General features: G+C 41.3%; 53 protein-coding genes, 1 tRNA gene and 1 pseudogene (2 of these 55 running past the window's edge). 27 read left to right on the forward strand and 28 right to left on the reverse strand.

Annotated features, from left to right (window positions below):
- The 3 genes from ACSC9N_RS12380 to ACSC9N_RS12390 form a co-directional block, all read left to right on the forward strand.
- A protein-coding gene (locus ACSC9N_RS12380) for a patatin-like phospholipase family protein (protein ID WP_004981268.1) crosses the window boundary here: on the forward strand, positions 1-867 show its 3' portion. 51 nt of this gene lie to the left of the window's left edge; the window shows 867 of its 918 coding nt (coding positions 52-918); its start codon lies off the left edge, out of view; it ends in the stop codon at positions 865-867.
- Positions 868-964: 97 nt separating this feature from the next.
- A complete protein-coding gene (locus ACSC9N_RS12385) occupies positions 965-1,438 on the forward strand; it encodes an NfeD family protein (RefSeq protein ID WP_004981271.1) in 474 nt (157 codons plus the stop codon).
- 15 nt (positions 1,439-1,453) lie between these two features.
- Positions 1,454-2,311 carry an SPFH domain-containing protein gene (locus ACSC9N_RS12390; RefSeq protein ID WP_058869115.1) on the forward strand — a complete coding sequence of 286 codons (858 nt, stop codon included), beginning with the start codon at positions 1,454-1,456 and terminating at the stop codon, positions 2,309-2,311.
- 140 nt (positions 2,312-2,451) lie between these two features.
- Here the strand turns inward: ACSC9N_RS12390 and ACSC9N_RS12395 are convergent, their stop codons facing one another.
- Entirely contained in the window at positions 2,452-3,363 is a 912-nt protein-coding gene (locus ACSC9N_RS12395) for a polyprenyl synthetase family protein (protein WP_439036044.1), read from the reverse strand.
- A 316-nt stretch (positions 3,364-3,679) separates the two neighbouring features.
- On the reverse strand, positions 3,680-4,870 hold the full coding sequence (prpF, locus tag ACSC9N_RS12400) for a 2-methylaconitate cis-trans isomerase PrpF (RefSeq protein WP_058952180.1): 1,191 nt from the start codon (positions 4,868-4,870) through the stop codon (positions 3,680-3,682).
- Between the two features lie 331 nt (positions 4,871-5,201).
- Here prpF and ACSC9N_RS12405 point away from each other — a divergent pair, with 331 nt between their 5' ends.
- From ACSC9N_RS12405 to ACSC9N_RS12425, 5 genes are all read left to right on the forward strand, one after another.
- Positions 5,202-6,554 carry an amino acid permease gene (locus ACSC9N_RS12405; RefSeq protein WP_029574969.1) on the forward strand — a complete coding sequence of 451 codons (1,353 nt, stop codon included), beginning with the start codon at positions 5,202-5,204 and terminating at the stop codon, positions 6,552-6,554.
- Positions 6,555-6,633: 79 nt separating this feature from the next.
- Positions 6,634-6,709, forward strand: a tRNA-Arg gene (locus ACSC9N_RS12410).
- Between the two features lie 682 nt (positions 6,710-7,391).
- Positions 7,392-8,453 carry a 4-hydroxyphenylpyruvate dioxygenase gene (gene hppD, locus ACSC9N_RS12415; protein ID WP_058952181.1) on the forward strand — a complete coding sequence of 354 codons (1,062 nt, stop codon included), beginning with the start codon at positions 7,392-7,394 and terminating at the stop codon, positions 8,451-8,453.
- 164 nt (positions 8,454-8,617) lie between these two features.
- The gene (locus ACSC9N_RS12420; RefSeq protein WP_004981288.1) at positions 8,618-10,018 is read left to right on the forward strand and encodes an amino acid permease; all 1,401 of its coding nucleotides are present in this window, start codon (positions 8,618-8,620) and stop codon (positions 10,016-10,018) included.
- A 29-nt stretch (positions 10,019-10,047) separates the two neighbouring features.
- Entirely contained in the window at positions 10,048-11,274 is a 1,227-nt protein-coding gene (locus tag ACSC9N_RS12425) for an amino acid aminotransferase (RefSeq protein WP_058952182.1), read from the forward strand.
- 256 nt (positions 11,275-11,530) lie between these two features.
- Here ACSC9N_RS12425 and ACSC9N_RS12430 read toward each other — a convergent pair whose 3' ends face one another.
- A complete protein-coding gene (locus tag ACSC9N_RS12430) occupies positions 11,531-12,352 on the reverse strand; it encodes an IclR family transcriptional regulator (protein WP_058952183.1) in 822 nt (273 codons plus the stop codon).
- A 185-nt stretch (positions 12,353-12,537) separates the two neighbouring features.
- Here ACSC9N_RS12430 and fahA point away from each other — a divergent pair, with 185 nt between their 5' ends.
- Genes fahA through ACSC9N_RS12445 form a run of 3 tightly spaced genes read left to right on the forward strand, consistent with a single transcriptional unit; the run spans position 12,538 to position 15,078 of the window.
- Positions 12,538-13,821, forward strand: a complete 1,284-nt coding sequence (gene fahA / locus ACSC9N_RS12435) for a fumarylacetoacetase (protein ID WP_058952184.1) — start codon at positions 12,538-12,540, stop codon at positions 13,819-13,821.
- Between the two features lie 21 nt (positions 13,822-13,842).
- Positions 13,843-14,481: a maleylacetoacetate isomerase gene (gene maiA, locus ACSC9N_RS12440; protein ID WP_058952185.1), complete on the forward strand. Its 639-nt coding sequence runs from the start codon at positions 13,843-13,845 to the stop codon at positions 14,479-14,481.
- 21 nt (positions 14,482-14,502) lie between these two features.
- The gene (locus ACSC9N_RS12445) at positions 14,503-15,078 is read left to right on the forward strand and encodes a VOC family protein (RefSeq protein WP_058952186.1); all 576 of its coding nucleotides are present in this window, start codon (positions 14,503-14,505) and stop codon (positions 15,076-15,078) included.
- 267 nt (positions 15,079-15,345) lie between these two features.
- Here the strand turns inward: ACSC9N_RS12445 and ACSC9N_RS12450 are convergent, their stop codons facing one another.
- The 8 genes from ACSC9N_RS12450 to ACSC9N_RS12485 all read right to left on the reverse strand — a co-directional run bounded on the left by ACSC9N_RS12450 (position 15,346) and on the right by ACSC9N_RS12485 (position 23,320).
- Positions 15,346-16,413 carry an ArsO family NAD(P)H-dependent flavin-containing monooxygenase gene (locus ACSC9N_RS12450; protein WP_058952534.1) on the reverse strand — a complete coding sequence of 356 codons (1,068 nt, stop codon included), beginning with the start codon at positions 16,411-16,413 and terminating at the stop codon, positions 15,346-15,348.
- Between the two features lie 154 nt (positions 16,414-16,567).
- The gene (gene arsH / locus ACSC9N_RS12455) at positions 16,568-17,272 is read right to left on the reverse strand and encodes an arsenical resistance protein ArsH (protein WP_058952187.1); all 705 of its coding nucleotides are present in this window, start codon (positions 17,270-17,272) and stop codon (positions 16,568-16,570) included.
- A gap of 5 nt (positions 17,273-17,277) precedes the next feature.
- Positions 17,278-18,321 carry an ACR3 family arsenite efflux transporter gene (gene arsB, locus ACSC9N_RS12460; protein ID WP_058952188.1) on the reverse strand — a complete coding sequence of 348 codons (1,044 nt, stop codon included), beginning with the start codon at positions 18,319-18,321 and terminating at the stop codon, positions 17,278-17,280.
- A gap of 7 nt (positions 18,322-18,328) precedes the next feature.
- Positions 18,329-18,802 carry an arsenate reductase ArsC gene (locus ACSC9N_RS12465; protein WP_058952189.1) on the reverse strand — a complete coding sequence of 158 codons (474 nt, stop codon included), beginning with the start codon at positions 18,800-18,802 and terminating at the stop codon, positions 18,329-18,331.
- Between the two features lie 6 nt (positions 18,803-18,808).
- The gene (locus tag ACSC9N_RS12470; RefSeq protein ID WP_058952190.1) at positions 18,809-19,129 is read right to left on the reverse strand and encodes a metalloregulator ArsR/SmtB family transcription factor; all 321 of its coding nucleotides are present in this window, start codon (positions 19,127-19,129) and stop codon (positions 18,809-18,811) included.
- A 57-nt stretch (positions 19,130-19,186) separates the two neighbouring features.
- Positions 19,187-19,621, reverse strand: a complete 435-nt coding sequence (gene arsC / locus ACSC9N_RS12475; protein WP_058952191.1) for an arsenate reductase (glutaredoxin) — start codon at positions 19,619-19,621, stop codon at positions 19,187-19,189.
- 484 nt (positions 19,622-20,105) lie between these two features.
- Positions 20,106-21,824 carry a GMC oxidoreductase gene (locus ACSC9N_RS12480; protein ID WP_058952192.1) on the reverse strand — a complete coding sequence of 573 codons (1,719 nt, stop codon included), beginning with the start codon at positions 21,822-21,824 and terminating at the stop codon, positions 20,106-20,108.
- Between the two features lie 50 nt (positions 21,825-21,874).
- Positions 21,875-23,320 (reverse strand): coniferyl aldehyde dehydrogenase, encoded by a 1,446-nt coding sequence (locus ACSC9N_RS12485; protein ID WP_005399985.1) that lies wholly within the window; start codon positions 23,318-23,320, stop codon positions 21,875-21,877.
- A gap of 153 nt (positions 23,321-23,473) precedes the next feature.
- On the opposite strand from ACSC9N_RS12485, the gene ACSC9N_RS12490 reads away from it, so the two are divergent.
- A complete protein-coding gene (locus ACSC9N_RS12490) occupies positions 23,474-24,493 on the forward strand; it encodes an AraC family transcriptional regulator (RefSeq protein ID WP_005399986.1) in 1,020 nt (339 codons plus the stop codon).
- 30 nt (positions 24,494-24,523) lie between these two features.
- On the opposite strand, the pseudogene ACSC9N_RS12495 reads toward ACSC9N_RS12490, so the two are convergent.
- Positions 24,524-24,640 (reverse strand): annotated as a pseudogene (locus ACSC9N_RS12495) (IS5/IS1182 family transposase); the annotation flags it as partial.
- A gap of 753 nt (positions 24,641-25,393) precedes the next feature.
- Here ACSC9N_RS12495 and ACSC9N_RS12500 point away from each other — a divergent pair.
- Positions 25,394-26,638 (forward strand): OmpP1/FadL family transporter, encoded by a 1,245-nt coding sequence (locus ACSC9N_RS12500; RefSeq protein ID WP_010326172.1) that lies wholly within the window; start codon positions 25,394-25,396, stop codon positions 26,636-26,638.
- A 329-nt stretch (positions 26,639-26,967) separates the two neighbouring features.
- Positions 26,968-28,125, forward strand: a complete 1,158-nt coding sequence (locus tag ACSC9N_RS12505; protein ID WP_029574964.1) for an OmpP1/FadL family transporter — start codon at positions 26,968-26,970, stop codon at positions 28,123-28,125.
- A gap of 80 nt (positions 28,126-28,205) precedes the next feature.
- Here the strand turns inward: ACSC9N_RS12505 and thrH are convergent, their stop codons facing one another.
- Positions 28,206-28,823, reverse strand: a complete 618-nt coding sequence (gene thrH, locus ACSC9N_RS12510; RefSeq protein WP_005399989.1) for a bifunctional phosphoserine phosphatase/homoserine phosphotransferase ThrH — start codon at positions 28,821-28,823, stop codon at positions 28,206-28,208.
- 202 nt (positions 28,824-29,025) lie between these two features.
- Here thrH and ACSC9N_RS12515 point away from each other — a divergent pair, with 202 nt between their 5' ends.
- Positions 29,026-29,760: a phosphoadenylyl-sulfate reductase gene (locus ACSC9N_RS12515; protein ID WP_058869094.1), complete on the forward strand. Its 735-nt coding sequence runs from the start codon at positions 29,026-29,028 to the stop codon at positions 29,758-29,760.
- Positions 29,761-29,922: 162 nt separating this feature from the next.
- Entirely contained in the window at positions 29,923-31,302 is a 1,380-nt protein-coding gene (locus ACSC9N_RS12520; protein WP_058952193.1) for a WS/DGAT/MGAT family O-acyltransferase, read from the forward strand.
- Positions 31,303-31,368: 66 nt separating this feature from the next.
- Here the strand turns inward: ACSC9N_RS12520 and ACSC9N_RS12525 are convergent, their stop codons facing one another.
- From ACSC9N_RS12525 to ACSC9N_RS12550, 6 genes are all read right to left on the reverse strand, one after another.
- Positions 31,369-31,542, reverse strand: coding sequence for a PA1571 family protein (locus ACSC9N_RS12525; RefSeq protein ID WP_004981331.1), 174 nt, complete (start codon positions 31,540-31,542; stop codon positions 31,369-31,371).
- A gap of 131 nt (positions 31,543-31,673) precedes the next feature.
- Positions 31,674-33,128, reverse strand: a complete 1,455-nt coding sequence (rng, locus tag ACSC9N_RS12530) for a ribonuclease G (RefSeq protein WP_004981336.1) — start codon at positions 33,126-33,128, stop codon at positions 31,674-31,676.
- Positions 33,129-33,166: 38 nt separating this feature from the next.
- Entirely contained in the window at positions 33,167-33,733 is a 567-nt protein-coding gene (locus tag ACSC9N_RS12535; protein WP_058952195.1) for a Maf family nucleotide pyrophosphatase, read from the reverse strand.
- Positions 33,721-34,212 carry a rod shape-determining protein MreD gene (mreD, locus tag ACSC9N_RS12540; protein WP_058952196.1) on the reverse strand — a complete coding sequence of 164 codons (492 nt, stop codon included), beginning with the start codon at positions 34,210-34,212 and terminating at the stop codon, positions 33,721-33,723. The genes ACSC9N_RS12535 and mreD overlap by 13 nt, the downstream gene beginning before the upstream one ends.
- Positions 34,199-35,056: a rod shape-determining protein MreC gene (gene mreC / locus ACSC9N_RS12545; RefSeq protein ID WP_004694667.1), complete on the reverse strand. Its 858-nt coding sequence runs from the start codon at positions 35,054-35,056 to the stop codon at positions 34,199-34,201. Before mreC ends, mreD begins: the two co-directional genes overlap by 14 nt.
- A 15-nt stretch (positions 35,057-35,071) precedes the next feature.
- The gene (locus ACSC9N_RS12550) at positions 35,072-36,118 is read right to left on the reverse strand and encodes a rod shape-determining protein (protein ID WP_087527717.1); all 1,047 of its coding nucleotides are present in this window, start codon (positions 36,116-36,118) and stop codon (positions 35,072-35,074) included.
- 133 nt (positions 36,119-36,251) lie between these two features.
- Here ACSC9N_RS12550 and gatC point away from each other — a divergent pair, with 133 nt between their 5' ends.
- The 4 genes from gatC to ACSC9N_RS12570 all read left to right on the forward strand — a co-directional run bounded on the left by gatC (position 36,252) and on the right by ACSC9N_RS12570 (position 40,446).
- Entirely contained in the window at positions 36,252-36,566 is a 315-nt protein-coding gene (gene gatC, locus ACSC9N_RS12555) for an Asp-tRNA(Asn)/Glu-tRNA(Gln) amidotransferase subunit GatC (RefSeq protein ID WP_004694671.1), read from the forward strand.
- 53 nt (positions 36,567-36,619) lie between these two features.
- Entirely contained in the window at positions 36,620-38,098 is a 1,479-nt protein-coding gene (gene gatA, locus ACSC9N_RS12560; protein WP_058952197.1) for an Asp-tRNA(Asn)/Glu-tRNA(Gln) amidotransferase subunit GatA, read from the forward strand.
- Positions 38,098-39,573, forward strand: coding sequence for an Asp-tRNA(Asn)/Glu-tRNA(Gln) amidotransferase subunit GatB (gene gatB, locus ACSC9N_RS12565; protein ID WP_058952198.1), 1,476 nt, complete (start codon positions 38,098-38,100; stop codon positions 39,571-39,573). Before gatA ends, gatB begins: the two co-directional genes overlap by 1 nt.
- 69 nt (positions 39,574-39,642) lie before the next feature.
- Positions 39,643-40,446 carry an NYN domain-containing protein gene (locus ACSC9N_RS12570; RefSeq protein WP_058952199.1) on the forward strand — a complete coding sequence of 268 codons (804 nt, stop codon included), beginning with the start codon at positions 39,643-39,645 and terminating at the stop codon, positions 40,444-40,446.
- Positions 40,447-40,571: 125 nt separating this feature from the next.
- On the opposite strand, the gene ACSC9N_RS12575 is transcribed toward ACSC9N_RS12570, so the two are convergent.
- Complete coding sequence (locus ACSC9N_RS12575; RefSeq protein ID WP_058952200.1) at positions 40,572-41,231, reverse strand: hypothetical protein; 660 nt, start codon at positions 41,229-41,231, stop codon at positions 40,572-40,574.
- Positions 41,232-41,671: 440 nt separating this feature from the next.
- Here ACSC9N_RS12575 and ACSC9N_RS12580 point away from each other — a divergent pair, with 440 nt between their 5' ends.
- A complete protein-coding gene (locus ACSC9N_RS12580) occupies positions 41,672-42,145 on the forward strand; it encodes a hypothetical protein (protein ID WP_058952201.1) in 474 nt (157 codons plus the stop codon).
- Between the two features lie 224 nt (positions 42,146-42,369).
- The gene (locus tag ACSC9N_RS12585; protein ID WP_058952202.1) at positions 42,370-42,948 is read left to right on the forward strand and encodes a DJ-1/PfpI family protein; all 579 of its coding nucleotides are present in this window, start codon (positions 42,370-42,372) and stop codon (positions 42,946-42,948) included.
- 170 nt (positions 42,949-43,118) lie between these two features.
- Here the strand turns inward: ACSC9N_RS12585 and ACSC9N_RS12590 are convergent, their stop codons facing one another.
- From ACSC9N_RS12590 to sbmA, 4 genes are all read right to left on the reverse strand, one after another.
- Complete coding sequence (locus ACSC9N_RS12590) at positions 43,119-43,637, reverse strand: hypothetical protein (RefSeq protein ID WP_058952203.1); 519 nt, start codon at positions 43,635-43,637, stop codon at positions 43,119-43,121.
- Between the two features lie 110 nt (positions 43,638-43,747).
- Positions 43,748-44,611, reverse strand: coding sequence for a hypothetical protein (locus tag ACSC9N_RS12595; RefSeq protein WP_058952204.1), 864 nt, complete (start codon positions 44,609-44,611; stop codon positions 43,748-43,750).
- Positions 44,612-44,670: 59 nt separating this feature from the next.
- Positions 44,671-45,723: a hypothetical protein gene (locus ACSC9N_RS12600; RefSeq protein ID WP_094148459.1), complete on the reverse strand. Its 1,053-nt coding sequence runs from the start codon at positions 45,721-45,723 to the stop codon at positions 44,671-44,673.
- A gap of 143 nt (positions 45,724-45,866) precedes the next feature.
- The gene (sbmA, locus tag ACSC9N_RS12605) at positions 45,867-47,060 is read right to left on the reverse strand and encodes a peptide antibiotic transporter SbmA (protein WP_058952205.1); all 1,194 of its coding nucleotides are present in this window, start codon (positions 47,058-47,060) and stop codon (positions 45,867-45,869) included.
- A 449-nt stretch (positions 47,061-47,509) separates the two neighbouring features.
- On the opposite strand from sbmA, the gene ACSC9N_RS12610 reads away from it, so the two are divergent.
- Entirely contained in the window at positions 47,510-47,704 is a 195-nt protein-coding gene (locus ACSC9N_RS12610; RefSeq protein WP_004694700.1) for a hypothetical protein, read from the forward strand.
- A gap of 456 nt (positions 47,705-48,160) precedes the next feature.
- Here the strand turns inward: ACSC9N_RS12610 and ACSC9N_RS12615 are convergent, their stop codons facing one another.
- A complete protein-coding gene (locus ACSC9N_RS12615) occupies positions 48,161-48,946 on the reverse strand; it encodes a 3-hydroxybutyrate dehydrogenase (protein WP_058952206.1) in 786 nt (261 codons plus the stop codon).
- A 37-nt stretch (positions 48,947-48,983) separates the two neighbouring features.
- Positions 48,984-50,408, reverse strand: coding sequence for a GntP family permease (locus tag ACSC9N_RS12620; protein ID WP_094148458.1), 1,425 nt, complete (start codon positions 50,406-50,408; stop codon positions 48,984-48,986).
- Between the two features lie 565 nt (positions 50,409-50,973).
- Here ACSC9N_RS12620 and ACSC9N_RS12625 point away from each other — a divergent pair.
- From ACSC9N_RS12625 to ACSC9N_RS12640, 4 genes are all read left to right on the forward strand, one after another.
- A complete protein-coding gene (locus ACSC9N_RS12625; RefSeq protein WP_058952208.1) occupies positions 50,974-51,855 on the forward strand; it encodes a LysR family transcriptional regulator in 882 nt (293 codons plus the stop codon).
- Positions 51,856-52,089: 234 nt separating this feature from the next.
- Positions 52,090-52,794 (forward strand): CoA transferase subunit A, encoded by a 705-nt coding sequence (locus tag ACSC9N_RS12630; RefSeq protein ID WP_058952209.1) that lies wholly within the window; start codon positions 52,090-52,092, stop codon positions 52,792-52,794.
- A gap of 2 nt (positions 52,795-52,796) precedes the next feature.
- On the forward strand, positions 52,797-53,444 hold the full coding sequence (locus tag ACSC9N_RS12635) for a CoA transferase subunit B (protein WP_058869077.1): 648 nt from the start codon (positions 52,797-52,799) through the stop codon (positions 53,442-53,444).
- 255 nt (positions 53,445-53,699) lie between these two features.
- On the forward strand, positions 53,700-54,086 hold the full coding sequence (locus ACSC9N_RS12640; RefSeq protein WP_004694713.1) for a carboxymuconolactone decarboxylase family protein: 387 nt from the start codon (positions 53,700-53,702) through the stop codon (positions 54,084-54,086).
- A 98-nt stretch (positions 54,087-54,184) separates the two neighbouring features.
- On the opposite strand, the gene ACSC9N_RS12645 is transcribed toward ACSC9N_RS12640, so the two are convergent.
- On the reverse strand, positions 54,185-56,311 hold the full coding sequence (locus ACSC9N_RS12645; protein WP_058952210.1) for a TonB-dependent receptor: 2,127 nt from the start codon (positions 56,309-56,311) through the stop codon (positions 54,185-54,187).
- Positions 56,312-56,405: 94 nt separating this feature from the next.
- Positions 56,406-57,671, reverse strand: partial view of a glucose/quinate/shikimate family membrane-bound PQQ-dependent dehydrogenase gene (locus ACSC9N_RS12650; RefSeq protein ID WP_058952211.1) — the 3' portion only. Its footprint extends 1,158 nt past the window's final position; the window shows 1,266 of its 2,424 coding nt (coding positions 1,159-2,424); the start codon falls outside the window, past its right edge; it ends in the stop codon at positions 56,406-56,408.

A 57,671-nucleotide genomic window follows, 5' to 3' on the forward strand; every position in this document is an offset into this window, starting at 1 on the left:
GGATGTGATCTTGCATCAAAGAAAACACCAACAACAACTCCCATTCAAGCTCGTGAACCTGTGATTGCGATTGCACTCGGCGGTGGCGGTGCCAAAGGCTTTGCACACATTGGGGTGCTTAAAGTTTTAGAGTCACATGGTATTAAACCTAAAATTGTCACAGGAACCAGTGCGGGAAGTTTTGTGGGCAGTATCTATGCCAGTGGTAAAACGCCTTTCCAACTTCAGCAAATTGCCTTGACCTTAAAAGAATCGGACATTCGAGACTTAACCCTCAACTCCCAAGGGTTTGTTCAAGGTCAAAAGCTGCAAGACTATGTCAACAAACACGTCGGCAACAAACCGATTCAACAGTTCCCTATCCGCTTTGCTGCGGTGGCGACCCGTCTTGATACTGGACGTAAAGCCGATTTTATCAAAGGCAATGCAGGCCAAGCAGTACGTGCCTCATGCAGTATTCCGAACGTTTTTGTACCTGCAGTGATTGGTGGAACCAAGTATGTTGATGGCGGTCTGGTCAGCCCAATTCCAGTCAAAACAGCCAAGGACATGGGTGCGGATATTGTGATTGCTATTGATATTTCAGCGCGCCCTGTCGGTAACAAACCCCTCAATATGTGGGGCTTGCTCGACCAGACCATTAATATTATGGGGCAGCAAAGCATCAATGAAGAATTGAGCCAAGCGACTGTGGTGATTCAACCCAAAGTCGGACACTTGGGCACTTTGGACTTAAAAGCCAGCAATCAATCTATTTTAGAAGGTGAAAAAGCCGCTCAGCTCAAAATTAAATCGATCGAAAAAGCCATTGTCGATTTTAAAAAGACCCCAGCTGCTTTTAAACCTGCGCCCAAAGCCAAATTCTAAAAAATTTGATTTTTAATATTCAAAGACTTATTCATCTGCTAAATTGATATAGATGCTTCTGCATCTATATCCCTATAACGAATATATGAGTAGATGTATGGAATTTGCTTTTGAACCTTGGCACTGGTTTGTATTGGGCGTTCTGTTAATGTTATCAGAGCTGATTCTGCCTGCTTTTGCCGCATTGTGGTTCGGTATTGCGGCCATTATGGTCGGTATTCTGTACTGGATGTTCCCCATGATGGGTGTTACCACGCAGTTTGTGACGTGGATTATTTTGTCGATTTTATGCACTTTACTTTGGTTTAAGTTTATTAAACCGCTTTCGACTGACAAAACCAAAGCAGGACTGTCTCGCGAAGCAACCATCGGTCAAATTGGCATGGTGATTCAAGCGAGTCCTGAAAATGAACACATTCGCGTTCGCTTTCCCATTCCAGTACTCGGTTCAGATGAATGGAACTGTCGTACTTTAGATAAAGTCCACGTCGGCGACCGAGTGCGTGTCGTTGAAATACTGGGCAATGATTTAATGGTCAAAGCACATCTCTCAACCAACGAAAATAGATAAAAGTGAGTTAAGCATATGTCTGGTGGATTTATTGTCGTTTTAGCAATTTTGGCTTTTGCCGCTGTCACCATTTTTAAAGGTGTCCGTATTGTTCCACAAGGTTATAAATGGATCGTGCAACGTCTGGGTAAATACCATACCACGTTGAGTCCAGGTCTCAACTTTGTGATTCCTTATGTCGATGAAGTGGCTTATAAAGTGACGACCAAAGACATTGTATTAGACATTCCCTCTCAAGAAGTGATTACCCGTGATAATGCCGTTTTGCTCATGAATGCAGTGGCCTACATCAACATCACCACGCCTGTAAATGCCGTCTATGGGATTGAAAACTATACATGGGCCATTCAAAACTTAGTGCAAACGTCACTGCGTTCAATCGTTGGTGAAATGGATCTCGATGATGCGCTATCGTCTCGTGATCACATTAAAGCCAAACTTAAAGCAGCCATTTCGGATGATATTTCAGACTGGGGCATTACCCTAAAAACCGTTGAAATTCAAGATATTCAACCCTCTTCAACGATGCAGGCCGCAATGGAAGCGCAAGCGGCAGCTGAGCGTCAACGTCGTGCGACCGTGACCAAAGCAGACGGTGAAAAACAAGCAGCGATTTTAGAAGCTGATGGACGTTTAGAAGCGTCTCGTCGTGATGCAGAAGCACAAGTGGTCTTAGCAGAGTCTTCTCAGCGTGCCATTGAAATGGTCACTTCGGCTGTGGGCGACAAGGAAATTCCTGTGGCTTACTTGTTGGGCGAACAATATGTCAAAGCGATGCAAGACATGTCTAAATCGAACAATGCTAAAACAGTGGTGTTGCCAGCCGATATTTTAAGTACCATCCGTGGTGTTATGGGACGTAAAGACATCTAACTGATGCTTGGTTTCATTGAATGAGGACAGCTTTCGAGCTGTCTTTTTTATTGTGGTTGAGGAAAAACTCAAGCCTCTAAGGAACAAGTATTAAACAAGAGGACATAGTATGTCCTCTTGTTTAATCTAAACACTGAAACTTAGCTTTGGCGAGCCAATAAAAACTGTGAAATCTGATTAAGTTCTGCTGCAGCATCCGTTGGGAAATAAGCCAAAGCAGCAAAGGCTTGATCATGCAAAGTCTTGGCATAGTCTTGTGCAGCCTCAAGTCCCATCAAAGCTGGATAAGTCGATTTTTCGACTTGCTCATCCTTCCCTGCGGTTTTACCTAGGACATCTGTATTTGAAATGATATCTAAAATATCGTCTTGCACCTGAAAAGCCAAACCAATTGCCTGCGCATATTCGCGTAACTTTGGAATCGCTTGATCACAACCGTCAAATACAGTCACCGCGGCCATCATCACCGCAGCAGAAATCAATGCACCCGTTTTATTTCGATGGATATTTTCAAGTGCAGTCTGATCGACACGTTTACCTTCGGCTTGCAGGTCGAGGACTTGTCCACACACCATTTTAGAACTCGCTGTCGCTAAAATTTGCATCTGCTTCAGTACAATACCCTGATCAACCACTGGGCCAGCATCAAACAGTCGACTACCTAAAATTTCAAATGCCATAGACTGCAAGATATCGCCCGCAAGCAACGCTGTATCTTCACCATAAGCCACGTGACAGGTCGGCTGACCACGACGCAAAAGATCATTGTCCATACACGGCAAATCATCATGTGCCAAGGAGTAACAATGAATCAGTTCCACTGCCACCGCGGCACGGCGCACGGCAGTTGCATTATTGTTTGGATTTAAATGTGCCGTGGCATAGCACAGTGCAGGACGCACACGTTTACCACCTAACATGACCGCATGATGCACGGCACTCTTTAACGGTTCTGGAATTGAAAAAGCATCAAGTGCCGTCAATAAATCATCGTGAATACGTTGTTGAGCCTGTTGGAGTGCATTTGCTGATACGTCGGTTAGTGCTGACACATTCGCCTCGAATAACAATAGGATAAATTAATCTGGTGCTCAGTTTGCCTGAGCCGATCATTTGAAATGATCTGTTGGCATGATACTGCTTTCTGCCCGCTTTCTCTATGCCGAAAGCACAAACAAGGCACAGTATTCTATTAATTTTTGCAGACTAGATGATAAGAATAACTTTTCTACTATTTCAAGCCGCCATTACACAAGCAATCAGGCTCTAAAATTCACCTCTCATGCTCTTGGTTATTTTTAGCCTTCTTATCACAGACCTAGAGTTGACATAAAAAAGCCTCTACAGAAAGAGGCTTTTTACATCGCGTTAATCCAAGCTTTCCGCTGGAATACGCACCCAACCTTCCATCAACACGCGTGCACTACGGCTCATGACAGCTTTTTTTACTACCCACTGACCCTTTTCTTGTATCGCTTGCGCTCCCACACGTAAGGTCCCTGAAGGATGACCAAAACGAACGGCTTCACGTGCTCCACCACCCGCGGCCAAATTGACCAAGGTTCCTGGTATCGCTGCTGCGGTACCAATGGCAACAGCTGCTGTCCCCATCATCGCATGGTGTAATTGACCCATAGAAAGTGCACGAACCAATAAATTGGTGTCTTGCTCTGTAATGGTTTTACCACTCGACGAGACATATTGTTTTGGCTTAGAAACAAAAGCAATTTTAGGCGTGTGTTGACGACTGGCAGCTTCAGAAATGTCTTGAATCAGCCCCATCTGTTTTGCACCATAGGCACGAATGGTTTCAAAACGCGCTAAAGCCTTGGCATCGCCATTAATTGCGTCTTGTAATTCACTCCCCGTGTAGCCAATGTCTTCCGCATTTAAGAAAATGGTCGGAATACCTGCATTGATAAACGTTGCTTGGAAGCGGCCAATCTCTGGAACCTCTAAAGTGTCAACCAAATTCCCTGTTGGGAACATGGCACCACCATCTTCACCATCATCGGCTGGATCTAAAAATTCAATTTGCACTTCTGCAGCTGGGAACGTCACGCCATCAAGTTCAAAATCACCTGTTTCTTGAACTTGCCCCTGCGTAATAGGTACGTGTGCAATAATGGTTTTTTGAATATTCACCTGCCAAATGCGGACTGTGCAGATGCCATTTTCTGGAATACGTGCAGCATCGACCAAACCATTTGAAATCGCAAATGAGCCTACAGCAGCCGTTAAGTTGCCACAGTTTCCGCTCCAGTCGACAAACGGCTGATCAATCGACACTTGCCCAAATAAATAGTCGACATCATGTTCGGGCTGTTGGCTCTTCGCTAAAATCACCGTTTTACTGGTACTCGATGTTGCACCACCCATACCATCAATCTGCTTTGCATAAGGATCGGGGCTACCAATTACACGGAGCAATAACTGATCTCGAACGCGTCCAGCCTGTTGCGCAGCTTCTGGGAGATCATCTAATTTAAAGAATACGCCCTTACTGGTCCCTCCACGCATATACGTTGCTGGAATTTTGATTTGCGGTGCAAAACTCATTTTTATTGAATCCTTCATATTTATCATTGTGTTAAGTCAAAAGATCTGATTTAACTTAGGCTCATCATACCTTTTTTCCCTATGCCTACGTAAAATACAGACTTAAGTCTAAAAAAACATCATTTGTGAACGTCCGGTTTCCAAATAAAATTCCTGATTTGATAATTTAAATAAAATTAATATATTGATTCGTATGTTTTTTATTTACAATTCATTACACATTATTTTTCATATGAATAATAACTTTTTTTCATGAATTTTGAGCTACTATGCGATTTCTTCACGATCTATTACAATCGGAAACACTTATCCATTGTCGGGCTGAAATAACTTGAATAAAGAGTCGTCTCAACTTCAGCGTGGCTTAAAGAACCGTCATATTCAATTGATTGCCATGGGCGGCGCAATTGGTACTGGCTTATTTTTAGGTTCCGCACATGTGATTGAATCTGCTGGCCCATCCATTATTTTGGGCTATGCAATTGGCGGTTTAATTGCATTTCTAATCATGCGTCAACTCGGGGAAATGATCGTTGAGGAACCTGTAGCTGGTTCTTTTAGTCATTTTGCAAACAAATACTGGGGCAAATTTGCAGGCTTTTTGGCTGGCTGGAACTACTGGATTCTATATGTTCTAGTAGCCATGACCGAACTGACCGCAGTTGCGAAATATATCAACTACTGGTGGCCCCACATTCCTGCGTGGGCATCTGTACTCACCTTCTTTGTTATCATTACCTTAGTCAATTTAGGTAATGTGAAATTTTATGGTGAATCAGAGTTTTGGCTAGCTATCATCAAAGTCACGGCCGTCGTCGCCATGATTGTTTTTGGTCTTTATCTTTTGGCTACAGCAGGCGCAGATTCTACGGCTTCATTCAGCAACCTTTGGTCACATGGCGGTTTCTTCCCACATGGTGTTGAAGGTCTATTCTATATGCTTGCCTTCCTCATGTTTGCCTTTGGCGGTATTGAATTAATTGGTATGGCTGCAGCAGAAGCTGATAACCCACAAAAATCAATTCCTAAAGCAATCAACCAAGTGGTATTCCGTATCCTCATTTTCTATGTGGGTTCATTAACCATTTTATTATCACTTGTACCTTGGAATGAATTGCAACTTGGCGGCTTAGATAAGAGCCCATTTGTAATGATCTTCAGTCAATTAGGTATTGGTTGGGCCGCGCATTTGCTTAACTTTATTATCTTGACTGCAGCACTTTCTGTATATAACAGCGGTATGTATGCTAACAGCCGTATGCTGTTTGGTTTAGCACAGCAAGGCAATGCACCTAAAATCTTCAGTAAAACCAATAAGCAAGGTGTGCCAATTCCAGCAGTCTTGTTCTCTGCTTTACTGATTTTCGGTTGTGTACTATTAAATTATTTTGCGCCAGAAGATGCTCTCAGCAACTTAATTTATATTGTTGTTGGTGCTTTGGTATTGAACTGGGCCATGATCAGCTTAACTCATCTTCAATTTATGAAGGCCATGAAAAGCGAAGCAAAAAAACCATTATTTCCTGCACTTTGGTCGCCTTTCAGTAATTACCTTGTTCTTGCATTTATTGCTGTAGTGCTTTACATCATGTGGACTCAAGGTTTAAGCGGCGCTGTGATCATGATTCCAATTTGGATTGTATTAATGTTCGTTCTATACAAAATTCTGTATAGAAAAGCATAAAATATTCATTTTTAAATAGTTATTGTTTCGGCAATAACTATTTTTTTTGAGTAAAATCAGCTACATTAACCGCACTTTTGCGCTCTTAGCTTAACTGGATAGAGCAGTTGCCTCCTAAGCGACCGACGTGGGTTCGAGTCCCGCAGAGCGCACCATTTTATGGTTGTTTTCAACCTCTCTATGCCTAATCATAAACACTAAAAATTCGATTCATCGCGCCCAGATACTAATAATCCCCTTCAATCTTGGACGCTGATTCAACAGCCGCTCAAGCTAATGCAAAAAATTCAGCGTGATCAAACTCGCTCGCGGCGACACCTACATCTGGGTTTTCAAATCAGGTTTTAGTAAGTCAAACTGTTCTTGATCTTTTACAATTAATTTTCGTGCTCAAATCAGTTGCTTGGCTGTTTCATTTTCAAATAGCTATTCTCAACAGATGCACTGAATGAGCCAAATTTCATACCCAATTTTTCCATTCTATTTTAGTCCTATAGCACAGATTTCATCCTGAAATCTTGGTATAACAAAGCGCCCCTATTTTAAAAATATTTTTATGAATAATATTAATTTAATTTATAGGTCAATCATTTACCAATTTTATTTATTACGTAATTAAATTACGTATTGAATAATAATTTAGATCAAGTATGATGAATTAAAACTTCTACACTTGTTCACTCAACATTAAGAATGCTGCAGAACAGGTGCCCCATGTCAGACAAACGGATTTGTCTCTCTCGCTCTAAAATTGTAGCGACCAGTCCGTTGGCTCTGAAAGGAATCGTTAAAAAAGATAAGCAATAGGATTGCTTAAAAAAGAAATGAGGACGTTGTATGAATGAATTAGCCAACCCATTAGAACTGTGTGGATTCGAATTTATTGAATTTGTTTCTGAAGATGGTCAGCTAGATGCGGTGTTTGAAACCATTGGGTTCAGCAAAGTGGCAAAGCATAAGTCTAAAAATGCGTATTTATGGCGTCAGGGCAAAATTAATATCATTCTAAATTATCAGCCTGAATCGTATGCAGCTTATTTCTATAAAGAACACGGCCCTTCTGCCTGTGCAATGGGTTTCCGCACCAAGAATGCGGCAAAGGCATTTAAAAAGGCGATAGAAATTGGTGCTGAACCCATTTACAACCAAGTTGGCCCGATGGAGCTGAATATCCCAGCGATTAAAGGGATTGGCGGCTCTCCTATTTTCCTTGTCGATTGTGACATTTACCAAAATGACTTCATCTTCTTTGATGATGTAGCATCCAATCCTGTCGGCACAGGTTTATATGAAATCGACCATTTGACCCATAATGTGTATAAAGGCCGTATGCAGTATTGGGCTGATTTCTATGAAAAGATTTTTAACTTCCAAGAAATTCGCTACTTCGATATTAAAGGTGAATATACTGGCCTGACGTCCAAAGCACTCACGGCGCCAGATGGCAAAATCCGTATTCCGCTCAATGAAGATTCGGATAAAGGAAATGGTCAGATTGCCGAATTCCTCAATGAATTTAACGGTGAAGGCATTCAGCATATTGCCTTCATTTGTGATGACCTGATTAGCACTTGGGACAAGTTAAAAGCTTTAGGTGCCAAGTTCATGACACCTCCGCCAAATACCTATTATGAAATGCTAGATGAGCGTTTGCCTAACCACGGTGAACCTGCTGATGAACTACAAAAACGGGGCATTTTGCTGGATGGCAATACTAAAGACGGTAATAAACGCCTCTTGTTGCAAATTTTCTCCCAAAATATGCTAGGCCCTGTCTTCTTTGAATTTATTCAACGTAAAGATGACGACGGTTTTGGTGAAGGCAACTTTAAAGCGCTATTTGAGTCGATTGAACGCGATCAAATTAAACGTGGCGTTTTAGATGTATCGAAAGCTTAAACGATTTCTAGAATTTCCCTGTACATATAGTTTTATGTACAGGGAAATTTAACTTTTGCGCAAAATTATACTCGTAAAAATTAAAGTCCGCTCCGATGACAATATAAAAATAACTAAACATCATCATGGTTCAAGGCTTTATCTCACATGGATGAAGAATAAAAATGCAGCACATTGAACAAGGAAACCTGAAAAAAGGTTTAAGTAATCGTCATATTCAGCTCATCGCCCTCGGTGGTTCTATCGGCACTGGGCTCTTCCTCGGCATTTCACAAACCATCAAACTCGCAGGACCTTCTGTTATTTTAGGCTATGCCATCGCAGGCCTTATTGCCTTTCTCATGATGCGCCAGCTCGGTGAAATGATTGTGCATGAACCCGTGAGTGGTTCTTTTAGTCATTTTGCTTATAAATACTGGGGCAAATTTGCGGGCTTTATGTCTGGCTGGAATTATTGGGTACTGAATATTTTAGTGTGTATGGCTGAACTCAGTGCTGTCGGCCTCTATATCCATTACTGGTGGCCTGATATTCCAACGTGGGTTTCTGCTTTGGGTTTCTTTATTTTCATTAATGTCATTAATTTACTGCACGTGAAATTATTTGGTGAAATGGAGTTTTGGCTAGCCATCATTAAGGTCGTGGCAATTATTGCCATGATTGCTTTTGGGAGTTACTTGCTGGCTAGCGGTAGTGGTCATAGCCAGTCTAGCTTACAAAATTTATGGCAGCTCGGTGGCTTCTTTCCCAATGGTATTACAGGTTTAGTGATGGCTATGGCCATGATTATGTTTGCTTTCGGTGGAATTGAACTGGTAGGTATTGCAGCAGCAGAAACAGATAACCCTCAGAAAACCCTCCCAAAAGCCGTCAATCAAATTGTTTACCGCGTCTTGTTGTTTTATATCTTAAGCCTAGTCGTAATTTTGTCGCTTTATCCATGGAATATGATGGCTGAAGGCGGTAGTCCTTTTGTATTGATTTTCGACTCTTTAGGCAGCCAAACCGTGGCCGCTGTTTTAAATTTTGTGGTTTTGACTGCGGCTGTTTCTGTCTATAACAGCACCAATTACTGTACCAGCCGAATGCTGCTGGGTCTGGCACAACAGGGCAATGCCCCAAAATTTTTAAGCAAAATTAATCCGCGTGGTATTCCTGTAAATGCCATTATGGTTTCAGCTTTCTTTACTTTAATATGTGTTCTGATTAACTATTTATTTCCTGAAAAAGCATTTAACTTACTCATGATGCTGGTCGTAGCGGCTATTGTGATTAACTGGGTCGTGATTTCTTATACACATTTAAAGTTTAAAAAAGCCATGAATCGCATGCAGGTAAAAACTCACTTTCCAAGTGTGGCCTATCCATTTACCAATTATTTATGTATTGCCTTCATGGCGAGTATTCTGCTCATTATGAGTCGTAGCCCAGATATGCAAATTGCAGTTCTTATGATTCCAGTCTGGATTGCAATTTTACTGACGGCTTATCTCTTTAAACGAAAGCAAGAAGATCATGTTGCGTTGCTTGAAAAAAGTAAAATCACTTCCTTACCAGAAGCGTAATATCGTATTTATCATATTAGGATGTATTCATGTTTCAACATATTGATGCCTATGCAGGTGACCCGATTCTTTCTCTGATGGAGGAATTCAGCAAAGATACGCGCCAGAATAAGGTCAATCTCAGTATCGGACTTTATTATAATGAAGATAATATCGTGCCGCAGCTACAGTCGGTTCAAGAAGCCTATACGCATTTAATTCCAGACTATGACAAAGTCCGAGTCTATTTGCCGATGGATGGGCTCAAAAGCTTTAATCAGGCTGCACAAGAACTCATTTTCGGTCAGGCGAGCCCTGCCCGTCAGCAAGGGCGTATCGTTACCATTCAGACTTTGGGTGGTTCTGGTGCACTCAAAGTGGGTGCAGACTTCTTGAACAAATACTTTCCGCAGTCTGAAATCTGGGTCAGTCAGCCGACTTGGGAAAACCATATTGCGATCTTTAATGGCGCTGGTGTTCAAACCCATTTCTATCCTTATTACGATGCGGATACCCATGCCGTGAATCTCACGGCGATGCTAGATACCCTAAAGCAGCTACCTGCTCAAAGTATCGTACTACTGCATCCTTGCTGTCATAACCCGACAGGTGCAGATTTAGCACCTCATGAATGGGATCAAGTGATTGAGGTTCTAAAAGCAAACAACTTGATTCCTTTCTTGGACATGGCCTATCAAGGTTTTGGTCAAGGCTTGGAACAAGATGCTTATGCGATACATGCGCTAGATCGGTCTGGTATGAACTTTATTGTCAGCCATTCTTTTTCCAAGATCTTTTCCTTATATGGCGAGCGCGTTGGTAGCTTAAGCTTTGTCTGTGATGACGCAAACATTGCCCAAAATGTATTGGGTCAACTTAAAGCGACAGTCCGCCGCATTTATTCTAGCCCAGCAGCCAACGGTGCGTTATTGGTGAGTCAGGTATTAAATGACACAGCGTTGTCTCAGCTATGGCAGTCTGAATTAGAAGAAATGCGTCAGCGCATTTTACTGATGCGTCGCTTACTTGAAGACAAACTCAGTCAAGCGCTACCAGATATGGATTTTAGCTATCTGACCCAGCAACAAGGCATGTTTAGTTATACGGGCTTAAGTGCAGAACAGGTCGATTTGCTGAAACAAGATTATAGTATTTATTTAGTCCGCAGCGGCCGTATGTGTACTGCTGGCCTGAATTTAAACAATATTGATTATGTGGCTGAGTCGATGGCAACTGTGCTTAAAGCTGCAAGTTCCACTGAGTCTGTGTTTGCTTAAGATATATCATGCTCACTTAGGCTTCTCACTCTAGGGTTAGAAGCCTTTTTTATCGTTATTTTTCAGAATTTGAATCTAGGCAACCTAAGTCTACGGGTTTCAGCGTCACTATCTAGTTCCTAATTTTCCCTTTTCCTTTAGACAAGGTGTCAGAAGATGAAATATTGATACTGTCTAGCACGACCGCATCCCATAAAAAAATCCACCAGAGGGTGGATTTAAAACTTAATTCATCTTTTCAATGTAATCGACGCTTTTATATGGCAGCAGCTGGACGAAATAAAGCATCGATCTGTCGCTGTACGCCAAGTACATAATCAATTGCTTGCTGCATTTGCCCTTCAGGTAACTGATCTTCTGTGCCAATACAAGTAATGACATGATCCAGTTGCTGCGTGAAATTAAAGACTGGAATACTAATCGCATTGATCCCAGCCATCATATCTCCTGTGACTGAAGCATAACCTTGACTCAGGATTTTCGCTTTCAGCTCTAAAAAATCTTCCCAATTTGCAGGATACTGCTCTGGTTTAGCGCTACTTTCCCATTCTTTTTCCAATAATGGCTTGATGATGTGCTCAGGCTGATAGCAGGCATGCAAGCGCCCTGTCGCAGATTTGAGCAGAGGCATGCGTGAACCGACTCGAGTAATAATATTAAAGACATGGTTAGATTCTAAAGACTGAACCACGACCGCGCCATCGGCGAACCATTTACTCACATGAATACTGCAATTCAGACTTTGCTGGATGTCCTGAATATAACGCTGGCTTAATTCCAGCATATCTGTTCGCTTGAGTGCATTCACCCCAAAAGCATGTGCGCGCTCACCTAAACTATAACGCCCATCAGTTAATTGCTGAGCATAGTCTTTACGAATCAAACTCACCACATAACGGTGTACTTTGGCCGGATGCATGGATAAAACTTCGGACAGCTCTTTTAACATCATCGGTGCATTATGTGCGGTTAATGCATCTAATACGGTTAATCCAACTTCCAGAGACTGAACCCCTCCCTGTATTTTTTCTTCCTCAACACTCATCGCTTTACCCTGCATAGCTGCATTAGTTGTCATAACTCCATTGGTGAATTGTACTACTTAAATCAAAAATGTGAGCCATCTAAACCTGACTCTCTCATTCAGAGTAGTATAGTCCAACAATTTACACTATTCATAAATAAATTATTTATTGCGTAATTTTAAAATATAAGTATGATTCTATCTAGAACTTAAATTTTCCACGGAAAGGATCAATATCCATGAGCAAACGCTTGAAGTCATTTGTTGAAATTGCTGCACATTCAGATTTCCCGCTAGAAAACCTGCCTTATGGCATTTTTAGTGAAAAACACAATTCGCAGCCTCGTGCTGGCGTAGCACTGGGAGAATGGGTGATTGATCTGGCGGTACTGGAAGCGCATAGTTATTGCAAACTAACAGATGGCAAACTGGTCTTTAATCAGCCGACACTGAATATGTTTATTGAATCAGGTCAAGCCAATTGGTCTAAGGTCCGCGCAGAATTACAAGCTTTGTTGTCCGCAGATAATCCTGAACTTCGTGATAATCAGGCCCTGCGTGATCAGGTCTTCTTCAAACAATCAGACGTCAAAATGCATATGCCTGTACACATCCCAGGCTATACCGATTTCTATTCATCTAAAGAACATGCCACCAATGTCGGTTGTATGTTCCGTGACCCGAAAAATGCGCTGCTACCCAACTGGTCAGAACTCCCTGTTGGTTATAACGGTCGTGCCAGTTCGGTCATTGTGAGTGGTACAGACATTGTCCGCCCATCAGGACAAATCAAGCTGCCAGATTCAGAACGTCCTATATTTTCTGCTTGTCGTAAACTCGACTTTGAACTGGAAACTGGCTTTATCGTAGGTAAATCAAGTCAGCTGGGTCAACCTGTTCCAATTGAAAACGCTTGGGATCATATTTTCGGTATGGTGCTGTTTAATGACTGGTCTGCGCGTGACTTGCAGCAATGGGAATATGTACCACTTGGCCCGTTTAATGCGAAAACTTTTGCGTCATCTATTTCACCTTGGATTGTGACGCTGGAAGCACTTGAGCCATTTAAAACCAGTTCTCCTGAACAAGAGCCGAAACCTTTGGCTTATCTGCGTGAAGACAACAGCAGCAACAGCTATGACATTCATCTTTCGGTTGAAATTCAGCCTGAGAATGACGACAAAAGTGATGTGATCTGCAAAACCAACTTTAAATATATGTACTGGTCCATGGCTCAGCAGCTAACTCACCATACGATTGCGGGCTGTAACTTGCAGGTCGGTGATTTGATGGGTTCAGGGACCATTTCAGGACCAACTCCAGATTCTTATGGTTCATTGCTCGAAATCACATGGAATGCCAGCAAACCTTTAACGCTATCAAATGGCGAACAGCGTAACTTCATTCAAGACGGCGATACCGTCATTATGAAAGGCTATTGTGAAAAAGGTGATTTGCGTATTGGCTTTGGTGAAGTCAGCGGCAAAATTCTGCCAGCAGTGGATTTTGGTTTTACCCAATAATTGCAGATCAGGATGTTGCCCATGAAACTGTATACCTATTTTCGTAGTTCTGCGGCTTACCGAGTTCGTATTGCCTTGAATTTAAAAGGTCTGGCTGCTGAACATGTACCTGTGCACTTAGTCAATAATGGTGGTGAACAGCATAGTGAAAGCTACCGTCAAATCAATGCGAGTGAGCTGGTGCCCACATGGGCAGAGCAAGATTTTGTCTTGACCCAATCGCTAAGTATTCTTGAATATTTAGAAGAAAAATTCCCAGACACGGCCCTGCTCCCTCAAGACTTGCAGCAGCGTGCTTTGATCCGTGCATTTAGTTTAAGTATCGCCTGCGACACCCATCCGCTCAACAACCTACGGGTACTTCAGTATCTGGTGGGTACATTGGAAGTAAGTGATGCGCAGAAAATAGCTTGGTATAAACACTGGGTTTTAACGGGCTTTAAAGCCCTTGAAGCACAGCTAGAACAGTCAAATGGCAAATTCTGTTTTGGCAGTCAGCCGACCCTAGCGGACTGCTGCCTGATTCCACAAGTCTATAACGCTCTACGTTTTAATCTTGATTTATCCGATTATCCAAAAATTTGTTCGATCTACACCCATTGCAACACTTTAGAAGCCTTTCAACACGCTGCACCTGAAATGCAGCTTGAAGCCTCTTAAGTTTTTTATAAGGATATAAAAATGACCATTCAAATTGAAAAAATCCACCACGTGGCCTACCGTTGTAAAGATGCCAAAGAAACGGTGGAATGGTACAAAAAAAACCTAAATATGGATTTCATTCTCGCCTTTGCTGAAGACCATGTCCCTTCAACCAAAGCCTTTGATCCCTATATGCACCTATTCCTAGACGCAGGAAATGGTAATGTTCTGGCTTTCTTTGAACTGCCAACCCAGCCTGAAATGGGCCGTGATGAAAACACCCCAAAATGGGTGCAGCACATTGCACTCAAAGTCAAAGACCGTCAGGCACTGATTGATGCTAAAGAACACCTAGAAGCCAATGGCATAGAGGTCTTGGGCATTACCAATCATGGTATTTTCCACTCAATTTATTTCTTTGATCCAAATGGTCATCGTTTGGAACTGGCCTATGACGATGAAAAAGCGCCACAAAAAATTGCCATGATTACAGAACAAATGAAATATGACATGCTGGAAGAATGGAGCAAAACCAAACGCGCACCGCAGCATACGCACTTCCTACATGCAGATGAATTAAGCCAAAACTCTCGTACCGCCAAAGTAGACGCTTAAGTCTGGCGGAAGTTGTGCTGATGGTGAATGCCTTAGAGGCAACTTCAACGATGATAAAAAACGCAAAGCAGCTTCGGCTGCTTTTATGATTTAAATAGATAGGATTTCTTATTTTAATTAGCTACTTAGAGTACCTTAAATCTCCTATCAATCATCAATAATTGCTTTCCATTTGCTTCACGGCGAATCCTATTTCCGTCCTCATCCGTATCGAATCAAATTGTTCATGCATGAAACCTGTCTATGCATCCCTTTAAACTTATAGGTTTAAGCACCAGTCAAATAGGCAGCAATTTCATCAGCCGCAGCTCTTGCTGTTCTGGACACTCCAATTAAAGTCGCCGATGCCATGCCTGTCCACTCACCATAGCCAACCAACCATAAGTTATTTAGTTTCATTGAACGCCCATTATAAACAGCAACCGTTTGATCAGGCCCTACCACACCAAGACTTCTTAAATGATTGAGTGCGGGGTTAAATCCTGTACACCAAATGACAGCATCTACCACTTGTGTTGAACCATCAGCCCAAATAACCGAATGCTCAGCAAATGCTACAAAAGGCTCTCGACTGTGCAAAACTCCTCGTGTTCTTGCCTCTTTGACACTGTCAATCATGACAATATCTCCCAACCCACCTGCGAGCTGTTCCAAACTCCGACCTTCCTGTTGTGCTTTTAAACGCTCCGTTGCACGAAGAAACAAGACCCGCCCATCCACATCATCTGATAAAAATGCTGGTGCTGTCATCGTGACCCAAGTTGTTTCTGCCACTTTTGAAACTTCGGCAAGAATTTGTGCGCCTGAGTTACCACCACCGACAACGATGACTTTCTTATTTTTAAAAGGCGCTGCATTGACATAGTCCGCTGAATGAAGCTGTATTCCTTTAAATTTTTCACGTCCAATATCATTAGGAATATGAGGCTGGCTCCATGTACCTGTTGCACTGACCACAGCCTTTGCCCGCCAATATTGATCTCTAGCATACACATCTAAATAGCCATCTTTTTGTTCAATATGATCGACATGGACTGGCCGAATGGTCGGAAATTGATAGCGTTGCTCGTATGCCGACAAATATTCGATCACTTCATTTCGCGTTGGGTAGGTGTGTTCAGTCGTTGGCATCATCCAACCCGACAACGAACTCCATGTATGCGGTGAAAAAAGACGTAGCGACTGCCATGCATGCAGCCATGCACCGCCAGCTTGCGATTGATCATCTAAAATCACAAATGGAACTTTTTTACGTTTGAGAAAATAAGCTGTAGCAAGTGCCGACTGACCACCACCAATAATAACCACATCGACTTCTGCTTGTAGTTGTGCCAAAGCCACTCTCCCATTTGCTATAGTGAAACCATATTCATAATTAAAAAAGCCCAGTCTATTCAACAAACTAAGTGACTTTTAAAAACTGATCAAATCTGTAATTGGGCTTTTCAATTGCACAAGCTACTTTTCAACATCTTTGATCATCTAGAGTTTATAAACTCCGTTGATTAACACGCTTAGATAATTCTTCTGCCGACTCTTTTCGCTCTGAATAACGGTCTGTGAGGTACTGACTTTGCCCACGCGTCAGTAGCGTGAATTTATACAGCTCCTCCATGACATCGACAATTCGATCATAAAAAGCTGAAGGTTTCATCCTGCCATCTTCTTCAAACTCTAAAAAAGCTTTGGGAATAGACGATTGGTTTGGAATGGTGATCATCCGCATCCAACGGCCTAAAATACGCATCTGGTTTAAGCTGTTAAAAGACTGCGATCCACCACTGACTTGCATGAGCGCCAAAGTCTTGCCTTGGGTTGCACGAATCGCACCACCTGCCAATGGAATCCAATCAATTTGTGATTTAAAAATTGAACTCATGGAGCCATGACGTTCCGGCGAACACCATACCATCCCTTCTGCCCATGCGAGTAGGTCATGCAACTCTTTAACTTTGGGATGCTCAGTGTCCGCATCTTCAGGTAAAGGCAAGCCCTTAGGATGAAAGATTTTTACTTCAGCACCAAAATGCTCCAAAATACGCCCAGCTTCCATCACCGCTAATCGGCTGTATGAACGCTCACGGTTAGAGCCATAGAGCAGCAAAATACGTGGTGGATGATCCAACTCTTTAGCTTGTACCTTTTCTAAAGTCGGTTGATCGAGAAGATTCATATCTACATTTGGGAGAATCATAGAAATTACACCTCTGCTTTAAAAAACTTTTTTCTAAGCCACAAAGACACACTGACCAAAGCAATCAACACTGGTACTTCAACCAATGGGCCGATCACCGTGGTAAATGCGACTGGTGAAGCTAAACCAAAGGTCGCAATCGCGACAGCCAGCGCCAATTCAAAGTTATTTCCCGCAGCTGTAAAAGAAATAGCTGTGGTTTTAGGATAATCGTTCCCCATCCATTTGCTCATGAAGAAGCTGATGAAGAACATCACGATAAAGTAAATCGTCAATGGAATCGCAATATGCAAGACATCCATCGGTAAGCTCACTACGTCGTTCCCTTTGAGACTAAACATCGCCACAATCGTGAACAATAACGCCAACAAACTCAGTGGACTGATCTTCGGTAAAAAGACATGTTGATACCAATCCAGACCTTTAGCTTTTACTAGAGTGAATCGCGTCATAAAGCCAAGGAAAAATGGAATTCCCAAATACACCAGTACCGCATGGGTAATGGTCCAGAAATCGACATTGATCACTTGCCCTGCAACGCCAAAATAAGGCGGTAAAAAGGTCAAGAACAACCAAGCATAGGTACTGAAGAATAAAATCTGGAAGATACTGTTAAAGGCCACCAATGCCGCAACATATTGGTTATCCCCACAGGCCAAACCATTCCAAACCAAAACCATGGCAATACAGCGTGCTAAACCAATCAAGATCAAGCCTGTCATGTATTCAGGATAGTTATGCAGGAAGATGATCGCTAAAGCAAACATCAGAACAGGTGCGATGAGCCAGTTTTGTACTAAAGAGAGTGTCAGTGTTTTCTTATCTTTGAATACCTGTGGCAAAGTGGCATAGTTCACTTTTGCCAAAGGTGGATACATCATCAAAATCAAACCGATCGCAATCGGGATATTGACTGAATCTACACTCATTTTATCCAGAACCACTGAGGCTTGTGGAAAGAACACGCCTATCGCTATTCCAAACCCCATCGCAATAAAAATCCATAGCGTGAGGTTACGATCTAAAAAGGATAATTTTTGTTGAGCCATGATGATCTCATTTAATCTGCGAAATTTGATTGATTGCCGCAATCAAATCTAGGCGAGACATATGTGTTGTATCGAATGCCCATAAAGCATCTAAGCGACGGTTGATATGATCCACAGTGACTTGGAAGGCTTTGAGTTTTTCTTCTTTCGGCAAGACTAAATGTGATGGATCAGCCAAACCCCAATGTGCTTTGATTGCACCACCTAAATAAAGTGGGCAAGCTTCCTGAGCGGCTGAATCACAAACCGTAATCACCACATCAGGTTGGTATTGTTCACAGTCATCAATGGTTTTACTCCACAAGCCTTCGGTTGAAAGACTTAAATTTTCTAGAGTTTCAATGGTCAATGGATGCACCTGTCCAGATGGCTGGCTGCCTGCACTATAGGCTTTCCAACCCTCTGGGGCACGACTATTAAACAACACTTCGGACAAAATGCTGCGACAGCTATTTCCTGTGCATAAAAAAAGGAATTTCATATTGTTCTACTCGCAATAACTCTTTATTTGCGAAAAAGGGCGTTCAATTTGGGGCTGTAAGTCAGCATTTTTTAGGGTATTTAAGACGTCTATGCACCAAGTGGGTAAATTAGGATTGAGACTGTAATAGACCCATTGCCCTTGACGTCGATCTTGTAAAAGACCTGAAGAACGCAGTAAGGCTAAATGCCGCGAAATCTTAGGTTGGCTGAGTTGTAGTTTTTCAGTCAAATCACAAACACACTGTTCATTATTTCCAAGAACCAACATGACGATATTGAATCGCGTTTCATCAGCTAAACATTTAAAAAAATTGATTTGATCCATACTTTCACCTACTCAAACCTCTGGATATAGCAATACTTACAGATACCCAGTACATATTTATTTTAATCGCTGCCCATTTGCATCCAACACTTGTTCACCGTCTTCTTTACTAAAAGCATCCTTTTGTGGGAGTGGCAGAATTTCTAAAACCAATTCTGACGGACGACTTAAACGAGTTCCTAATTCAGTGACTACGAATGGACGGTTAATCAAAATTGGATGCTGCAGCATAAAATCTAAAAGCTGTTCATCCGTCCAGTCCTCACGGCCCAACTCGAGATCACGATAAGGTTCAACATTCTTACGAATCGCTTCTCTCACCGTTAAACCTGCATCCGCGATCATTTGAATCAGTTCATTTTTAGATGGAGGTGTTACAAGGTACTCAATCACTTCAGGTTCAATATTGGCATTACGAATTAATGCCAATGTATTACGTGATGTACCACATTCAGGGTTGTGATAAATCTTAACTTTTGGAGTAGCAGACATTTGCTCAAACTCAATTGAATCCTTATATATACTTATATATGAATAAACATATATATGCAACTCCATATTTTAAGAATAAAAAATGATCTTTTTTGAATATATAGTGATCGAATGAGCATGTTAAAATTAAATAAAATATAAGATTTAGAGGTCAAGCTATGGAAACAGTCATGATTACTTTGATCTTAGTTATTATTTTGATTTTACTTGTCATATTTTATAAAAAGAAAAAATAAACGATGGCTTTTGGATTTATGGATAGGCTCCGTAATAACCTAAATCATTCATTGATCTGTGAAAAGGTAAGAGAGCTTTTCGCTCTCTTCTTAGCTTAGGAATTTCTGAATCATAGCCCATCAAATCAGCAACACCCTCTAACACTGTCATACAGCGTTAGAGGGATAATGATCTAAAGATTGTATTGCTTCGGCTGTCTAATTTGCCGTATTAGGCATCATCACCAGCCCAGACCATATTCCCTTTTTTAAGCATTACTTAATGCACTGGCTAAATCACCAGTACCCTTCAAGTCAGACACCTGTCCGTCCAAAGGCTGACTAAACTGGATACGCTGAATCGTTGCTGCCCGCTCTGCGGAGAACACTGGGATTTGACTCATCGCAAATTCAGACAGTGCGGTAATGGTCAGTGAGGGATTCACACCTAAATTTCCAGGTACAATCGAACCATCTAATACGCGTAAATTTTGATAACCAAAGACTTGACCAGTGAAGTCCACAACGCCATTCGACTTGTCATTACCCATCGCGACACCACTCATAATATGTGCTGTCGTTGGCGTTCCCAGTAGAATTTCAGTAAGTGCAGAACCTGGCTCTCCACCCAACTTTTGTGCAATCATTTTAGTGGCTTCTTCAGCCGCAGGGAATGAAACTGTGAGTGGCGTATCCCCTTCTTTTTGCACGGCAGTAATACTATTCTGGAACAGTCGATACCACTTTCTACGCCATTCAAAATGAATGAATGCTTCAGACTTTTGCATTACCAATAAAATAATAGAGTCTTTGGCTTTACCCTTATAACTTAGCACTTTAAAGGTTTTTAAGGGATGCAACAGTGTAGTGAACACAAACTTCATAAAGCGCATAAAGCCCTGACCAGTCACCATCGGCACATATGGAATATAAATCCATGAAGCATCAGCACCTTCAGGGAAACGTGTGACCTCAATATTGGTATCTGCATCAACCGAAATAAAAGAGCTGATTGCCACCCCATCATCCAGTTTTTTTCCTGTGTTGTTTACTGTGGTCAGGGTTTCCGAATTCGTCCGAACTTCCTGTCCCAGCAATGAAGAAATATTGGGTAAAGTCTTATGCTGATCACGCATTTTTAACAACATCGGTACCGTACCCATCACCCCTGCAGATAACACTACCCCACGACTGTGCAAACTATACTGACGAACTTGTTTCCCAAGGGTTTCTTTGACTATTACTTCGTAACCTGCGCTACCATCTTCATTCAGTGGTTTAATTTTCACCACTTCTGAACTTGGACGAATTTCAACGCCATTACGCTCAGCAAAATACAGGTAATTTTTCATGAGGGTATTTTTTGCATTGTTGCGACACCCCAACATACAAGCACCACAATAAATACAGGAGTTACGATCTGGCCCATCTCCATTAAAATACGGGTCTTTCGCTAATTGACCTTCCTGACCAGCTGCTTGCGAAAAGAATACCCCTGTGTTGACCGTTTTAAAAGAGTCTGCATATCCAATTTCACTCGCAACTTCTTTTAACGTGTCATCTGCAATATTGGTATAAGTATTATTCGCTGTACCCAACATACGTTGAGCGAGACCATAAAACGGCTTTAAGGTTTCTTTCCAGTCTTTACGAATCTTGGTCCACGCCTCGGACTCAAAAACAGCATCAGGTGGAATTAAATGTACATTGGCATAAATTTGTGAGCCCCCACCAACGCCTACCCCGTGCAAAATGGTGGTTTTACTGGTGAAAGTAAATTGCATCGTACCTCTGAATCCCAGTTCAGGACGCCACAAATAGTTTTTGGTGTCTAAATTGGTGGTTGGAAAATCCTTATCTTCACGGCGTAAGCCTTTCTCCAAAATCAGGACTTTATAGCCTTTTTCACTAAGGCGTAAAGCACTGACCGATCCACCAAAGCCTGAGCCAATCACAATTTGATCATAATCAAAATCTATTTTATTCATCCTATTAACTCCTTTAATAGTTTTATTTTTCTGTTTTTAAATTTAAGCGCTTATGACTTCATCCGAATCAATAAATTCAACAGCCAATTGGCAAATTTTCCGTAAGGCGGCGCGAGAAACTTCAAGCTTGAAAAACCCGCCTGATAAAACACAGGACGCATTTTGGAAAAAGTCAAAAAGCCTTCATAGCCATGATAGTGCCCCATCCCGCTGGCACCGACTCCACCAAATGGTAAGTCATGCTGCCCGACATGAAATAAGGCATCATTGACCGAAACCCCGCCCGACATAACTCTGCTGATATAAAATTCGACTAAGCTTTTGTTATTGCTAAATGGATAAAAGGCCAATGGACGATCACGCTGAACAATATAGTCAACAACATCTTCAGGCTTTTGGTAGGTTTTGACCATCAAGATCGGGCCAAAGGTTTCACGCGTATCAATTTCCATCTCATCATTACTGTTCAACACCAAAGTCAGTGGAAATTTTCGTGTCGCAGCATCAGGCTCTTGCTGATTTAAATTAATTAAACTAGCCCCTTTGGCTTCAGCATCTGCCAAGCTATGTACTAAGCGCTGAAATGCACGCTCATCAATCACAGAAGTATAATCTTTGCTATGAATATCAGGCACATGTTCCTGCACCCAAACTGATGCCGCTTGAATAAACGCTTGTAACCTCGACTCATGTACAAATAAATAATCGACATTGGTACAAATTTGTCCCGCATTAAACTGTTTCACAAACATAATGCGTTCTACAGCTTTCTCAATAGGGTATTCAGGGTCAATCACCGCAGGAGATTTACCACCCAGTTCCAGAGTCACAGGGGTTAAGTTTTGTGCTGCAGCAGCCATGACTTTACGCCCTGTCGCACCAGAACCAGTAAACATCAGGTGGTCAAACGGCAATTTTGAAAATGCGATACCCACTTCACCAGTCTCATCGAAAATCTGTAATTTTTCCGCTTTAAAATATTTGGGGCTTAACTCAATCAGCAATTCAGCCAAATGTCTTGAATTTTCAGACATTTTAACCATAGCCGTATTTCCCGCAGCAAACACGGCCGACAACTGTGAAAACATCAAATTGATGGGAAAATTCCACGGCACAATAATTCCAATCACCCCCAGTGGCTGAGGAATTACGCGGTTCTTCGCACCAAAATACAAGCTATGATCGACATGTCTTTTTTGTACTTTAGTCCACTGTTTCAAGTGTTTGATGCTGCCGTTAATATCATCTGTGACCGTAATAATTTCTGCCAGTAAGGTTTCATGACGTGAACGATTGCCATAATCTCGATTCAGGGCTTCAATAATTGCTTCACGGTGATCGTTAATCAGTGCTTTTAAATTCAGTAAATGTTGCTTACGTTGCGCAATCGTTTCAATGCCTTGTTGATGAAAGCTTTTGCGCTGCAATTGAAAACAATCGTGTAATGTCTGTTCTATCACTGTTTGCTCGATATGAGGCTGAACCGTAAGTTGCATATGCTTTTCCTTTCACGGCTAAAAATGGTGATTCAATACTTCTTTTCTATGTTGATTGAGACAATCTCTTATCCTACTTTAACAAATGACTTGAATTATGCTTGACTTTTTAGGACACTAAATTGATCTTTTAGGACAACACGGAATGTTGTAATGGGAAGTTATATTCGTGCAGCCAGCCTCGGCGGTTTTGAAGACTTAGTCCGTAGTTATGGCGTAAACCCTATAGAAATCTTGAAAGAGATCGGGATTTTACCTGCTTTACTCCGTGATCCAGATTCATTTATTCATTATGATCATTATTTAAATTTATTGGAAAAAGCGGCCTTAGCTTGTCAGGATGATTGCTTCGGTTTAAAACTCGGTGCACTCCAAAATATTAGCACAATCGGTTTGATTGGCGTCTATATGTCCCGACAAATGACCATACTTGAAGCCTTAAGCGTGGCGCAAAAATATGTCTATTTACATGCTGAAGGCATTGTCTTCCACGTCTCGCAACATAATGCTCTGCTCTGTAAGCTGAACTTTGTGCGTTTAAGTGAATACAACACCGATGTACCACAAAAATCACAACTGGCCATTTGCCTTGTCGCGAATATTTTAAAAGATTTGATTGGCCCGCAGTGGCATGCAGAAAAAATTTGCTTCAAGCAAAAAGCACCACAAAAAGGTGCTCAAACTTTCCAAGCACATTTTTCATGTCAGGTAGAGTTTGAAACCGATGAAGATGCACTTTATTTTCCTGCAAGCTTTTTAAGCTATAAACCCTATAATTTTAATGAAGATGCCATCAATCAGCTGATCGTACAGCAGCTTGAAACACAAAGCAGCACCAAAACTGAAGACAATACCGCACTGATAGAGAGTTCAGTCCGCATGCTGATGGCGACAGGAGACTGCAGCATTGAAAATATCGCACTCTGTATGGGCATGCATCCGAAAAAGCTTCAGCGCGCTTTAAAAATGCAAGGAACAAGCTATCGAGATATACTCGAAAATGTCCGAAAAAAAGAAGCACTGCGTATGCTTGATGCAGGCAATGTGAATTTGACGGATATTGCTCTACAGTTGGGCTATGCAGAGTTATCTATTTTTAGTCGCAACTTTAAAAGTTGGTTTGGCGTTCCTCCAACCGAGTTAAGAGACAAAAGTCGAAGCCATATTGTATGACTTCTGGTTTTGCTACTTTGTTCAATAATGAGCATACCTCTGAGTTTCAAGATCAAACCAAATGGCAATATTTCCACGATTAATGAGAACTCGGTTATATGAGGAGCAATTGCTTGTACGGTCAATTTTAGGTGCTGGCTTCTTCATTCGGAAATTATATTGCTAAAGATGGCTTTAAGAATAGGTTTGTACAACAAAGCCCATCCTTCTAATCATTTATGGTTCACAGTAGAGCGATAGCGAACTAAAACTCTAAATTTTTTAATAAATTATGCTTTTAACGGTATAACAAAACTACAGCTTAATTTAAGTCAAGATTGAGTGCTGATTACACCGCTTAATAACCACCTGTATTCATTCATCTATATTTAAAACTAAAGATTTTTGTTCTTAACATTTGTTTCAGCTTTTATATATTTTTTATAACACAACGCAATATAACCGCAACAATTATCATTGTCGCTGTAGACAATATTAATCATGTAAAAAACAATAACTTGATCTTCTAAATAAAAATAATCGATAAATGATCTACGAAATATAATTTTGTATTATAAATACAGTAAAGAAAAAAGTGATACGAATCACAAAAAGGATTTATTTTTACGCTTAATTGAGTAAATTTTAACCAAAAAATAAATTTTATATTTCAAATTATATATTTATATTTTTCATTAACTTAAGTTGAAAAAAAGTGTTTTTTTAGTGTAAAAACTCTATTGCGATCACTTTTTGAACTGATTAGTTATGTCTAGAGCATTTACTCTTATTTTAATTGTGCTATTTTTGTGACACGGAGTAACAAATGATTTCGGTTAACCGACTTCTCCAAAAGCCAAAAAACATAAACACAAAATGAGCAACAAACATTTGCATTTGCACCTCAAGGAAAGACGTAGAATGAAATTAAAGACATTAACGACAGCAATGATTTTAGCAACTGTACCAATGACGGGGGCATTTGCCGCTGCTCTAGATCGTTCAGGTCAGTCAATCTCTGCATTCTTGCAACCTGGTAATTACTTTGAAGCAGGTATTTCTGTATTAGATCCAGATGTATCTGGGAAGGCTATTTCAACTGCTGGTGGCGGCAATCTTTCTGACATGGGAGATGATTACTACTTCCCCTCAGCTGCTCTTAAATTACAAGTAACAGACCACTTCTCATTTGGTTTGATCTATGACCAACCATTTGGTGCTGATGCTGCATACTCAACAAGTGACCCACTTGTTGGTCTCAATACAGGTTTGTTACACTTAAACGGTGAAGCAACTGAAGTAGAAGTTGACACTCAAAGTTTGTCTATGATTTTTGGTTTCCAGCCAAATGAAAATTTCAACATTTATGCTGGTCCTGTTTATCAAACAATTAAAGGTAATGTTCAATTACGTGGTGCGGCATATGGTTCAGCTAACGGCCTTGGCTTATATAATGCTGATTTAGATGAAGATGGTGCAGTTGGCTGGTTAGCTGGCTTTGCTTATCAAATTCCTGAAATTGCTTTAAAAACATCTATCACTTATCGCTCTGAAATTGACCACAAAGCATCTGCTCGCGAATATGGTCAAAGTAACGTATTAGCATTTGTTGGCAGTAGCCCTGTTTACGATGTAGCAACAGATGCAAATATTACAACTCCCCAATCTGTTAACCTTGATTTCCAAACAGGGATCATGGCAAATACAGTTGCCTTTGCAAATGTACGTTGGGTGAATTGGAAAGACTTTTCTATTGACCTAAAACAATTCGGAACTGTTGCAGATACTCTAGGTGCGCTAGGCCAGACTCCAGACAACCCAAATGGCTTTGATATTGTTGGTTATACTGATGACCAATGGTCAGCAAACGTAGGTGTAGGCCGTAAATTTAATGATCTATGGGCAGGTAATGTCTCAGTAGGTTGGGATTCTGGTGCAGGTAATCCTATATCAACTCTTGGCCCAACTGAAGGTTACTGGAATGTTGGCTTAGGACTTCAATATAGTCCAACACCTGCAACCTTTATCGCTGGTGGTGTTAAATACTTCTGGTTAGGCGATGCAAAAGCGCAAGTCGCATCTAACTTTGGATCAGATACTTATGTTGCAGAATTTAATGACAATGATGCTTTAGCTTATGGCTTAAAAATCGGTTACAAGTTCTAATTACTAATACTGAAAAAACCATCTGCAAAGATGGTTTTTTCATTTTCAACAATGACACCTACGCTCTTTTTTATACACTTGTGATTCATTTGAGCAACAAATAAACACTTAAACATTTTGCATAATATTCAATCAGCCACTCAGCATCTAAAAATAAATCCATATAAATCATAAAATTAATATTTTTTTTTAGTGTTTTTACTCTACACAAGTATATTTTTTAACTTTTCAGTTCATTTTACAACCGTAGTTGAGCATTTACTCTTTTTGTATTTATGTTACTTTTCGTGCCAATCACTTACATAAAGCTACAACAAGGAATGTTCCCTATGAAGCTTACAGCTCTTCGCTCGGCTATTTTGCTCAGCTTAATCCCAACAACTTCTGTCATAGCTGGCGGTCTAGATCGATCTGGGCAATCAATGTCTGCTTTTTTTCAATCGGGCAACTATGCTGAAGCTGGTTTTACAGTAATTGATCCAACTGTAGAAGGTACCTCTACAGTTGTTAAAGATGAAAAAATCAGTGATATGGGAGGTGATTACTACTTCCCTTCTGCAGCGATTAAAATACAGCCAACCGATAATATTTCACTAGGATTATTATATGATCAGCCTTTCGGTGCTGATGCAACCTACTCATCAACAGCAGGTACATTTGGTAATGGTACGGAAGGAACTTCTGTTGAAGTTGATACTCATAATCTAACTGCGCTGATTGGTTACCAACCCAACCAAAACTGGAATTTTTATGCAGGCCCCGTATATCAAACAGTTGAAGGAAAAGTTTCATTACGTGGCGCCGCATACGGTGGTACTCGTCTATTAGGTGGCTACGACATAGATCTCAAAGAAGATGATGCTTTCGGTTGGATTGCAGGTGCCGCATACTCTATTCCTGAAATTGCACTTAGAGCTGCTATCACTTATCGCTCTGAAATTAAACATGAACTTGATACTTCAGAAACATTTGCCCTAGGTGCTGTTGTTCGTCCCAACTCAAACACAGAAGTTGTTACACCTCAGTCTGTAAACATTGATTTGCAATCAGGTGTCGCTAAAGATACCTTAGCTTTTGCAAATATTCGCTGGGTACATTGGGATCAATTTGCAGTTAAGCCAACATATTTAGCTGCTGCAACACAAGCTGCAAGAGGTAAAGCACAAAATCTAATCGACTATTCAGATGATCAGTGGTCTATTACAACAGGTCTTTCTCATAAGTTTAATGATAAATGGGCTGGTTCAGCTTCTGTTGGTTATGACTCTGGAGCAGGTAACCCTGTTACGACACTTGGCCCTGTAGAAGGAAACTGGAGTATTGGATTAGGCGCTCAATATAGCCCTGCACAAAGCTATTTCATTGCTGCTGGCGTACGTTACCTATGGTTAGGTGATGCAGATGCACAAACAGGTGGGAATGTTGTTGGTAGCTTTGAAGATAACAGCGCCCTTGCATATGGTATGAAAATTGGCTATCGCTTTTAATTAATCTATGTTAACTAACATTGAATTCAATGAAAAATGGCGCTAATTGCGCCATTTTTTATTATTTTAAAATCAATATATTAAGCAGGAATATCACGAACTGAAGCATTACGAATTGCCTCTTTTAAAGCTGCATAACCATGAATTGCAGGGAATTGTGGGAACTCTTTAATCACGTTTTCTGGTGCATCAAACAAAAAACCTTTATCCGCTTCACCCAGCATAGTGGTGTCATTATAAGAATCACCTGCGGCAATCACACGGTAATTTAGTCCATGCAATGCTTTAACTGCTTCACGTTTTTGGTCAGGTTGGCGCAGCTTATAGGTTGTAATCATACCCTTTTCATCAGTCTCTAACTTATGACAAAAAATCGTTGGCCAGCCCAGCTGTTTCATTAATGGGTGCGCAAACTCATAGAAAGTGTCTGACAAAATAATCAGCTGAAAATGTGTACGTAACCATTCAACAAATTCTTTTGCGCCTGGAAATGGGCCCATCTCAGCAATGACTTCTTGAATATCATTTAAGCCTAAACCATGTTCTTTTAATATATTCAAACGCTGCGTCATGAGCACATCATAATCAGGAATATCACGTGTGGTTGCTTCAAGCGCTTTAATGCCTGTTTTTTTAGCAAAGTTAATCCAAATCTCTGGAACTAACACCCCTTCTAGATCAAGGCAAACAACTTCCATGAATACTCCCTTTTATTTACGTGGAAAAATTTTGAACTATCATAGCTTAATATTTGTCTAATGCATTGCTGTTTTTTAAATCTATTTTTTTCATAAGCATTTATTTTTTAGTGATAAGTGGTTTATTTCAACTCTATTAAAATGCACAGCAAATAACGTAATATAGGTCTTGTTAGATTCCAAGCCTATTGCCAGGATACTTATGACAACCATTCCAACTATTGATCTTGTTGATGCTCTCGCAGCTGAATATGCAGACAAATCACCAAGTGAAATTTTAGCACTTGCACTGAATCAAACGGGTGAAATTGCCATCTCGTTTTCAGGTGCAGAAGATGTCGTACTTATTGATATGGCTGCTAACTTAGGTAAACCTTTTCGTGTCTTTAGCTTAGACACAGGACGTTTACATGCAGAAACCTATCAATTTATCGAAACTGTGCGTAAACACTACAACATTAATATCGAAATTTGCTTCCCAGAAGCAGATGCCGTTCAACAACTGATCAATGAAAAAGGTTTATTCAGCTTTTATCAAGATGATCATAAAGAGTGTTGTGGTATCCGTAAAGTTCAGCCTTTACGTAAAAAATTAGCGACTTTAGATGGTTGGATTACGGGTCAACGTAAAGACCAAAGCCCAGGCACACGAACTGAGATTCCAGTTATTCAAGCAGATGCAGGCTTTTCAGGCGAAGGCAAACAATTGATTAAATACAATCCTCTTGCCAACTGGTCCAGTGCCGATGTGTGGAGCTACATTCGCATGATGGAAGTGCCTTATAATCCATTGCATGAGCGCGGTTTTATTTCTATTGGCTGTGAACCATGTACGCGTCCAGTGTTACCAAACCAACATGAACGTGAAGGACGTTGGTGGTGGGAGGAAGCGACACACAAAGAATGTGGCCTACATGCAGGTAATTTGAAAAAGTAAAGATCAAAACCACTGCAAAGCAGTGGTTTTTTCGCAACCAATGGATACACACAAAGCGCTCCCATTGTTAAAAAAAATCGATATACTAGCTTTAAGTTCTATAATTCTAACAAGATTGCTCATATAGGAGCGGTCAGATATTGCAGTGAGGCAATCCAGACTATGCGTCCATTACATCCGATTGACTTTATTTTTTTATCACTTGAAAAACGCCAGCAACCCATGCATGTCGGTGGATTATTCTTATTCCAAATCCCGGAAAATGCACCTGCCAGCTTCATTCAAAATTTAGTTGCAGATATTCGTAACTCCAAATCCATTCCTATTCCTCCATTTAACAACAAACTCAACGGCTTATTTTGGGATGAAGATGAAGAGTTTGATCTTGATCACCATTTTCGTCATATCGCACTCCCACAACCGGGGCGTATTCTTGAACTGCTCACCTATATTTCACAGGAACACAGTAGTTTAATTGATCGCGCTAAACCGTTATGGACCTGTCATATTATTGAAGGGATTGAAGGGAATCGTTTTGCCATGTACTTCAAAATTCACCATGCGATGGTGGATGGTATTGCGGGTATGCGTTTGGTGGAAAAATCATTATCACAAGATCCAAATGCAAAGAGTATTGTACCACCTTGGTGTGTTGAAGGCCCTCGTGCGAAGCGTTTAAAAGAACCGAATGTTAGCCGCTTTAAGAAAATAATGAATGGCGTAATGGGCCAGCTTGGGTCAACACCACGTGTCATGTATGAGTTGTCACAAACAGTCATGAAAGATATGGGACGTAATCCTGATTATGTTTCAAGCTTTCAAGCACCCAGCTCTATTCTGAACCAACGGGTTAGCTCTTCGCGTCGTTTTGCAGCACAGTCTTTTGAGTTTGATCGCTTACGTCATATTTCTAAAAGTCTAGGGGTCACGATTAATGACATCGTACTGGCGATTTGTTCAGGTGCCCTACGTGAATATCTTTTGTCCCAAGACGCACTTCCTAAAAAGCCTTTAATTGCCATGGTACCTGCCTCGGTTCGTGATGATGATTCGTCTATGTCGAATCGTATCACCATGATTCTGGCAAATTTAGGCACGCATAAAGAAGATCCACTAGAGCGCCTCGCAATTGTTCGTCGTAGTGTGCAAAATGCCAAAGAAAAGTTCAAACGCATGAACTCAAACCAAATTTTGAACTATAGTGCGTTTGTTTATAGTGCTGCTGGTCTCAATATTGCCTCAGGCTTACTGCCTAAGCGCCAAGCATTTAATCTGGTAATTTCAAATGTTCCTGGCCCACGTGAACCATTGTATTGGAACGGGGCACGACTCGATGCGCTATACCCTGCCTCAATCATTTTAGATGGTCAGGCACTCAACATCACCATGACCAGTTATTTAGATAAACTTGAAGTTGGTTTGACGGCTTGTCGAAATGCGCTACCGAAGATGCAGAATCTACTCACACACTTAGAAGAAGAGATTCAACGCTTTGAGGCGATTGTGGGGATCGAAGACCCAAAGTTGCAAACGGTCAGTTGATGCCGCAAAAAAACGAATCAGAAATACAAGAATAATCAATAAAACTAAGGGGCTTCGATAAGCCCCTTAGTTTTTAATGCTACGACATTGTTTTAATAATTGATGACATGCAGTACGAATCATGGCAGTTGTAATTTGTACTTCTTTACCCTGATCATCCACGATATATGCATTATGCGTTACTTTCGTATCTAATAAATGTTTCAAACTAGGTTGAATAATTGCTTCTCTAACACCCATATCACACCTCATTTGCTAAACCTATTTGGGAGAATAAGCTTTGGCTATTTCCGTGTTTCTAGTATTAAAAATCTAAGATCGAAAGTAAAATTTCAGTTGTAACAACTATTTAACCATATATTGTTACAATTTCAGCTCAGAATGATATCGTATTGCTCTTGCGTATATAAATTTTCCACCTGAAATTTAATCACACGACCAATGAAATGCTCTAAATCAGCGACTGCTGGGGCTTCTGCAGTTAACAAACGGTCAATCACGGATGGATGCGCAACGACAGTAAAGCCAGTCTGAGATTGATACGCACGTGTATATCTCATGATTTCTCGAAAGATTTCGTAACATACAGACTCAGCTGTTTTCACATAACCCCGTCCCTGACAGGTCGGACAAGATTCACATAATAAGTGCTCTAATGATTCACGTGTACGTTTACGTGTCATTTCGACCAAACCTAGCTCAGAAACCTGTGTAATTTTGGTTTTTGCATGGTCTTGCTCAAGCATCCGTTCAAACTGAGTCATGACCTCAGTTCGATGCTCCTGCTCTTGCATGTCAATAAAGTCGATAATAATAATACCGCCTAAATTGCGTAGTCTCAGCTGGCGCGCAATGACCTGTGTCGCTTCCATATTGGTTTTAAACACGGTGTCTTCTAAAGAGCGACCACCCACATATGAGCCTGTATTAACATCAATAGTGGTCATAGCTTCAGTCTGGTCAATCATCAAATAACCACCAGACTTCAACGCAACACGCGTCTGCAGCGCTCTTTGAATGTCTTCTTCGACATTATACAAATCAAAAATTGGGCGCTCACCCGGATAATGAATAAGGCGTTCTTTGATATTCGGAACAAATTCTTCTACGAACTCTTGGAGCTTGCCATGTATTTCACGCGAGTCGACTGAAATTTTAGCGGTCTTTTCACTCGCAAGATCGCGAATAATTCGCTGGGGTAAAGGCAGTTCTTCAAAAATTAACGATGGCACCGCAATACTGATTTGCTTGCGCTGAATAAATTCCCAAAGTTTCGCCAAATAAGCCATGTCTTGCGCAATGGCAGCTTCCGCAATCCCATCAGCAGCTGTACGAACAATCACTGAACCCGGAAGTTTATGTTCCGCTTGAATACGCTCAATCATCGAACGTAAACGATCACGCTCAGCTTCAGACTCAATGCGTTGAGACACACCCGTATGATTGCCATAAGGCATCATCACTAAATAGCGCGAAGGAATGGAAAGATCAGTTGAAAGCCGAGCCCCTTTGGTGCCCAGCATATCTTTCATGACTTGAACAGTAAGAATTTGTCCTGGCTGTAAGAGCTCAAAAACATTCGGGGTGGGTTGATTACGTGACCAAACCATATCATTAATATGTAAAAAAGCAGTTCGTGACAGCCCGATATCGACAAAAGCAGCCTGCATTCCCGGAAGAACACGAACCACTTTACCTTTATAAATATTGCCCACTAAACCACGTTTCACCGTACGCTCAATAAATAATTCATTGACCGTGCCGTTTTCAATTAACGCGACGCGACATTCCATAGGCGTGACGTTAATTAATAACTCGTCAGACATAACAAACTCAAAACATTATAAAAAATCTTTTGAGACAGTTAATTTAGTGCCTTAACTGCCTGTAATAACTGTACCGTTTCATGTAACGGCAGCCCCACGACATTGCTATAGCTTCCCTCTATACGTGGAATATAACGTGCTGCAATGCCTTGTATAGCATAGGCTCCCGCCTTGCCAATGGGTTCAGATGTAGCCCAATATGCTTCCATATCATTCGGGCTCAAATGCTGAAATTCAACTTCAGTACGAACTACTATACTTGAAATTTGCGTATTTGTACGAACACAAACCGCAGTATATACATCATGCTTGCGCCCAGAAATTTTTCCCCACATTTCAAATGCATGCTGCTTAGATTCTGGTTTGCCTAAAATCTCTTGATCGACCCCTAAACTGGTATCGGCAGCAATCACAATTGCATCTGGGTATTGAAGCTGTACTGCCTCAGCTTTGGCACATGCCAGTCGCTCCACATAATGAGCTACCGACTCGCCTGCTTGTACAGACTCATCAATATCTGGACTATAGATATCAAATACTAGACTGAGCTGCTCAAGCAGCTCACGGCGACGGGGCGAACTGGATGCTAAAATTAAACGCGCCATTTCTTCAAGATGAAATAGACCATAGGGAAAGTCAGCACACTACTCAACAACGGTTGCCAATGACGTGCAAGAGAAAACTGTGCCCCGATCATAATTTGTGCGATCCAGGTAATAAACAAATGCGCGATCACAGCCAAGGTAGCGATGACCCAAATATTGGCAAAGGTCATAATTCGACGTTCCCGCGTTAAAAAACGGGACACAAATGTAATCAGGACAAAGCTGAGCGCGTTTAAGCCCAAAGGTGCATCAAGTAGTAAATCGGTGAAAATCCCGACTGCAAAGGCAAACCAAATCCCGCTCCATGTCGGCTGGCATAGCACCCAAAACAGCATCACCATCATCATAAACAGTGGACGCCAACCAGAGAGCGCATAAGACAAGGGATAAACCATCAACACTGAAGCAATGATCACCGAAAAAATGATCGGAAATAAGGGGTCACGCTGTTTGGCGGCACGAAGTTTAGCGATCGGCATGTGGTTGCTCCATCGCTAAAGAATCGGAAAATAACACAACGACATGATGCCCACCCGCTAACTGTGCAGCAGGAACAACATCAATTTGAGCAAACTCGCCTGAATTATGACGACTGATTTTTGAAATGGTGCCCACCAGATAACCTGCTGGAAAATGCTCACCTAAACCAGAGCTATACACTTTTTCACCCACTTTAATTTCGGCACTGGTCGGCACGTATTCCATTTTCAAATGACCCAAATCTCCAGTCCCTGAAACAATGGCACGCATTCCAGATCGCTCTAAGCGAACCGAAAGAGAATGTTCCTTATCTGAAAGCAACATGACGCGACTACTATGCGGATAGACATTAATAATCTGTCCCATAATACCTTTGTCATCGAGCACGGTTTGCCCGACCTTCAACTGACTGTTGGCACCACGGTTTACCACAATAATATGACGCAATGGATCGGCATCTGTCCCAATGACTTCTGCAATTTCCATACGACCATCAATGATCAACGGGGTATCTAACAGACCGCGTAAACGCGTATTTTCCGCAGATAATTCAGATAATTTTTGTAAACGCACCTGCGCCTGCAATAACTCGGCTTGCATCGCGGTATTTTCACGGCGCAATTGAGCTTCAGACTTGGTTTGTTGATTCAGCCACTCTCGCGATAACACGGGATAACTTGCTACGGCATAAATTGGATTATAAGCGGCGTACAAGACATCTCTTGCAGGTTGAATCACATGCGGCATGCGCCAGTTAAAAAACAGCACGACCAAGCATGTGATCACTGCAATGATAAATGAGCGAAAAGATGGCGGTTGTCTGGAAAACAGATTTGTTTGCACCCGCCGATTCCTTTATTAGCCTACAAATAACATGTCGTGATTTGGATTATCGAAGAATTCTAAAACTTTACCACCACCACGAGTGACGCAAGTTAGAGGATCTTCTGCAACCACCACAGGTAAGCCTGTTTCTTGCGCAAGAAGTTTATCGAGGTTACGCAGTAATGCACCACCACCTGTCAATACTATACCGCGCTCAGCGATGTCTGAAGACAGCTCAGGAGGCGTTTGCTCAAGTGCAGATTTCACAGCTGAAACAATACTTTGTAATGGATCAGAAATCGCTTGCGTGATTTCGTCCGAAGTCACAGTGATCGCACGTGGCACACCTTCAGCAAGGTTACGGCCGCGAACTTCAATTTCAAGTGTTTTAGAATCAGGTTCTGGTAAAGCCATACCCACTTCTTTCTTGATAATTTCAGCAGTGGTTTCACCAATCACGCAACCATGTGCTTTACGTACATAGTTAATGATTTGTTCATCAAATACATCACCACCAATACGTAGTGAGTCAGCATAGACACAACCTTGAAGCGAAATAATCGCAATTTCAGTTGTACCACCACCAACATCGACCACCATAGAGCCGCATGCTTGTTCAACTGGCATACCTGCACCAATTGCAGCAGCCATTGGTTCTTCAATCAAACGAACATCACGCGCGCCTGCATTAAATACAGCTTCACGAATAGCACGACGCTCAACCAAAGTTGATTTGCAAGGCACACACACCACAACACGAGGTGCAGGTGGGAACAGACGTTTTTCATGTACTTTACCAATAAATTGGTTCAGCATAGTTTCGGTCACTTCAAAATCGGCAATCACACCATCCTTCATTGGACGAATGGCAGAGATATTTGCAGGTGTACGGCCCAGCATTTGCTTTGCATCAAGACCTACCGCGGCAACGATTTTTTGTGAACCACTGTGACGAATCGCCACAACTGTCGGTTCATTTAATATAATGCCTCGTCCTGGTGCATAAATAAGTGTATTTGCTGTACCTAAATCAATGGCTAGATCGGGCGAAAACAAGCCAATTAGTCTTTTTAGAATCACGGAGACGTTCTCGATTAAACTTTATGTGGACGCAAGGTGGCAACTTTAACTAAATGTGATGATTTGAACAAGTCAATCGCTTATTATAACGCACGATATTTTGAAATTTTTTAATACTGACTCAGGTGATGTTATGTCTACATCGGATGCACAGCATTCTGCAGATTTAAATGCACAAACAGTTTCAGCAATCGCCAATCTTGCTCGATTGTCGCTAGATGATACGCAATCTGCTGAATATGCTCAAAGTCTAAATAAAATTTTAGGCATGATGGAAACCTTAAAAGGCATCGACACCGATGGTGTTGAGCCGCTTAAAAGCCCATTTGATCACCCACAACCCTTACGTGAAGATGTGGTTTCAGAAACCAATCATCGTGATGAATATCAAGCCATTGCACCGCAAGTGCAAGACGGTTTGTACCTAGTTCCTCGCGTGATTGAATAATTTCTATTCAGTTAAACCATTATTTTGTAAAAATTAACGTAAAGACATTTCTCATGACAGATTTACATCGCTTATCGATTCGTGAACTCTCTGAGGGTTTAGCTGGGGCTAAATTTTCATCTCGCGAACTGACTGAACATTATTTAAAGCGCATTGCAAAACTGGATACACAAGTTAAATCTTATGTAACCGTGACTGCAGAACAAGCGCTTGCACAAGCCGATGCTGCCGATGCTGCAATTAAAGCAGGCACAGCAACCGCATTGACAGGTGTGCCAATTGCACACAAAGACATTTTTTGCACCCAAGGCATTAAAACCACTGCGGGCTCAAAAATGTTGGATAACTTTATCTCTCCTTACGACGCTACCGTTGTAGCGAAAGGTAAAGCCGCTGGTCTAGTCACTTTAGGTAAAGTGAACATGGACGAATTTGCAATGGGTTCAACCTCTGAGAATTCATTCTACGGCGCTACAGCAAACCCTTGGAACTTAGGTCATGTACCAGGTGGTTCTTCAGGTGGTTCTGCGGCAGCGGTTGCAGCGGACCTTGCTCCATTTGCCACAGGTACAGACACAGGTGGTTCAATTCGCCAACCTGCATCGTTCTGTGGCTTAACGGGTCTTAAACCAAGTTATGGCCGTGTCTCGCGCTTCGGGATGATTGCGTATGCATCATCGCTGGATCAAGGCGGGCCAATGGCACGTTCGGCTGAAGACTGTGCCTACCTCATGAATGTGATGGCAGGCCATGACGCAAAAGACTCAACATCCGTTGAAAAAGACGTTGATGACTATGTGGCGAACCTAAACGGCACATCTGTTAAAGGTCTACGTATTGGTATTCCAAAGCAATACTTCAATGTCGCTGGTTTAGACGCAGACGTAAAAGCACGCGTTGAAGAATCATTGAAAAAATTGGAAGAGATGGGTGCGACTTTGGTTGAGATTGACCTCAACATGACTGAAGCTTATGTTCCAACCTATTACTTGATTGCGCCTGCTGAAGCGTCATCAAACTTGTCTCGTTACGATGGCGTGCGTTATGGCTACCGTGCAGAGAACCCTGTTGACCTGATGGACTTATACAAACGTTCACGTTCTGAAGGTTTTGGTGCAGAAGTGCAACGTCGTATCTTGATTGGTACATATGCGTTGTCTGCGGGTTACTACGATGCTTACTATGTCAAAGCACAAAAAGTCCGTCGTCTGATTCAACAAGACTTCTTAAAAGCGTTTGAATTGGTTGATGTGATTGCGGCACCTGCTGCACCAACCACGGCTTATAAAATTGGCGCGAACTTGTCCCCAGTTGAAATGTACTTGGGCGACATTTACACCATCGCGGTCAACCTTGCGGGACTTCCTGCGATTAATGCACCTGTTGGTTTTGACAAAGACAACTTACCTGTGGGCTTACAGCTGATTGGTAACTATTGGTCAGAATCTCAACTGTTGTCTGTGGTACATCAGTACCAACAAGCGACGGATTGGCATACGAAACGTGCGGCAATTGCTGAGGAGAATGCATAATGACTAAAAATGCTGCTAAACCAAAATCATTATTGATTGATGGTTGGGAAGTCGTTATTGGGATCGAGATTCACACTCAGCTTGCGACCCAATCTAAAATCTTCTCAGGTTCTTCGACTGAATTTGGTCAAGACCCAAACACCCAAGCCAGCCTCGTTGACTTGGCAATGCCGGGTGTACTACCTGTATTGAACAAAGAAGTGGTCGATTTAGCCATTCGCTTTGGTTTGGGTATTGATGCGTACATTGACCAAGCGTCTGTGTTTGCCCGTAAAAACTACTTCTACCCTGACTCTCCAAAAGGCTACCAAATCAGCCAGATGGATAACCCGATTGTGGGCTTGGGTCATATCGACATTCAACTTGAAGATGGTACGGTAAAGCGCATTGGCGTAACGCGTGCCCACCTTGAGGAAGATGCAGGTAAATCGATCCATGACCAGTTTGAAGGGATGTCAGGCATCGACTTAAACCGTGCAGGTACACCTTTGCTTGAAATCGTGTCTGAACCTGATATGCGTTCGGTTGAAGAAGCGGTGGCTTATATCAAATCGATTCACACTTTAGTGCGTTGGTTGGGTATTTCTGACGGTAACATGGCAGAAGGTTCATTCCGTGCAGACTGTAACGTGTCGTTACGTCGTCCGGGTCAACCGTTTGGTACACGTTGCGAGTTGAAAAACCTCAACTCATTCCGTTTCATTGAACAAGCGATCAATGTTGAAATTGAACGCCAAATGGAAATTTTGGAATGGGATGGCACGATTGACCAAGAAACGCGTCTATTCGACCCTGTGAAGATGGAAACACGTTCGATGCGTTCGAAAGAAGAAGCGAACGACTATCGCTACTTCCCAGACCCTGACTTGCTGCCTGTGATTATTTCAGATGCGCAAATTGAAACTGCTCGTGCTGCGTTGCCTGAGCTTCCTGCGGCACGTCGTGAGCGTTTCGTAGCGGACTTTGGTGTCACTGAGTACGATGCGCATGTCTTGACACTGACCCGTGAAATGTCAGACTTTTATGAAGTGGTTGTGGCTGCTGCTGGCGGCGCTGCACAAGGTAAAGTGTCTGCAAACTGGGTGATGGGCGAATTCTCAGGTGCTTTAAATAAAGCAGGCTTGGAACTCGCAGACTCTCCTGTTTCGGCTGAAAAACTGGGTGGCATGGTTGCGCGTATCGTGGATAACACCATTAGCGGCAAGATTGCGAAGCAAGTATTCGGCTTTATGTGGGATGAAGGCAAAACTGCGGACGAAATTATTGCGGAAAAAGGTTTGAAGCAGGAAACTGATACGGGTGCGATTGAAGCGATTATCAAAGACGTGCTTGCTGCCAATGAGAAGATGGTTGAAGAGTTTAAATCTGGTAAAGAGAAAGCTTTCAATGGTCTAGTGGGTCAAGTAATGAAAGCGTCTAAGGGTAAAGCTAACCCTGCGCAAGTAAATGAATTGATGAAGAAATTGATTGGTTGATTTATTCGCTAATTAGTTGATTTCATGTTATAAAAACCTCACAAATGTGGGGTTTTTTACGAGTAGGTTATGGCATCAAAAACTATTTTTAATATTTCTGAAGAAAAAACAGCGAAACTAGCAGTACTCATTGATGCAGATAACGCATCAGCCAAGGATATAAAAAATATTTTAGATGAACTTACCAAATACGGAGAAACAACAGTAAGGCGTATTTATGGGAACTTTGTTAGCCAAAATGGTAGCTGGAAACAAGCCATAAATGATTTAGCGATTAAACCCATGCAACAATTTGCTTATACCACAGGAAAAAATGCCACTGACGGCTTTATGATTATTGATGCGATGGATTTACTCTATACTAATCGTTTTGATGGCTTTGCTCTAGTTTCTAGTGATAGCGATTTTACTGCCTTAGCTATTCGTATTAAAGAACAAGGAGCAACCGTTTACGGTTTTGGAAAAATGCAAACTCCTGATGCCTTTAAAAATGCTTGCTCACATTTTACTTATGTGGAAAACTTAAGTGATGAAGAAGTTGCAACAATACCTCAACCAATTAAACAACAGAAAAACACCCAAACAGTAACTAAAGAAACTACTAAAATAGAATCAAAAACTATAACAACCTCCAATTCTAATACTGAACTCCCCTTATCCACTATACAGCAAGTTTTTGATAATCAAGATGCTGAATGGATTACTGTTGCATCTTTAGGCTCTCAACTAAAATTAATGAAAACTGATTTTGATCCAAGAACTTATGGATTTAAACGCCTTAATGATTTAATTAAAGGCTTTCCGCAAATTTTCGAATGTGATGAACGTACTCTAGAAAATGGGCATAAGCACTTGTATGTAAAGTTAAAATAAAACAGTTCGATGCTTTTGTAGTTTGCTTGATGAAAGCGCCTAAGGGTAAAGCTCCCCCCTACCCAAGTGAATGATTTGATGAAGAAATTGATTGGTCTGATTAGTTTTGGAATAAAAAATCCGCTTTAGAGCGGTTTTTTATTTATATGTTTATTATTTTTTTGAGCGATATTTTCCAAGTTTCTTATGATTTTCTCGTAGTCATTAACATTATTTATTTGCGCAAATTGAGATTCAATTTTTTTAAGATCAAACTCACTTATAACATCACTATTTATTTTTAAAAGATACTCAAAAGTAATTACTTTTCTGGCAATAAAATTTGTTTTAATGCCATCATAAGTATAAATAAAGAAAGGAATACAACCTAATAAGAAATAAAACACCATAAAAATGTAGAAGTTTTTATGATTTCTTAAGACCCAGTTTTTCTCTTTTTCTTCACATTCAACTCCATCTCGCTCGTCATCAAGTTTCTTCTTTACTTTCGAAAATAATATTACGCACATAAAAATGGTTACTAAGCCAAGCATCATCACAATGAGACTATAAGTCTTAGCTTGAAATCTATCTAAACTACGTAAAGCTATACTTTGATAAATCTCATCACTAAAACTTGATGAAGTCTGCACTAAAAAATTAATAATTCCATTTCCAAGAAAGCTAAATATGGGTTTCAATACTACTTCCCAAACACCACTTCCTAAACCACCTACAATTAAAGTACCTAAAATCCCAAGTACCCAACCTAGTGCATTATGTTTTTTTATAAAATCTTTCATCATCAATAAGCTATATAAATTTCAATCAATAATACTATATAAAGGTTGGTTTATTCCTAATAATTAACAGCTTAAGTTTTACCTAAAATTTAAAATATAAAGCTAAAAAACCTCCGAAGACATAACATTGAAGAAAACATGGTCACTAAAAAATATTCTCAATCAGCAAACTCGAAGACTTTGGATGCATCCAACTATCCAAGTCCTTTTTTATGCTTGATTTCTGAATCCCTCTCCTTGCGAAGCTTCGCTTCTCACCTTTAAAAAAAGGAAACTTTGTCATGTGATTAATTTGGTACGCGAAGTTCCCTCTCCTTTAATAAAGGAGAGGGCTAGGGAGAGGATTTCTACATGAAGTAGTTTTTAATTCCCCCAAATTACTACACTAAACGTATTCTATTACTTTAAAAACATTCACCACTTTAAGAAATCAAAGGACAAAAATGAAAATAACCATTCTCACACTTTCTACCCTTGCCTTCTTCAGCACCACTGCCTTTGCAGAAACCAAACCCAATGTTCCTACCATAGAAGCTAACCAAATATTTAAAGCCGCAGGCTTTTCAAAAACCAAACATGGCTGGGAAGGTAGCTGCGACACAGGTAAAATCACCACATACAAAGACTTAAATGGTGACGGGCTAAAAGACGCGGTCATTTCAGACTACAGCACCATGTGCTATGGCAACACAGGTGTCGGTTACCACATCATTTCTCAGCAAAAAGCTGGAACATGGAAACTCATTTTTGAAAACATGGGCATCCCTACTTTTCTACAAACCAAAGGAAAAGACGGTTGGCCAGATATTGAAAATGGTGGCCCCGGATTTTGTTTTGCTGTTTACCGCTGGAATGGTCAAAAATATGATGTCAACCGTTATGAATATAACGGCAAAGCCTGCACATTAGACTATTAACACCTTAGCATAGTAAATTTCATATCAGTGAATATATAAACTGATTGATTTAACAAGCTTTTACAGACAGGGATAACGCCTCAATTACTTGGAGCTTTTTTTATAAAAATGACCTCAGTTATACGACTAAAGAGCACTGAATGACTTAAAAATGACATCTGAACTGTGCTAATTTAGATCAAAATTGAACATAAATACGCACAAACAATAAAGAGGGTTTAAAAATGTCAAAACAAATTTTAATGCTCGTCGGTGACTATGCCGAGGACTATGAAACTATGGTGCCTTTTCAGTTTTTAACAGGTCTCGGTTATACCGTTCACGCAGTCTGTCCCGATAAAAATGAAGGTGAAAGCATCGCCACAGCCATTCATGACTTTGAAGGTGAGCAGACCTATAGTGAAAAACGCGGTCATAACTTTGCTATCAACTACAACTTTGAAGCGGTACACACTGCGGACTATGCCGGTTTAGTCATTCCCGGTGGTCGTGCGCCCGAATATTTACGCATGAATGAACGTATTCTTGAGATCGTGCGTGAGTTTGATGCTGCGAAAAAACCAATTGCAGCAGTTTGTCATGGTGCACAAATTCTTGCGGCAGCCGATGTACTCAAAGGTCGTACTTGTTCCGCTTACCCTGCCTGTGCAGCCGAGGTGAAACTTGCTGGTGGGACTTATGCGGACATTGAAGTGACTGAAGCTGTAACCGATGGACACTTGATCACAGCACCGGCTTGGCCTGCCCACCCTGCTTGGATGGCACAGTTTATTCAAGCTTTAGGGGCGACTGTGACGATTTAATTGTGTTGTTCCTCAAATGAATCTTTTATGAGATGGCCTATCAGCCTTTAGATTCAAAAATAAAAAAGCTCCTTCGATTCAAGGAGCTTTTTTTATAACATTAATGCTTTCGATTCAGTTTATAAACAGTTCTTACTATTCATAATTTTCAAATATTTTAATCGATTAAACTACCTCGTCACGCCTAACTTATTCCAAATTTCTGGGGTTAAAAAAGTCGTGACCAATTTATTCAAATCCACATAGCGCAGTACGCCTTGCAACTGCCCTTTCACTTCAGGGTTCTTTAAAATTTCCTCACCTGTAATCTGTCCAAGTTCTTGAAAGCTGTCTCCAACCGCTTGTAAGCCTTCAGCTTGAATCACTGCTTTGGTCTGCGCTGAACATTGCTCCACCAAAATGCGTTGTAATACTTGTGCTAAGTTTTTATCTAGCTGTGTCCGCTGTGCATCGGTGACATTGCTATACACCTTCAGATCAGGATGTGCAGCCAGTGCCGCAAACGTCCACTGCAACACAGTAGTTTTATCTGTTGCTGTCGTTGACTTCACCAAACAATTACTCAATTGGTCGACTGTAGTACTGGCCGTTGCAACTTGGACTGAACCACACAAGGCTGCTGCCAAAACAGCATGACGAAAAATAACAGAAGACCGACCACGTAAAACGCTTAAAACAGGCTGTGACATAAACTCAACTCCAATCAACAATTGCATTCTTTGTATCACAAAGCCCGCCAATCAGCCTGTTATGGAACTGTAAAATTACCGTGTAGTTGGAGAAAATTAAATCGCTCAATTCAAGCGATTTCCCTATTTAACTCAGCAGTTTCAAAGGCAGTGAGCTGTGGGTGTACGGTCGGGCATGCATTCCAAAACCAATAGAAGTAACCTTTGGGGTCAAGCAAAGTATACATCTGAATCGTAGATTGACTACTTTCGCCCTTCCAACACGCTAAAGCAGCATTACGGTTATTATGTAAATCGATAAATTCAGGAGCAACTTGCTTCGGCATTTCAGGAATATAAAGTGCGTCACCATGTTCTACCCACAAATCAGCCAAGTAAATTTTTCGGTCTTTTGGAAAATATCGTCCTGCTGAAATTACTAAAGGTAGTTTATTTGGATCGGTCGAAGCAAATACATGCGGAAAGTCATGATGCTCTAGGTCTGTGACGACAAAGGGATATAAGGTTTTTGCATCTAGATTGATTTGAGTTGGGTCATAAGGGAAAAAATGACCGGCCAACATGCCATATTGATATTTAATTTGAGACAACTTTTTCTGCGTAGCCTGTACCTCTATCGCCTGTCTAGCTTTCACCAAAGTCATACCAAATGCGGCAGCAGTTTCTGGCGTGGCTTTGAGTGGCATAAACTCAAAAGAGTTTCCTGCGAACGCTAATTGGGTCTGCTCTCCCCAATGGGTTTGGATCGTCGCTATTTCTTTGGGTACATCATAAACATGCCCCCTACTCATATGGGCGTTGGTTGAGGATGCTTGAATCAGCTCAATAGCATCTGATACTTCGGCTAAATACTCGGGTGTTCCACCATTGTTGTAAAAATAAGGCTGAGCTGAAATATCAACGTCTATTTCTTGCACGGTCTGATCTAGCAAAGGCGCAGTAAAATAGGTGGCTGGGGTTTGCACATTACTCATGATGTATTTCCTTTGGTTGAGGTGCTCACATGAAGTGCGGTCGCAAACAGCCTAAAATCTTACTTCATTTGCTTGAGCATATTTTTAGCACCTGTGTGGTTATGATTTTTGGCTAAGTTCTGCAAAACATATTTTGCCTGCCCTTTAGGGTTGGAAAAACGACTGCTATAACTTGGAATACCCGTTAAACAACGTGCAACTAATATGCCCGATTCGGTATAGACATTTGAGGCATCCGACCCCGGCAAACGACCATAGTTATATGCGCGTTGTGCACTGTTACAGGCAGCGACTTGGTTGCGTCCACTGTTAATATCACGGCGTGCAGCCACATACAGTTTGGCCTGTTGCTGCTGCGGTGTTTCTACAGCTTTGGCGACTTTAGGTGGTACTTCCACTTTGTTTTCTTTTTTAGGCTCTACTTCTTTTTTGCTTTCTTCCTCTTTCTTCACCTCTGCCTTGATCGCAGGTGCCTTCGTCACCGCTTTTTTGCTTGGTGTAATAGGTGCCATACTCCGTGGTGCTGGCTCAGTCAGTACTTTGCTTTGTAAATTAACCACACGAGTATCATTTGAGTTAGGCAGTTTACGTTCAGACAATGCCTCAATGCTCACCGACCACTGCTCGCCATTATTGAGCTGGCAACGAAAAGCACCCGTACCCTGTTTTAAACTGTTATAGGTGCGAAGTAATTTTTTCGCCCACGGATCTTTCACTAAGCTAAAACTACTTTTTTGTGTCTGAGTAAAACGCCCACCATGTGCTTGGCAATACTGACTAAACATGCTGCGTGGATATAGCACCTCGATATCTTTTTCATTTTTTACGCCTACCGTGTGATAGACGTATTCTTTGCTGTTTTTATCGGTATCATTAATTTTTCGTTCTACGATTAATTCTTGTGGTGATGCAATATTTTTAAAAGGTGCTTGTGCTATATTTCCCAGACTGGTACAGCCCTGCAACACACTCCCCAAAACCCCAAATACACATAAAATTTTATAATTCACTACGACTTTACTCTTAAACACCCGCATAAAAACATTAGCGGAAAGCTCATAAAATAACAAACTTAAATAACTGTTTTTATTATTTATTTTAGCTTGACGCACACATCATTCTGCTTTGTTTTATGATAAACCCAACAACATTTCATCAATTTAATTTGACCCATACAACAAAAATTACAGACAAGATGATGCTTGAGCACATAAAAAACCTGCCGTGAACAGCAGGTGAGATACATCAAAAATATTTAGTCATCCAAAGTCGATTCAAAAGCTTTTAGACGCTTATAAATCGAGAGCAGTTCAATAATGGTTTTCCATGACAAAATTAGATATTGAAATGACTCTCGTACTTTATCAAACACATTACCAATTTGGTTGATTAAACCTAGAGTCATTTTCCCTGCTGCAATTGCGGGAAATAACACCACCAAACTGTATAAAATATCCAGTTGTCGATACCATGTCGCGACTAAGTTAAAATAAGCATAGTGAAAATAAAGTCTAAAATAATTCTTTCTTACTCTGCTAAACAGTTCGACCAATGTTGCAGGTTGGGCACGGTCTGCATGGTCTTCCCCATACACCAACTCTTTACGGTAAGCCGCTTCAACCTTCTGATTATTAAACTCTAAACCTGGTAGTTTACTTCCCACTACCATTAACAAGACCGTACCAAAAATAGCCCAAATAATAGAAGCCCAAACTAGGGAATGCTTTACTTCACCCACAATAGGCAATTCAGGAACATTCTTTGAAAGCTCAAATAGAATTGGTAAGAAAGCCACCAACACCATCACAGCCTTGATCAACTCAACGCCCAAATCTTCTAAAATAGTAGCAAAGCGCATAGTGTCTTCTTGCACACGTTGTGATGCCCCTTCTATATGACGCAATTTTTCCCAGTGTTGGGTGTAGTATTCATTCATCGCTGTACGCCACCGAAATACATAGTGGCTGGTGAAAAAGGCATTGATCACTGCGAAAGTGACCGCAACCATCGCAATATACAAGAAGGTTAAAGTACCCATATATAGGTCTTTAATGTTACCGCCTTTACCAAGCATGCTTTGAATGAGATCCCAAAATGGTCCATACCATGCGTTGATGGCAACACTGACCTGTACACCAAACCAGATGTTAAACAGAATAAATGCGGAGCCCCAAATCGACCATCTTTGCCATTTATTGTCTGAGACAAAACGCCAAAATAAGGCAAAAAAGGTTGTTGCTATAAAAAACCAGAGATAGAACCACAGAAAAGACGGAGACCAAAAACGGCTCACTCCTATAGGCAGTTCAGCCGTTGCATATCCTTGCGGCCAACCTATGACGCTTCCCCATGTATTTCCCCCTGTGTACCACAGTACGACATTGATCACCGACCAAAGTAATACCGAAATGAAGAACCATCTAGGGTTTGGGAAAAATGACTTAAACATGAACGATATATATCCCTTTTATATTTCAGGTATGCAATCCGTGCATACTAATCCTTATTTCTTAATTTAGTACAATCGCATTACAGCAAGTTTGTACACTTTACTTATCCTTATTGGGTTATACGTTATTTGATTTGTATACCCCTTCACAAGAGCTCAGGACATTATTTTCCGACTTGATCAGTCACATCACAATCAAAATAAATTATTTCAATAACTTATGAAAATACGAACGGGCTTTGCCCCAGATTTAAAATAATATTTTATTGCTTATAACTTTTGGGTTTCAAACTGAAAAATTGCTTAGGATTTAAAGCGAGTGCAATGATGGTATTTCTCTGACAACCATACGATTACTTGTTGATTTTATGTATGAAAGAATGAAGTTTGCACATTTTAAAATAACTTCATGCTACTATCTTTTCATTAAAAACTATTGGATCTATGACATGGAAACCCTAGTACTTGAACTGATCAAACCACTCACACTGACAAAAGAAGACTTTCCACCCATTAACTTTGAAGAAGGCACTGTGCTCAAAGTTCTCATGAAAACACCTACAGGTTACTTGGTAACGGCGGACTCTCGTTTTAATTTTACGGTGTCTTTTGATGATGAAAATCAAGTGTGGCAGAAGCTTTAATTTGCAACGCTCTTTAATAAAAGAATAATCCATTCAATAAGATAAAAATAAAAACCATCTTTTTTTATTGATTTAAAACTGGTTATTTTTATTAAAATTTAGTTTTCTTATACCGAATCAGCAAATGAATACCGTGCTGAGAGTTTTCTATACCTATTGATTTTGTGATTTCTGGGGCTCATTTGTATCGTCGTTATGCATCCATTTTATCCTTAATCTCTTGATTTAATTGATCTACATTAAATCCTTCATCCTTGTTAAGTAAAACTTTGAACTATAAATCAGAAAAAGAGAAAGGATTTGAAAATCTTCAGTCTATAACTCTATATTTACCGACTCATTCACCAAGCTCATTACTATTTAAATCTAGGTCTTTCTGCAAAACCTATCGCTATAAAAAAGCCTCAGATACGAGCATCCAAGGCTTTTCAATTTTTAAACGTGTGCTGAGCTAAGTTATTGCGCGGTATAACCACCATCCATTACCACGGCTTGACCCGTTACACCGCCCGCCTTATCGCTGGCAAGGAAGATTGCATAATCCGCAATTTCTTCTACACTCAGTAAGCGTTTTTGTGGCACCATCGCCAAAATCACATCTTCTAATGCACTTTGCTCACTGACATTTCGAGTTTTAGCCAAGTCATGAATTTGACCGCGTACCAACGGTGTATCGACATAGCCCGGACACAGAGCATTCACCGTAATACCATCACGCGCGCACTCTAAAGCCGCCACTTTGGTCAAACCAATCACACCATGCTTAGCACTGTTGTAGCCGGCCTTGCCAGCAAATCCAATTAATCCATTAATCGAAGCCATATTAATCACGCGACCAAACTGCTGTGCTTTCATGATTGGAAATGCGTACTTAATGCCAATGAATGACCCCACCAACATGACATTAATCAGCTTTTGATAGACTGCAGTTGGAAAGTCTTCAATCACTGCAACATGCTGAAAACCCGCATTATTGATGAGAATGTCCAACCGACCATAAGTTTTCTGAGTCAGTTCAATCGCAGCTTTATATGCTTCTTCATCAGTCACATCACAAGGCGCAGACAATGCTTCAAAGCCTTGCTTTTGAAGTGCCGCCACAGTTTCAGAACACTTCTGGGCATTCATATCAGAAATGACAACTTTGGCACCTTCACTGGCAAATTTCTTTGCAATTTCATGTCCAATACCACTGGCTGAACCTGTAATAAATGCCACTTTATCTTTTAACAGTTGACTCATGATGTACTCCGTTGTCTTCTTTTTTCATTCCAAAGTCTTAAACAATACCAAACCAAGTAAAGGCAGCAATAGCAACAAATACCGCGATGGTTTTAATAATCGTGATGGCAAAAATGTCTTTATAGGATTGTTTATGGGTTAAACCTGTCACAGCAAGCAAGGTAATCACGGCGCCGTTATGCGGTAAGGTATCCATACCGCCAGAAGCCATCGCAACAATACGGTGTATGACTTCAGGTGGAATACCCATGGCTAAAATCGCAGCATTGTATTGATCGGCCATCGCACTTAAAGCGATACTCATACCGCCAGAGGCTGAACCAGTCACACCCGCTAAAACTGTCGTGGTAACCGCACCATTGACCAGTGGATTGGTAAAAGTATTGCCCAATGCATGACTAATAATCGCAAAGCCCGGTAAGGCCGCAATAATCGCACCAAAACCATATTCAGATGCGGTATTCATCACGGCAAGTAAAGACCCGCCAATACTGGCATTGACACCATCTTTGAAGCCCGTATAGACACGACGGAAGTCAAATGAAATTGCCGCGATAATACCCACAATTAAGGCTAAACCCACGGCCCAAATGGCAGAAGTTTTCGCAACATCGACGGTGTAAGCTGCAAGTCCAATAGCATTAAAGTCGAAACCGTTTGGATACCATTCTTTAATTGCAGTGGATAAATACTTATTGGTCACGGCAACTAAAATGAGCGGTACAAAAGCCAACCATTGACGTGCGGTAGAACCATTCGCTGTTGTATCTAAGTTTTGCTTCAGTTGTTGTTGCTCGGCTTCAGTCAGCTCAATACCTGTGGCATAACCATCGCCATTTCGAGCGGCTACACGGCGACGCCATTCCAAATAGCTCAAGCCTGTAGCAAGAACAAATACCGCACCAATCAAACCGAGAAAAGGTGCTGCATAAATGTCTGTACCAAAAAAGGTCGTCGGAATAACGTTTTGAATCTGTGGGGTTCCCGGCAAGGCATCCATGGTAAAGGTAAATGCACCAAGGGCAATGGTTCCCGGAATCAAACGCTTTGGAATATTGGCTTGTCTAAAGAGTTGATTTGCAAATGGATAAACTGCAAAGACCACCACAAAGAGACTGACACCGCTATAGGTTAAAATCGCACCCAAGAGCACAACAGTTAACATCGCATTTTTAGAGCCAATCAAATTCACAATGGTTTTGGCAATGGATTCGGCAATCCCTGACATTTCAACCACTTTACCGAAGATGGCACCGAGTAAAAACACCAAGAAATAATCTTTAATGAACCCAACCATTTTGGGCATAAATACGCCTGAATAAAAAGGCAAAACGTTAGCAGGGTTAATCAGTAAAACTGCCAACAGGGCACAAATTGGTGCCATAAGAATGACAGAAAAACCTCTGTAGGCTGTATACATCAGTAGCCCAAGAGACAATAAAATTACACACAAATCCCACATATTTTTTACTCCATCCTTAAAGAAAATATGTCTTGATGTGCTGTAATATTAATGGCGAATGATGTCAAACCTAGTTGAGTCACAGTGCAATCAGCCTGTGTGGAATACGCATTCATCGACCGTCTATTTCCCTCATGACGAGATGTCTATTTGCATTCTGATCTATGTACTATATTTATCCATCAGAGCATTAATATTTCAGCTTATGGGTCAGACTATAATGCATATAAACCCACGCATTGTTTGAAAATAATCATTGAGTAAGAAGAAAAATTGATTAATATCCAAGCCCTAGCAAGACTGATAAAACTAATTGCATCAAGTTAAAGGTAAAATTTTAAAATCGAACGAAATGACTATTTTTATATTTTTCATTCAGTTAAAACATATTTTTACAGACTATCATGCTGTTCGATTTATACTGCTTTGACGACTTGATAAAAATGCACCCACTTCCATCACTTGATCTGTTTTGACCGTCTGTTGTATTTTTCATGTAAACCATTTGAGAACAACACGTTCATTTTCATTCAACATCGTGTTGCATCATTGCTCAGGGAAGCTCATGACACTCAAACAATTAAAAGCCTTTTTGGTCCTTGCACGTACGCTTAATTATGCCAATGCAGCCAATGAGCTGTGTCTGAGCCAATCCGCTCTCAGCTTAAGTATTAAAACATTAGAAGAAGAACTCGGTGGAAAACTGTTTAAACGCAACACGCGCCGAGTAGAAATCACCACTGAAGGTCAGTCCCTCATTCCCTATGCCAAAAAGCTCTTGGCCAACTGGGAGGATATGGAAAAAGATGTCAAACAGCGCTTTAAACTCAACCGTGGTACTTTAAATATTGCCTCAATGCCCTTTGCCACTCATGCGGTACTCCCCGAAGTGATGCATGATTTTGCACAGCAGCACCCCAACATCAGTTTTTCAATCCATGACATCACCAATGAAAAAATCATTGAAAAAGTTCAAGAAGGCATCTTTGAGATTGGCATTTGTTTTGAACCTAAACCGAATGATCAACTGATTTTTCAGCCCTTATTCAATGAAGACTTTTTGGCTCTGCTGCCCAAACACCACGTCTTAGCAAAACAAAAAAGCGTGACATGGCTTGAACTCTGCTCTTATCCTTTTGTGACCTTACAAAACCCCTCGATTATTCGGCATGTGATTGAGGAGCAGTGTGCGGCGCATCAAGTGGTGTTGGATTTGAAAGTCGAATGCCACCAAATCAGTTCTCTATCTCACTTTGTTGCCTATGGTATGGGTGTCAGTGCTATTCCACGACATTTCCAAAAATTCATCGATCTTGAAAAAAATGTGTTGGTTGAAATTGAGGACAATCAAGCGCAACTCGCGGTGGGCATTATTTATAAAAAAGATTATGAACTGTCTAACATGTCGTCCCAATTTATTGAAACCACACTTTGGCATCATTTCTAAGCGAAGCTCTCCCTCCTTCGGACGAAACTGAAGCTAAACCTTAATAGCTCAGAATAAGCCGTATGATTATTTGCATGGCTTTACCACATGCTTTGACTCTTCTTTTATTTATTTTTCTTCGTAAATATTCTGCATTAATGAGTTTTTCTTATTATACGTTAGAAAGATTCAATTTCTAAAAAGTGCAGTGCAATGCTAAAAAAATAACAAGCAAGGAAGATCAGGAAATAAAAGATGAATAAAGTCGTCGCAAATGCAGCCGAAGCATTGGCTGATGTGGTTACCAATAATCAAACGGTTGCCGTGGGTGGTTTTGGCCTCTGCGGTATTCCAGAAGCATTAATTGATGCCTTAAAAGATACAGGTGTCACAGGTTTAACCTGTATTTCGAATAATGCGGGTGTGGATGGCTTTGGTTTAGGTAAATTATTAGAAACCAAACAAATTAAAAAAATGATTGCGTCTTATGTCGGTGAAAATAAAGAGTTTGAGCGTCAGTATCTCAATGGTGAACTTGAAGTTGAGCTCACTCCGCAAGGTACACTCGCAGAAAAACTACGTTCAGGCGGCGCAGGTATTCCTGCATTTTTCACCCAAACAGGTGTAGGCACCCTCATTGCCGAAGGCAAAGAAGTCCGCGACTTTGATGGTCGTCCGCATATTTTAGAAATGTCCCTTACTGCGGACATTGCTTTAGTGAAAGCCTACAAAGCCGATAAAGCCGGTAACTTGGTATTCCGTAAAACAGCACGTAACTTTAACCCTGACTGTGCCATGGCAGGCAGATTCACCATTGCCGAAGTTGAACAGGTGGTTGAAATTGGTGAAATTGATCCAGATGACATCCATTTACCGGGGATCTACATCAACCGCGTGGTGCTCAATGCCACCCCCAAAAAGCAGATCGAACAACTGACCATTAAAGCAGAGGAAGCTTAATTATGGCTTGGACACGTAATGAAATGGCGCAGCGTGCTGCCCTTGAACTCGAAGATGGTTTTTATGTCAACTTAGGTATTGGCTTACCGACCTTAGTGGCCAATTATCTACCCGAAGGGATCAATGTTTGGTTACAGTCAGAAAATGGCTTGCTCGGTATTGATGAGTTTCCAACCCGTGATGCAGTCGATGCAGACTTGATTAATGCAGGAAAACAAACTGTCACCGCACGTAAAGGGGCTGCATTTTTCTCAAGCTCAGAATCCTTTGCCATGATTCGTGGTGGTCATGTCAATATTGCTATATTAGGTGCAATGGAAGTCTCTGAAACGGGCGACTTGGCAAACTGGATGATTCCGGGTAAAAAAGTCAAAGGCATGGGCGGCGCAATGGACTTGGTCTCTGGTGTACAAAAAGTCGTGGTACTCATGGAACACTGCGCCAAAGATGGCACGCCAAAAATTGTGCCTCAATGTACCCTACCACTCACGGGTAAAGCTGTCGTTAGCCGTATCATTACTGACTTAGGAGTGATGGATATCACTGCTGAAGGTATGAAACTGGTTGAACTGGCACGCGATGTGAGCCTAGAACAAATCCAGAAAGCGACTGGATTAGAACTTATCATCAATGACTTTAAAGCTGCTTAAGTACAAAACAGCATCATTCAAAGCAGCTTCGGCTGCTTTCTTATTGGGCTCACTCAAAAATATTTTCAGTTACCAATAGGTATTTTTATGGCCTTTAAATCAAACATAAAAACCATCATCAGCTTGTTCAAGAGCATCTCTATACTCCCAAATTTAGGGAATGATGACTCCCGCGCACATCTTTTTAACCCAAATATCGGATGAAAAACCACACCGCTCGGCTACTATATTTGCATTCCACATCTAGAGGTTCCCATGTCACAACAAGATTATGAAAATGGTTTAAAAGTTCGCACAGAAGTCATGGGCGAATCTTTTGTTAAACGTGCTCAAGACAATACTGTACCTTTCACCCAACCTTTGCAGGACTGGATTAATGAACATGCTTGGGGCTCAACATGGCAACGTGAAGGTGTCTTACCGCGTAAATATCGCTCGTTAATTACCATTGCATTTTTGACGGCACAAAAGAGTCCAACTGAGTTGAAAGGTCACGTTCGTGGTGCGCTAAATAACGGTGCAACGGTTGAAGAAATTCAAGAAGTCCTTTTACACAGTTTACCTTATTGCGGCGCACCTGCGACTCAAGAGGCGTTCCGCGCTGCACTGGAAGTGATTCAGGAATATCAAAGTAATCCATAAATAGATTAAGCGCCCATACAAAAGCGTCTTTTGCAGTCGTATGGCGCGATTCATCTGGTTTGGCTATGCAGCATTTTTGGTTAGCCAAACCATTTTCATTAAAAGGCTTTGGTTACACTCATGCCTACACTAAAGTTTCGGCCATCGGCAGGTTCAAAGAAGCGACTATTGCCGTCATTCACAATTACTGAGCCAACATAGTTACGGTCAAACAGGTTATCAACTCGGGCATAGCTGTTTACTTTCCAGTCACGATTTACCCATAAATAGCCGACATTTGCAGCCATGACGGTATAACTTGGCGCAGTATCTGAGTTGATATCATCGACATAAATTTTATCCATATAGCGTGCTTCTAAGCCTGCTTGGAAACCCTGTTCAGGTTGCCATGCAATACGAGTAAACGCTTGGTTTTTGGCAATTCCGGGAATCTTATTTCCTTTATTAATGGCTTTCGCATAAGGTTTTTTTGAATCATCTGGATTCGCTATTTCTGCTGTATAACTATCAAATTCAGCATCGATATAACTAAAGCTCGATTGTATGTTGAGCTGTTTCCAGATCGTTTGTTGCCATGAAAGCTCTAACCCTTGTCGCGTGGTTTGATCTGCATTACGAAAAGTCGCACGACCATCACGTGTTCCCGCTGTCACTATATCGTTTTTTGTATCTGTCTGGAAAACAGCTAAAGTGAAGAGCCCGAATGGATTCTGCGACTTTAAACCTAGCTCGTAATTATCACTACTCGCAGGTTTTAACGCAAAATTCATACCCGATTTCTTAGGATCAGCGTTATAAGCCATTTCGGTAAAGGTAGGGGTTTCAAAGCCTTTGCCATAACTGGCATAGGCATAAAGTTCAGGTGAAATTTCCCAACCTAATGCCACAGATGGCAATAATTTTTGATAATCGGTTGAGCCACTGTCATCACCATTGCCATCTACAATGTAATGATCATCGGACTCATAATGCACATTGCTATAGCGTAAGCCTGTATCAAGATGCCACGTAGGTAAGAACTGCCATGAAGCTTGTACATACGGATCTAAATTCCATAAGGTATTATTTTCATTACGGCGTAATGCACCTTTTACACCAAAGTTACTTTCATTATCATAATTTTTATAGCCTTTCCGGTCTTCAACCATCCGGTCTAAAGCCACACCGGCAACTAAAGTTGTATTCGGTAAAAGCGCTTTACCCGTCCAACGGAAGTCTGCACCATAATAATCCCGATCAAAATCAATCACGCCACCTGCATGGCGATCATTCTCTTGAAACTCTTTTGGAATCGACTGATATTGTACAACTTGTCGGTTGCCCAAATAGAACATGCTATACAACTCTTGCTGGTCATTCAGCGGCTTAGTCCACGTCAGTCCTGTTTGGGTTTGTTCAATTTCTTTACGGACATTATAGGTATTTTTGCTATCATTGACTTGTTTTGGATTGGCTTTCCACTGCTCACGCTTTAGACCTTGTGGGTCGTCAGCATCAATATCGACACGATTCATCACCCAGTTGATTTTACTGCCATCCTCTAAGTTCCACGTCAGTTTGGCATTATTCAATACTTTTTGTGCTGCACTATGGTCTCGAAAACCATCAGTATCAAAATAAGAAGAACTAATCACATAAGCGGGCTGATTGGCCTGTTCGGAACCCCCTTGTAATTGGATATTGGCTTGTTGCTTATGGTGGCTGCCTGCATTAAGACCCACTTGGATTGAGTCTTTCCCTTGCCCTTCTTTGGTCTCAGTCAAGATGGTTCCACCTGATGAGTTACCATATAAAGATGAAAATGGCCCTGTCAGTACTTCAATGTGATCTAAACTATTGAGGTCAATATTGGAACTTTGCCCTTGACCATCAGGCATGGTCGCAGGAATACCATCGACATACATCCGAATGCCACGCACGCCAAAAGTCGAACGAGCGCCAAAGCCACGCATCGAAATCTGTAAGTCTTGCGCATAGTTTTCACGGTTATTGATTTGTAAGCCTGCAACCCCTTGTAAGACTTCAGATAGGTTCACATTGGCATTGTTTTGTACTGTAGCCGCTTGGACTTTTTGAATGGATGCAGAAGTCGATAACAACTCGCTATCGGTATGTACCGCTTGGACGGTGATGACGGGAAGTTGATATTCTGTGGTTTCTGCATAAGCATGCATAGACTGTAAAATAACCGCAGTCAATAAGGCTTGTTTAAAAGGCGCAGGCATCAAATAAGTTAATCGCACAATATTTCCTTGCTTGTTATTACCATAAAAATGGGAAGCCTATCATCTCGACAGGCTTCCCATACAATAAAACGTTTTAATCGGCTAAGCTATACGCAACCACATAATCACCATGATCAGGCGACTGACGTGCCCCACCTGCGGAAATGACCACATATTGCTTGCCTGTTTTTGGAGAAATATAGCTCATTGGTGTACCTTGGCTACCTACGGGTAAACGCGCTTTCCATAACTCTTCACCATTAGATGAATTGAAGGCGCGCAAGTAGAAGTCTTGTGTTGCAGCAAAGAACACTAAACCACCTTGAGTTGCCATTGGACCACCAATAGTTGGCATACCAATCGGCGCTTTTAAGCCCATTTTGATGCCCATTGGACCCGTATCTTCAACCGTACCTAAAGGCACTTGCCAAGCCACTTGACGGGTTTTCATATCAATCGCCGTCATGGTTCCGAAAGGTGGTTTTTGACATGGAATACCTAATACCGACATAAAGCGGTTTTTATTCACTTTATACGGTGTACCTTTCATTGGCACTGCGCCCATACCTGTGTTGACCTTCTCTCCACCACTGGCTTCAAGTTTTAAATCTTCAGGCGTTTGTTTAATCAGCTGAATCCACAGACCTAGGCGCATGTCGTTGACAAACATATAACGATGCGTTGGGTCAAATGCGATACTGCCCCAATTCATCCCACCCAACGAACCCGGAAAACTTAAAGATATATCAGAACCCGGTGCTGTAAAAAGACCGTCATAGCGCATTGATTTAAAGTTAATACGACACATCAACTGGTCAAATGGCGTTGCGCCCCACATGTCCGATTCAGTCAAAGTTTGATTGCCAATTTGTGGCATTTCAACTGAACGTGGCTGAGTTGCACTGTATTGCTCATCAGGAATATCTGCAGCTTTTACAGGTTGCTCAACCACTTTGGTTAAAGGCTGACCCGTAATACGGTCAAGTACAAAGAACTGCCCTGACTTGGTGCCAATGACGACAGCAGGTTTGGTTTGCCCATTTTGCATCGGAAAATCGACCAAGCTTGGCTGCATGGGTAAATCGAAGTCCCAAAGATCATTGTGAACGGTTTGATAAACCCACTTCTCTTTACCTGTGGTTGCATCCAAAGCCAAAACGGAAGAATTGTACTTATGGTCTACAGGTTGACGATTTCCACCCCAGACATCGACCGATGAACTTCCCATCGGTAAAAACACCGTGTTCATTTGCGGGTCGTAGGACATTGCAGCCCAAGAGTTAGCTGAACTACGTTTGTAGATTTCACCCGGTTTGAGGACATAGTTTGGATTTGGGTTACGTGGATCAAAAGCCCAGCG

The organism is Acinetobacter sp. PC34 (genome assembly GCF_051789135.1).
GTDB lineage: Bacteria > Pseudomonadota > Gammaproteobacteria > Pseudomonadales > Moraxellaceae > Acinetobacter > Acinetobacter johnsonii.

Coding starts and splice junctions, on each gene's coding strand:
- ACSC9N_RS12575 (WP_058952200.1), bottom strand. CDS start 41,231: ATGATGAAAGATTTTATAAAAAAACATAATGCACTAGGTTGGGTACTT.
- ACSC9N_RS12625 (WP_058952208.1), top strand. CDS start 50,974: ATGACACTCAAACAATTAAAAGCCTTTTTGGTCCTTGCACGTACGCTT.
- ACSC9N_RS12585 (WP_058952202.1), top strand. CDS start 42,370: ATGTCAAAACAAATTTTAATGCTCGTCGGTGACTATGCCGAGGACTAT.
- ACSC9N_RS12645 (WP_058952210.1), bottom strand. CDS start 56,311: ATGCCTGCGCCTTTTAAACAAGCCTTATTGACTGCGGTTATTTTACAG.
- ACSC9N_RS12500 (WP_010326172.1), top strand. CDS start 25,394: ATGAAATTAAAGACATTAACGACAGCAATGATTTTAGCAACTGTACCA.
- gatA (WP_058952197.1), top strand. CDS start 36,620: ATGACAGATTTACATCGCTTATCGATTCGTGAACTCTCTGAGGGTTTA.
- ACSC9N_RS12520 (WP_058952193.1), top strand. CDS start 29,923: ATGCGTCCATTACATCCGATTGACTTTATTTTTTTATCACTTGAAAAA.
- arsC (WP_058952191.1), bottom strand. CDS start 19,621: ATGTCTGCTACTCCAAAAGTTAAGATTTATCACAACCCTGAATGTGGT.
- mreD (WP_058952196.1), bottom strand. CDS start 34,212: ATGCCGATCGCTAAACTTCGTGCCGCCAAACAGCGTGACCCCTTATTT.
- ACSC9N_RS12390 (WP_058869115.1), top strand. CDS start 1,454: ATGTCTGGTGGATTTATTGTCGTTTTAGCAATTTTGGCTTTTGCCGCT.
- hppD (WP_058952181.1), top strand. CDS start 7,392: ATGAATGAATTAGCCAACCCATTAGAACTGTGTGGATTCGAATTTATT.
- prpF (WP_058952180.1), bottom strand. CDS start 4,870: ATGAGTTTTGCACCGCAAATCAAAATTCCAGCAACGTATATGCGTGGA.
- ACSC9N_RS12535 (WP_058952195.1), bottom strand. CDS start 33,733: ATGGCGCGTTTAATTTTAGCATCCAGTTCGCCCCGTCGCCGTGAGCTG.
- ACSC9N_RS12420 (WP_004981288.1), top strand. CDS start 8,618: ATGCAGCACATTGAACAAGGAAACCTGAAAAAAGGTTTAAGTAATCGT.
- ACSC9N_RS12470 (WP_058952190.1), bottom strand. CDS start 19,129: ATGGATCAAATCAATTTTTTTAAATGTTTAGCTGATGAAACGCGATTC.
- fahA (WP_058952184.1), top strand. CDS start 12,538: ATGAGCAAACGCTTGAAGTCATTTGTTGAAATTGCTGCACATTCAGAT.
- ACSC9N_RS12505 (WP_029574964.1), top strand. CDS start 26,968: ATGAAGCTTACAGCTCTTCGCTCGGCTATTTTGCTCAGCTTAATCCCA.
- ACSC9N_RS12465 (WP_058952189.1), bottom strand. CDS start 18,802: ATGAAATTCCTTTTTTTATGCACAGGAAATAGCTGTCGCAGCATTTTG.
- ACSC9N_RS12480 (WP_058952192.1), bottom strand. CDS start 21,824: ATGAATAAAATAGATTTTGATTATGATCAAATTGTGATTGGCTCAGGC.
- ACSC9N_RS12430 (WP_058952183.1), bottom strand. CDS start 12,352: ATGACAACTAATGCAGCTATGCAGGGTAAAGCGATGAGTGTTGAGGAA.
- ACSC9N_RS12595 (WP_058952204.1), bottom strand. CDS start 44,611: ATGAGTAATGTGCAAACCCCAGCCACCTATTTTACTGCGCCTTTGCTA.
- ACSC9N_RS12590 (WP_058952203.1), bottom strand. CDS start 43,637: ATGTCACAGCCTGTTTTAAGCGTTTTACGTGGTCGGTCTTCTGTTATT.
- ACSC9N_RS12385 (WP_004981271.1), top strand. CDS start 965: ATGGAATTTGCTTTTGAACCTTGGCACTGGTTTGTATTGGGCGTTCTG.
- gatC (WP_004694671.1), top strand. CDS start 36,252: ATGTCTACATCGGATGCACAGCATTCTGCAGATTTAAATGCACAAACA.
- ACSC9N_RS12570 (WP_058952199.1), top strand. CDS start 39,643: ATGGCATCAAAAACTATTTTTAATATTTCTGAAGAAAAAACAGCGAAA.
- thrH (WP_005399989.1), bottom strand. CDS start 28,823: ATGGAAGTTGTTTGCCTTGATCTAGAAGGGGTGTTAGTTCCAGAGATT.
- ACSC9N_RS12635 (WP_058869077.1), top strand. CDS start 52,797: ATGGCTTGGACACGTAATGAAATGGCGCAGCGTGCTGCCCTTGAACTC.
- ACSC9N_RS12580 (WP_058952201.1), top strand. CDS start 41,672: ATGAAAATAACCATTCTCACACTTTCTACCCTTGCCTTCTTCAGCACC.
- rng (WP_004981336.1), bottom strand. CDS start 33,128: ATGTCTGACGAGTTATTAATTAACGTCACGCCTATGGAATGTCGCGTC.
- ACSC9N_RS12515 (WP_058869094.1), top strand. CDS start 29,026: ATGACAACCATTCCAACTATTGATCTTGTTGATGCTCTCGCAGCTGAA.
- ACSC9N_RS12485 (WP_005399985.1), bottom strand. CDS start 23,320: ATGCAACTTACGGTTCAGCCTCATATCGAGCAAACAGTGATAGAACAG.
- ACSC9N_RS12620 (WP_094148458.1), bottom strand. CDS start 50,408: ATGTGGGATTTGTGTGTAATTTTATTGTCTCTTGGGCTACTGATGTAT.
- ACSC9N_RS12445 (WP_058952186.1), top strand. CDS start 14,503: ATGACCATTCAAATTGAAAAAATCCACCACGTGGCCTACCGTTGTAAA.
- ACSC9N_RS12615 (WP_058952206.1), bottom strand. CDS start 48,946: ATGAGTCAACTGTTAAAAGATAAAGTGGCATTTATTACAGGTTCAGCC.
- ACSC9N_RS12425 (WP_058952182.1), top strand. CDS start 10,048: ATGTTTCAACATATTGATGCCTATGCAGGTGACCCGATTCTTTCTCTG.
- ACSC9N_RS12630 (WP_058952209.1), top strand. CDS start 52,090: ATGAATAAAGTCGTCGCAAATGCAGCCGAAGCATTGGCTGATGTGGTT.
- ACSC9N_RS12640 (WP_004694713.1), top strand. CDS start 53,700: ATGTCACAACAAGATTATGAAAATGGTTTAAAAGTTCGCACAGAAGTC.
- ACSC9N_RS12490 (WP_005399986.1), top strand. CDS start 23,474: ATGGGAAGTTATATTCGTGCAGCCAGCCTCGGCGGTTTTGAAGACTTA.
- sbmA (WP_058952205.1), bottom strand. CDS start 47,060: ATGTTTAAGTCATTTTTCCCAAACCCTAGATGGTTCTTCATTTCGGTA.
- arsH (WP_058952187.1), bottom strand. CDS start 17,272: ATGATTCTCCCAAATGTAGATATGAATCTTCTCGATCAACCGACTTTA.
- gatB (WP_058952198.1), top strand. CDS start 38,098: ATGACTAAAAATGCTGCTAAACCAAAATCATTATTGATTGATGGTTGG.
- maiA (WP_058952185.1), top strand. CDS start 13,843: ATGAAACTGTATACCTATTTTCGTAGTTCTGCGGCTTACCGAGTTCGT.
- ACSC9N_RS12525 (WP_004981331.1), bottom strand. CDS start 31,542: ATGGGTGTTAGAGAAGCAATTATTCAACCTAGTTTGAAACATTTATTA.
- ACSC9N_RS12610 (WP_004694700.1), top strand. CDS start 47,510: ATGGAAACCCTAGTACTTGAACTGATCAAACCACTCACACTGACAAAA.
- arsB (WP_058952188.1), bottom strand. CDS start 18,321: ATGGCTCAACAAAAATTATCCTTTTTAGATCGTAACCTCACGCTATGG.